The organism is Amaricoccus tamworthensis, assembly GCF_049800875.1.
GTDB lineage: Bacteria > Pseudomonadota > Alphaproteobacteria > Rhodobacterales > Rhodobacteraceae > Amaricoccus > Amaricoccus tamworthensis.
On sequence record NZ_JBNAFV010000012.1, the window covers coordinates 57672 to 115342 of the forward strand.

Annotated in this window: 51 protein-coding genes (2 of these 51 cut by a window edge); 18 read left to right on the plus strand and 33 right to left on the minus strand. The window is 62.1% G+C overall.

Annotation, left to right across the window (positions count from 1 at the left end):
- The 5 genes from proS to ACP15P_RS16600 all read right to left on the minus strand — a co-directional run.
- Nucleotides 1-51: the 5' end (the start) of a proline--tRNA ligase gene (gene proS, locus ACP15P_RS16580; protein WP_424929568.1), read on the minus strand. Its footprint begins 1287 nt before the window's first position; the window shows 51 of its 1338 coding nt (coding positions 1-51); its start codon is at nt 49-51; the stop codon falls past the left edge of the window.
- 366 nt (nt 52-417) lie between these two features.
- Nucleotides 418-1908 carry a Ppx/GppA phosphatase family protein gene (locus tag ACP15P_RS16585; RefSeq protein ID WP_424929569.1) on the minus strand — a complete coding sequence of 497 codons (1491 nt, stop codon included), beginning with the start codon at nt 1906-1908 and terminating at the stop codon, nt 418-420.
- A gap of 147 nt (nt 1909-2055) precedes the next feature.
- Nucleotides 2056-4323 carry an RNA degradosome polyphosphate kinase gene (locus ACP15P_RS16590; RefSeq protein ID WP_424929570.1) on the minus strand — a complete coding sequence of 756 codons (2268 nt, stop codon included), beginning with the start codon at nt 4321-4323 and terminating at the stop codon, nt 2056-2058.
- A 172-nt stretch (nt 4324-4495) separates the two neighbouring features.
- Nucleotides 4496-5182, minus strand: coding sequence for a P-loop NTPase family protein (locus ACP15P_RS16595; protein ID WP_424929571.1), 687 nt, complete (start codon nt 5180-5182; stop codon nt 4496-4498).
- A 7-nt stretch (nt 5183-5189) separates the two neighbouring features.
- Nucleotides 5190-6254, minus strand: a complete 1065-nt coding sequence (locus tag ACP15P_RS16600) for an AI-2E family transporter (protein ID WP_424929573.1) — start codon at nt 6252-6254, stop codon at nt 5190-5192.
- Nucleotides 6255-6372: 118 nt separating this feature from the next.
- Between ACP15P_RS16600 and ACP15P_RS16605 the strand changes: the two genes are divergently transcribed.
- From ACP15P_RS16605 to ACP15P_RS16615, 3 genes are all read left to right on the plus strand, one after another.
- Nucleotides 6373-6720 (plus strand): hypothetical protein, encoded by a 348-nt coding sequence (locus ACP15P_RS16605; RefSeq protein ID WP_424929574.1) that lies wholly within the window; start codon nt 6373-6375, stop codon nt 6718-6720.
- Between the two features lie 74 nt (nt 6721-6794).
- Entirely contained in the window at nt 6795-7892 is a 1098-nt protein-coding gene (locus tag ACP15P_RS16610; protein ID WP_424929575.1) for a M4 family metallopeptidase, read from the plus strand.
- A gap of 51 nt (nt 7893-7943) precedes the next feature.
- Nucleotides 7944-8231, plus strand: a complete 288-nt coding sequence (locus ACP15P_RS16615; RefSeq protein ID WP_424929576.1) for a protealysin inhibitor emfourin — start codon at nt 7944-7946, stop codon at nt 8229-8231.
- Nucleotides 8232-8459: 228 nt separating this feature from the next.
- On the opposite strand, the gene glyA is transcribed toward ACP15P_RS16615, so the two are convergent.
- On the minus strand, nt 8460-9755 hold the full coding sequence (gene glyA / locus ACP15P_RS16620) for a serine hydroxymethyltransferase (protein ID WP_424929577.1): 1296 nt from the start codon (nt 9753-9755) through the stop codon (nt 8460-8462).
- Nucleotides 9756-10029: 274 nt separating this feature from the next.
- Between glyA and ACP15P_RS16625 the strand changes: the two genes are divergently transcribed.
- Nucleotides 10030-10794: an NAD kinase gene (locus ACP15P_RS16625; protein ID WP_424929578.1), complete on the plus strand. Its 765-nt coding sequence runs from the start codon at nt 10030-10032 to the stop codon at nt 10792-10794.
- Nucleotides 10795-10861: 67 nt separating this feature from the next.
- Here ACP15P_RS16625 and ACP15P_RS16630 read toward each other — a convergent pair whose 3' ends face one another.
- Nucleotides 10862-11299, minus strand: coding sequence for a hypothetical protein (locus ACP15P_RS16630; protein WP_424929579.1), 438 nt, complete (start codon nt 11297-11299; stop codon nt 10862-10864).
- A gap of 182 nt (nt 11300-11481) precedes the next feature.
- On the opposite strand from ACP15P_RS16630, the gene ACP15P_RS16635 reads away from it, so the two are divergent.
- Together ACP15P_RS16635 and ACP15P_RS16640 are read left to right on the plus strand one after the other, a co-directional pair.
- Nucleotides 11482-11667, plus strand: coding sequence for a DUF3008 family protein (locus tag ACP15P_RS16635; protein WP_424929581.1), 186 nt, complete (start codon nt 11482-11484; stop codon nt 11665-11667).
- Nucleotides 11668-11697: 30 nt separating this feature from the next.
- A complete protein-coding gene (locus tag ACP15P_RS16640; RefSeq protein ID WP_424929582.1) occupies nt 11698-12201 on the plus strand; it encodes an MgtC/SapB family protein in 504 nt (167 codons plus the stop codon).
- A 12-nt stretch (nt 12202-12213) separates the two neighbouring features.
- On the opposite strand, the gene ACP15P_RS16645 is transcribed toward ACP15P_RS16640, so the two are convergent.
- Nucleotides 12214-12537, minus strand: coding sequence for a hypothetical protein (locus ACP15P_RS16645; RefSeq protein ID WP_424929583.1), 324 nt, complete (start codon nt 12535-12537; stop codon nt 12214-12216).
- A gap of 101 nt (nt 12538-12638) precedes the next feature.
- Between ACP15P_RS16645 and ACP15P_RS16650 the strand changes: the two genes are divergently transcribed.
- From ACP15P_RS16650 to ACP15P_RS16670, 5 genes are all read left to right on the plus strand, one after another.
- Entirely contained in the window at nt 12639-14456 is a 1818-nt protein-coding gene (locus ACP15P_RS16650) for a PHA/PHB synthase family protein (RefSeq protein ID WP_424929584.1), read from the plus strand.
- Nucleotides 14457-15596: 1140 nt separating this feature from the next.
- The gene (locus ACP15P_RS16655; protein ID WP_424929585.1) at nt 15597-17876 is read left to right on the plus strand and encodes a S8 family serine peptidase; all 2280 of its coding nucleotides are present in this window, start codon (nt 15597-15599) and stop codon (nt 17874-17876) included.
- 201 nt (nt 17877-18077) lie between these two features.
- Entirely contained in the window at nt 18078-20378 is a 2301-nt protein-coding gene (locus tag ACP15P_RS16660; protein WP_424929586.1) for a S8 family serine peptidase, read from the plus strand.
- A gap of 182 nt (nt 20379-20560) precedes the next feature.
- On the plus strand, nt 20561-22558 hold the full coding sequence (locus ACP15P_RS16665) for a phosphatidylglycerol lysyltransferase domain-containing protein (protein WP_424929587.1): 1998 nt from the start codon (nt 20561-20563) through the stop codon (nt 22556-22558).
- A 152-nt stretch (nt 22559-22710) separates the two neighbouring features.
- Entirely contained in the window at nt 22711-23466 is a 756-nt protein-coding gene (locus tag ACP15P_RS16670) for a helix-turn-helix transcriptional regulator (RefSeq protein WP_424929588.1), read from the plus strand.
- Between the two features lie 13 nt (nt 23467-23479).
- Here ACP15P_RS16670 and ACP15P_RS16675 read toward each other — a convergent pair whose 3' ends face one another.
- From ACP15P_RS16675 to ACP15P_RS16710, 8 genes are all read right to left on the minus strand, one after another.
- Nucleotides 23480-24532: a permease gene (locus ACP15P_RS16675; protein WP_424929589.1), complete on the minus strand. Its 1053-nt coding sequence runs from the start codon at nt 24530-24532 to the stop codon at nt 23480-23482.
- Nucleotides 24529-24861: an ArsR/SmtB family transcription factor gene (locus tag ACP15P_RS16680; protein ID WP_424929590.1), complete on the minus strand. Its 333-nt coding sequence runs from the start codon at nt 24859-24861 to the stop codon at nt 24529-24531. The genes ACP15P_RS16675 and ACP15P_RS16680 overlap by 4 nt, the downstream gene beginning before the upstream one ends.
- Nucleotides 24862-24899: 38 nt before the next feature.
- On the minus strand, nt 24900-25316 hold the full coding sequence (locus tag ACP15P_RS16685; protein WP_424929655.1) for a hypothetical protein: 417 nt from the start codon (nt 25314-25316) through the stop codon (nt 24900-24902).
- 71 nt (nt 25317-25387) lie between these two features.
- The gene (gene der / locus ACP15P_RS16690; RefSeq protein WP_424929591.1) at nt 25388-26842 is read right to left on the minus strand and encodes a ribosome biogenesis GTPase Der; all 1455 of its coding nucleotides are present in this window, start codon (nt 26840-26842) and stop codon (nt 25388-25390) included.
- A gap of 335 nt (nt 26843-27177) precedes the next feature.
- The gene (locus tag ACP15P_RS16695) at nt 27178-27804 is read right to left on the minus strand and encodes a DedA family protein (protein WP_424929592.1); all 627 of its coding nucleotides are present in this window, start codon (nt 27802-27804) and stop codon (nt 27178-27180) included.
- Nucleotides 27797-28144 (minus strand): hypothetical protein, encoded by a 348-nt coding sequence (locus tag ACP15P_RS16700; protein WP_424929593.1) that lies wholly within the window; start codon nt 28142-28144, stop codon nt 27797-27799. The genes ACP15P_RS16695 and ACP15P_RS16700 overlap by 8 nt, the downstream gene beginning before the upstream one ends.
- 57 nt (nt 28145-28201) lie before the next feature.
- Nucleotides 28202-29557, minus strand: coding sequence for a PQQ-like beta-propeller repeat protein (locus tag ACP15P_RS16705; RefSeq protein WP_424929594.1), 1356 nt, complete (start codon nt 29555-29557; stop codon nt 28202-28204).
- A 4-nt stretch (nt 29558-29561) separates the two neighbouring features.
- A complete protein-coding gene (locus ACP15P_RS16710) occupies nt 29562-30254 on the minus strand; it encodes a tetratricopeptide repeat protein (RefSeq protein ID WP_424929595.1) in 693 nt (230 codons plus the stop codon).
- A 681-nt stretch (nt 30255-30935) separates the two neighbouring features.
- Between ACP15P_RS16710 and ACP15P_RS16715 the strand changes: the two genes are divergently transcribed.
- The 3 genes from ACP15P_RS16715 (at nt 30936) to ACP15P_RS16725 (ending at nt 36659) form a co-directional block, all read left to right on the plus strand.
- On the plus strand, nt 30936-32018 hold the full coding sequence (locus ACP15P_RS16715; protein ID WP_424929596.1) for an efflux RND transporter periplasmic adaptor subunit: 1083 nt from the start codon (nt 30936-30938) through the stop codon (nt 32016-32018).
- Nucleotides 32018-35482 carry an efflux RND transporter permease subunit gene (locus tag ACP15P_RS16720; protein ID WP_424929597.1) on the plus strand — a complete coding sequence of 1155 codons (3465 nt, stop codon included), beginning with the start codon at nt 32018-32020 and terminating at the stop codon, nt 35480-35482. The genes ACP15P_RS16715 and ACP15P_RS16720 overlap by 1 nt, the downstream gene beginning before the upstream one ends.
- Before the next feature lie 268 nt (nt 35483-35750).
- Nucleotides 35751-36659, plus strand: a complete 909-nt coding sequence (locus tag ACP15P_RS16725) for a hypothetical protein (protein WP_424929598.1) — start codon at nt 35751-35753, stop codon at nt 36657-36659.
- A 276-nt stretch (nt 36660-36935) separates the two neighbouring features.
- On the opposite strand, the gene ACP15P_RS16730 is transcribed toward ACP15P_RS16725, so the two are convergent.
- Entirely contained in the window at nt 36936-38774 is a 1839-nt protein-coding gene (locus tag ACP15P_RS16730) for an ABCB family ABC transporter ATP-binding protein/permease (RefSeq protein WP_424929599.1), read from the minus strand.
- 4 nt (nt 38775-38778) lie between these two features.
- Nucleotides 38779-40071, minus strand: coding sequence for a LysM peptidoglycan-binding domain-containing protein (locus ACP15P_RS16735; RefSeq protein WP_424929600.1), 1293 nt, complete (start codon nt 40069-40071; stop codon nt 38779-38781).
- A gap of 118 nt (nt 40072-40189) precedes the next feature.
- Between ACP15P_RS16735 and ACP15P_RS16740 the strand changes: the two genes are divergently transcribed.
- Nucleotides 40190-40762: an LOG family protein gene (locus tag ACP15P_RS16740; RefSeq protein WP_424929601.1), complete on the plus strand. Its 573-nt coding sequence runs from the start codon at nt 40190-40192 to the stop codon at nt 40760-40762.
- Nucleotides 40763-40775: 13 nt separating this feature from the next.
- Here ACP15P_RS16740 and rarD read toward each other — a convergent pair whose 3' ends face one another.
- The 10 genes from rarD to ACP15P_RS16790 form a co-directional block, all read right to left on the minus strand.
- Nucleotides 40776-41678 (minus strand): EamA family transporter RarD, encoded by a 903-nt coding sequence (gene rarD / locus ACP15P_RS16745; RefSeq protein ID WP_424929602.1) that lies wholly within the window; start codon nt 41676-41678, stop codon nt 40776-40778.
- A gap of 91 nt (nt 41679-41769) precedes the next feature.
- The gene (locus tag ACP15P_RS16750) at nt 41770-42369 is read right to left on the minus strand and encodes a superoxide dismutase (RefSeq protein WP_424929603.1); all 600 of its coding nucleotides are present in this window, start codon (nt 42367-42369) and stop codon (nt 41770-41772) included.
- A 149-nt stretch (nt 42370-42518) separates the two neighbouring features.
- On the minus strand, nt 42519-42881 hold the full coding sequence (locus ACP15P_RS16755; RefSeq protein ID WP_424929604.1) for an Mth938-like domain-containing protein: 363 nt from the start codon (nt 42879-42881) through the stop codon (nt 42519-42521).
- A gap of 25 nt (nt 42882-42906) precedes the next feature.
- Entirely contained in the window at nt 42907-43656 is a 750-nt protein-coding gene (locus tag ACP15P_RS16760; protein ID WP_424929605.1) for a sulfite exporter TauE/SafE family protein, read from the minus strand.
- Nucleotides 43656-44621: a protein translocase subunit SecF gene (secF, locus tag ACP15P_RS16765; RefSeq protein ID WP_424929606.1), complete on the minus strand. Its 966-nt coding sequence runs from the start codon at nt 44619-44621 to the stop codon at nt 43656-43658. Before secF ends, ACP15P_RS16760 begins: the two co-directional genes overlap by 1 nt.
- Before the next feature lie 15 nt (nt 44622-44636).
- On the minus strand, nt 44637-46301 hold the full coding sequence (secD, locus tag ACP15P_RS16770; RefSeq protein WP_424929607.1) for a protein translocase subunit SecD: 1665 nt from the start codon (nt 46299-46301) through the stop codon (nt 44637-44639).
- Between the two features lie 50 nt (nt 46302-46351).
- A complete protein-coding gene (yajC, locus tag ACP15P_RS16775) occupies nt 46352-46675 on the minus strand; it encodes a preprotein translocase subunit YajC (protein ID WP_424929608.1) in 324 nt (107 codons plus the stop codon).
- 180 nt (nt 46676-46855) lie between these two features.
- Nucleotides 46856-47767, minus strand: coding sequence for a pirin family protein (locus ACP15P_RS16780; protein ID WP_424929609.1), 912 nt, complete (start codon nt 47765-47767; stop codon nt 46856-46858).
- Nucleotides 47768-47940: 173 nt separating this feature from the next.
- The gene (locus ACP15P_RS16785; protein ID WP_424929610.1) at nt 47941-48528 is read right to left on the minus strand and encodes a HupE/UreJ family protein; all 588 of its coding nucleotides are present in this window, start codon (nt 48526-48528) and stop codon (nt 47941-47943) included.
- Nucleotides 48525-48683: a hypothetical protein gene (locus ACP15P_RS16790; RefSeq protein ID WP_424929611.1), complete on the minus strand. Its 159-nt coding sequence runs from the start codon at nt 48681-48683 to the stop codon at nt 48525-48527. The genes ACP15P_RS16785 and ACP15P_RS16790 overlap by 4 nt, the downstream gene beginning before the upstream one ends.
- Nucleotides 48684-48880: 197 nt before the next feature.
- Here ACP15P_RS16790 and ACP15P_RS16795 point away from each other — a divergent pair, with 197 nt between their 5' ends.
- Nucleotides 48881-50746 (plus strand): tetratricopeptide repeat-containing sulfotransferase family protein, encoded by a 1866-nt coding sequence (locus ACP15P_RS16795; protein WP_424929612.1) that lies wholly within the window; start codon nt 48881-48883, stop codon nt 50744-50746.
- A 42-nt stretch (nt 50747-50788) separates the two neighbouring features.
- On the opposite strand, the gene argF is transcribed toward ACP15P_RS16795, so the two are convergent.
- Together argF and ACP15P_RS16805 are read right to left on the minus strand one after the other, a co-directional pair.
- Nucleotides 50789-51715, minus strand: a complete 927-nt coding sequence (gene argF, locus ACP15P_RS16800; protein WP_424929613.1) for an ornithine carbamoyltransferase — start codon at nt 51713-51715, stop codon at nt 50789-50791.
- Nucleotides 51712-52890, minus strand: a complete 1179-nt coding sequence (locus tag ACP15P_RS16805) for an aspartate aminotransferase family protein (protein ID WP_424929614.1) — start codon at nt 52888-52890, stop codon at nt 51712-51714. The genes argF and ACP15P_RS16805 overlap by 4 nt, the downstream gene beginning before the upstream one ends.
- A 410-nt stretch (nt 52891-53300) precedes the next feature.
- On the opposite strand from ACP15P_RS16805, the gene ACP15P_RS16810 reads away from it, so the two are divergent.
- Nucleotides 53301-53933: a GcrA family cell cycle regulator gene (locus ACP15P_RS16810; protein ID WP_424929615.1), complete on the plus strand. Its 633-nt coding sequence runs from the start codon at nt 53301-53303 to the stop codon at nt 53931-53933.
- A gap of 117 nt (nt 53934-54050) precedes the next feature.
- A complete protein-coding gene (locus tag ACP15P_RS16815; protein ID WP_424929616.1) occupies nt 54051-55445 on the plus strand; it encodes an HD-GYP domain-containing protein in 1395 nt (464 codons plus the stop codon).
- A 6-nt stretch (nt 55446-55451) separates the two neighbouring features.
- Here the strand turns inward: ACP15P_RS16815 and phoB are convergent, their stop codons facing one another.
- From phoB to ACP15P_RS16830, 3 genes are all read right to left on the minus strand, one after another.
- Nucleotides 55452-56150, minus strand: coding sequence for a phosphate regulon transcriptional regulator PhoB (gene phoB / locus ACP15P_RS16820; protein WP_424929617.1), 699 nt, complete (start codon nt 56148-56150; stop codon nt 55452-55454).
- Between the two features lie 22 nt (nt 56151-56172).
- Nucleotides 56173-56871, minus strand: coding sequence for a phosphate signaling complex protein PhoU (gene phoU, locus ACP15P_RS16825; RefSeq protein WP_424929618.1), 699 nt, complete (start codon nt 56869-56871; stop codon nt 56173-56175).
- A 211-nt stretch (nt 56872-57082) separates the two neighbouring features.
- Nucleotides 57083-57671 carry the 3' portion of a sensor histidine kinase gene (locus tag ACP15P_RS16830; RefSeq protein ID WP_424929619.1) on the minus strand. Its footprint extends 713 nt past the window's final position, so only the last 589 of its 1302 coding nucleotides appear in the window; its start codon lies beyond the right edge, outside the window; its stop codon occupies nt 57083-57085.

The window sequence follows — 57671 nt, forward strand, 5'->3', positions numbered from 1 at the left end:
CTCGGAAGGTGTCTCCTTCAGGACCGGCAGAAAATAGTTGGAAAGACGCATGTAAAAACTCCGGAACGGGAACGGCTGACCCGATCTATTCCATGGCGGAGAAGGGTGCAATGCCGGGCGGTTGCACCACCAAGCCATGCGCAGAATGAAGTTCCGCATTGCATTTCTTGCAAAGGTTTGTTTAATTCCCCTCGCCGGACAACGAGTGAGGTCCAAAAAGGACCAAAACGACAGAGGCGCCACTCAAAGAGCTGCCCAAGTCTATCGCCGTTGCGCACAAGGCCCAAGTCTGGGGGGACCGAATTAAAGCGACCTGCACCGGCAGGTCGCTTTTTTCGTGAAAGCAAGCCCTAATCAGGCACTTACATTGTGACATTAATGTGAATTGACAAAACCGCAGGTTGCAGTGACTTCAAGTCACTCGTCTAAAACGATTTTTCCCGTCACGTTGAGGCACTGCGCCAGGGAGTGCAGACGCCGCTCAACAGAATTCCCGAAGCATTCCCGGGCGTTGTCCCGAAGCGTGAGAATCAGTTGATCCTTTGTCAGTTTCAGCTCGGTATTCTCCAAAACACCGATCGCCGAGCCCGAAAGCATGGCCCCAAGACGCATGGCACGGCCAAGAATATCCGACTGCGCCCGCTGGTCACCCTGCAATAACGTCTCGTAAGCTTCGACCACCCCTTCCGGCGCCTTGGCCTTGTAGCGCTTCAGCAGCGACAGCCCAAGGAACACCCGCTCACTGTGGTTGATCCCGGAGATGTTTGCACGCGTCACCGACGCAAAACACAGCTCCGCCCGGAAGTCCGGATGCCCCCGCCAGTTCACGTCATGTATCAGACACCCGGCCCGCACGAGGCGCAGAAAGCACTCATCGGCATCGGGGAACAAAGGCTTGATCCACTCATAGAGCGTATCGCCAAAACCCGGCATGCGCGCTTGGCTCTGCTCCATGTGCCGGCTGACCTCAATCAGCGGATCCATCGCCCGCATCGTGCCCGGCATCTGCCGGTACAAAAGCCCTTCCCGCAGACCATATGCCGAAACCACAACCCGCTCCGGGTTGGTCTGCCTGATCAGTTCGCTCAGCACCGGCGCCACCGTCGGCACCAGGGACAGACGCGCCACGGAGGTGCCGGAATTGTTCGACATCTCCTTCACGTCCTGATCGGGGAGCCAGTCCAGTGTCTCCTGAAGCTGCTCAATCGGCGGGCTGTAACCATGCAGCACCGACAGGGGATAGCCGGTGCGCACCATGTCCATCCGTGCAATCGCACGCCATGACCCGCCCACCAGGAACAGCCGCCCGACCTTGCCATCAAACCCGCTGTAGAGCGCCTTGATCTTCTTGCGGATGAATTTCAGCCGCTTGTCCATCTCGGGAATGTCATTGAGCTTCAGCGGCCCCAGCGGCGTCGTGCCGCAGTTCAGGATCTCGCCCTCGTCAATCGCGGCCAGTTCCATGGACGACCCGCCCATGTCGCTCACCAGGCCCTTGGCCTTCGGCCAGCCCAGCATCACGCCATTGGCGGCCAGCCGCGCCTCCTCATCACCGCTTGCAACATGGATGGGCAAACCCGTTTCACGCTCCACCGCGTCGCAGAAATCCGGCCCGTCCCGCGCATCGCGCACGGCGGCGGTCGCCACCGCAATCAGGCCCGACAGTTCCATCCGGGCGGCCAGCGCCGTGAACCGGTGCATCGCGGCCAGGGCTTTCGTCCAGCCCTCAGGGTTCAGCCGGCCGGTTTCGCTCAGACCGGCACCGAGACCGCACAGAAGTTTCTCGTTGAAAAAATACGCCGGGCTACGCGCCATGCCGTCAAACACGACCATGCGCACGGAGTTCGAGCCAACGTCAATCACGCCGATCCGGCTCAGCCGGGCTTTCGCCGCTTCCTCTATATCCAAACCAGGAAATTTCCCCGCAGCGAAAATCGATGACGTCACTTCTGCTCCCCAGCCTTCTCAGCAGACCGGGCGGACACTACAGCAGATTTTCATGAGGTCAATCGCGGGTCGGCGGCTAATTTCGCCCGCCGACCCCGCCAGAAGGCATCAACCGCTCGTCATGTCTCCGACACGTTTGCGGCCGGAAATCAGGTCATGCACGTCCTGTGCACCCACACGGCCCCGGCCCGAGAGCGACGGGTTCTCCATGAAGAAACTGTGACAGCTGAACGGGTTCGGGTCCGTATTGCCGGTATCCCGTGCGAAACTTCCATCCGGCTGCGCGACCCAGCTCTGGGCAATGTCATGCATGTTCGCGGCCATGATCTGGTCGAGAATCTGCGCATGAACGGTCGGGTTAGTAATTTCGACCAGTGTCTCGATCCGCCGGTTGAGGTTCCGCTCCATCCAGTCGGCGGAGCTGATATAGACCCGCGCCTCCGGCGACGGCAACCCGTGACCATTGCCGAAACAGGCAATACGGCTGTGCTCCAGGAACCGTCCGATTATGGATTTTACCCGGATGTTCTCACTCAGCCCCTTCACGCCGGCCCGCAGGGAACAGATCCCGCGCACCACCATGTCGATCTTCACTCCGGCCTGGCTGGCCTCATAGAGCGCGTCGATAACTTCCGGCTCGGTGATCGCGTTGACCTTCACCCAAACCTGCGCCGGACGCCCCGCTTTCGCGTGGGCAATCTCCTCCTTGAGGCTCTCAAGGATGCGCGGCTTGATCATGTGCGGCGAAATCGCCAGCGCCTCGAGGTTCTCGGGCTTCACATAGCCGGTCACGTAATTGAACACCCGCGTCGCATCGATCCCCATGGCCTTGTCACAGGTAAAGAGCGACAGGTCTGTGTAAATGTTCGCCGTGCCCGGATGATAGTTGCCCGTGCCGAAATGGCTGTAAGTCACCAGCTCATTGCCCTCACGGCGCACCACGGTCGAGATCTTCGCGTGGGTTTTCCAGTCCACAAACCCGTAGACCACCTGAACACCCGCCCGCTCCAGACGCCGCGACTGGCGAATGTTCGCCGCCTCATCAAAACGCGCCTTCAACTCAACCAGCGCCGTAACCGACTTGCCGTCCTCGGCCGCCTCGCAGAGTGCGGCCACAATCGGACTGTCCCGGCTGGTCCGGTAGAGCGTCTGCTTGATCGCCACCACGTTCGGATCGCGCGCGGCCTGCTGCAGGAACTGAACAACGGTGTCGAAGGTCTCATAGGGATGATGCAGCAGCATGTCCTTCTGCTGAATCGCCGCAAAAATATCGCCCTCAAAATCCTGCACACGCTCTGGCACACGCGGCGTGAACGGCTTCCAGAGCAGATCCGGCCGGTCAATCCGGCAGAGCGCCGAGAGGTTGGCAATACCGATGATGCCAGGAATTTCCACAACCTCGTCCTGGGCCACACCCAGCGAGCTTACGACCAACTGGCTCAGGTCATCCGGCGCATCAGCCGTCATCTTCAGCCGCATCACGTCGCCACGACGGCGGCGCTTCAGTGCGGTCTCAAACTCCCGCACCAGGTCCTCGGCCTCTTCCTCAACCTCCAGATCGCTGTCGCGCAGCACACGGAAGGCACAGCTGCCCAACATGCTGTAACCCGGGAACAGCCGGTCGACAAAAACCTCCAGCAGACCCTCCAGCGGCAACAGGCGCACCTGCCCCCGCGGCCCGTCGGGAAGGCTGATAAACCGCTCGACCTGTGCGGGCACCGGCAGCAGCGCATCCAGATCACGGCCCGTCGAATCCCGGCGCAGTTTCAGCGCCATGGCAAACCCGCCGCTCGGGATAAACGGGAACGGGTGCGCCGGGTCAACCGCCAGAGGCGTCAGGATCGGGAAAACCTGCTCGAAGAAATAGGTCTCGAGCCCCTCCATATCGACCTTGCGCAGGTCCGACGGCCCAAGGATCTCGATCCCCTCCGCCCGCAGCAGATTCTGAATCTCCTTCCAGGCCGCCTGCTGACGCGCCATCAGACGCCGGGCTTCCGACTCGATCTTCTGCAACTGACTGTTCGGACTCAGCCCATCAATACTGGTCGACTGCGACCCCTGCCGCACCATGGCCCGCAGTCCGGCCACACGCACCGTGTAAAACTCATCGAGGTTGGCCCCCGAAATCGCGAGAAACCGCACCCGCTCCAAAAGCGGCACCTTCGGGTTCTCCGCTTCCGACATCACCCGCCAGTTAAACCCAAGCCAGCTCAGTTCGCGGTTGATGAACCGGTCCAGTCCGCTGATGTCGAGACCAGGCACGTCGCGCCCCGCCGGAGCCGGATGGTTCAGAAAATCGGCCAAAACCGGTAGCGTTTCGGTGGTGTCCGGAGTCCGGGTTTCCGGTTTGATTTCGGTGGCGGTTGCGTCTTCCATGGTACCTCTATTCTAAAATCCCCGACTATATATGGGGATTCCAACACGGTTTTACGACAAATCCCGCCAATTACGAACGCATTCCGGACAAAATTCCGCCGCGCCGTCAATCAATGCCCGTAAAGCCCCCGGATCAGGCCCAACCTCCTGGGTCGCCCAGGCCAAAGAAACGTCAGCCCGCCCCATCTCCCGCCCGCAGAAACTCGGAGGCCAGATACACGTTCACCGGCCGTTTCAGCTCGAGCGCCCGCCGGTCCAGTGCCGCCACCAGGCTCTCGGCCGCGGCAATCGAGCGGTCCATGCGCGGCACCAGATACCGGATCAGCTCCGGGGCCACCTCAACCTGACGGTCGGCAAACAGCTTGACCAGCACCGCCGCCAGCAGGGCATCATCCGGCGGCGTCAGCCACGCAACCCCCGCCACCCGCAAACGGCTTTCCAGGTCTGGAAGGGTCAGCCCCCACTCCCCCGGCGCCTCCCGCGCCGTCAGCAGGAGCGACCCGCCATTGGCGCGCAGGTGGTTGCAAAGGTGAAACAGGACCTCCTGCCGCCCGTCCCGCCCGGCAACCCCGTCCGCATCCTCCAGAACGAAATTCGCATCACCCGCCACAGCCTCCAGCGACAGGTCATCCAGATCATTCACGTGCAGGATCCGCGCGCCCGCTTCCGCCGCCCACACATGCGCCAGATGGGTTTTCCCCGACCCCGCCGGTCCGGCCAGCGCCATGCGCCCCTCGGGCCAGGCGGGCCAGGTGTCGATCTGTGCAAGGGCCAGCTTGTTGGTGGGCGAAACGAAATAATCCGACCGCCCCAGCGCCGGTCGAACCGGCAGATCAAACGCCAGCTGTCGGGCAGTCACCACCGCCTCAGTCCCCTAAATACGGGTCACGCCCCATGTAAAGCGGGCTCTGCTGGTACTGTCCCACCAGGAACCGCCCCAGCACGCCCAGCGCCGCCGCAACCGGCACGGCCACCAGCATACCGGCAAAGCCAAACAGGCTGCCAAACACCGCCAGAGCCAGGATCAGCAGCACCGGATGCAGCCCCACCGACTTGCCGATCAGCTTCGGCGACAGGATGTTGCCCTCAAAGAACTGACCAAACGCAAAAATCGCCACCGTGGCCGCAATCCAGACCGGCGTCTCCCAGAATGAAAACACCGCAATCCCGATCGACAGGATCCCACCCGTGAGCGAACCGACATAGGGAATGAACGAAAGAAGCCCCGCGACCATCCCCACCAAAAACCCGTAGGGAAGCCCGATAAGCGTCAGACCAATCGCGTAAAACGTGCCCAGAATCAGACACACGGTCACCTGCCCGCGCACAAACCCGGCCAGAACCCGGTCGATGTCCTTCGCCAGACGCCGGATTGTCGGCGCGTGTTCCCGCGGCAGCAGCTCATCAATCCGCTCCACCATCCGGTCCCAGTCCAGCAGCAGGTAAAACGCCACCACCGGTGCCACGACCAGCAATACGACGAAATCCACCACCGCCAGCGACGATGCCAGCGCCGTGTTGATCAGTTCCGGCCCAACCTGGCTGATATGCTCCTGCACCGTGGCCAGCCCGCGCTGCAGCATGCCATCCTCGCCATCAATGCCAGGCACCCTGGTGATCAGAAACTCCTGCGCGCTCCTCACAAGCCCGGGGAACGCCTCCACCAGATCGCCAATCTGGCCGACCATCGCCGGAACGATCAACACCATGACCAGAACAAACAGGATAACGGCCCCAAACGCGATCAGCACCGTCGACATCAACCGGCTCAGCCCCATGGCCTCCAGCCGGTCCGCGACGGGATCAAGGAAATACGCAATTGCCGCGCCGAGCATGAACGGCAGCAGCGTCTCGCCCAAAAACCACAGCATCAGCGCAAACAGGATAAAGCAGACGCCCCAGATCATCGCCTGACGTTTCGGTGATACCATGTTCCCGCTCTCTCCCTGGCGCCCCGCACGGGGCCACGCCGCTGCATTAGCCAAATATGCCGCCGCGCACAATGCGCCGCAATGGACATGCACTCCTCCCGGGGATAGGCTTGCACCCGTGACCATGACCCGCACCCGGCTGACATCCCTGATCCTTGCCACCGCGCTTGGCATGCCGCTTTCCGTGGACCGGGCCAGCGCCCAAAACCCGTTTCAGCGCCAGGCCATGCCCTCCATCGGCAACCTCGATCCCTCCGGCACACCCCGACCGCCCGCCGCTGACCGGCTGTTGAACCAGCGCGTGCTGCCCGACGAGCTGCGCCCCGTACCGCGTCCGCCAGTGTCCAACCCCACCGCCCATAACTGCGTGCGTCTGTTCGGAAAACGCTGGTCCTGCGCCACCTCCCCGAACCGCATCACCACCATCGACGGCGACGACCCGGCACCCGAACCACCGGCGCAATAAACGGAAAAAGTCGTAACAACGGCCATTTCGTGCTACCGTTAACCATTATTTCCCGGGTTTTCGGAGGTCATTTCATGTGCGGTCCCGCTCCCTGCCACAATCCCGTCAACTGCATCATCCCGCCGCACATGCTGCGGGTGATGGCCCTGCGCGGGGACACGAGCGTGCAGAAAATGGCGAAATCCATGCTCAAACAAAACGAATCCGTGCGGGAGGAACGCGCCGAACACACCTCCGGCGGCATGGTCCCCAACGCAGGCCGTCAGGGCGCTTTCGTCACCTCGGCGCTGGCCTTCATGGACACCCGGACGCACACCTGCGACCGGCAGATCTACGATGGCGACAACAGGGCCAGCCTCCCCGGCACGCCCGTCCGCACCGAGGGCCAGGACCCTACCGGCGACCCGGAGGTCGACCGCGCCTATGACGGCGCCGGCGTCGTCTTCGACCTCTGCTCGCAGGAGTTCAACCGCAACTCACTCGACGGCAACGGCATACCGCTGAAAGCCACCGTCCACCACCGCAGCAAATACAACAACGCCTTCTGGAACGGCGAACAGATGGCCTATGGCGACGGGGATGGTGAGATATTTCAGACCTTTACCGAGCTGTCCGTCATCGGTCACGAAATGTTCCACGGCGTCGTCCAGTTCTCCGGCGGCCTGATCTACCAGGGCCAGTCCGGCGCCCTGAACGAGAGCATCGCGGACGTCTTCGGCACCATGACGGTGCAGCGCCACCTGGACCAGGATGTCTACGGGGCCGACTGGCTGGTGGGCAAGGGCATCCTCGGCCCCAACATCAACGGCGTCGCCCTGCGCTCCATGAAAGCCCCCGGCACCGCCTATTCCGACAGCCTCATTGGCCAGGACCCGCAACCCTTCCACATGGATGTCTATGTCGACACGACCTCCGACAATGGCGGCGTCCACATCAACTCCGGCATCCCCAACCACGCCTTCTATCTTTACTGCATGTATGTGGGCGGCAAATCCTGGGAAAAACCAGGCCAGATCTGGTACCGCGCCCTGCAGCAGATCAACAACCCGATGGCGACATTCGGCGACTGGGCCGCGGAAACCCTCGACGCCGCGATCGACATCCACGGTACCGGAAGCTGGGAATACCTTATGCTCCGCCGGGCCTGGAGACTTGTCGGAATAGCGGTCTGACCCTACGTTTAGGGAATGGCAGGAACGACACTAACGGCGGGATGTACGGCAATGCTTATTGAAATCGTATCGAGCGGCGGCTTCGGCGGCGTCGCCACACCACCGAAAAAGCTCCACATGGACACCGCGGCCACCTCCGAGGAAAAGCGCCAGGCCTATTGCGACGCGTTCGACCCCGACGCCCTGTCCAATCTCAGCGTCGATGGCGGCAACCCCAACGCCGCCGACCTCGCGCTCTACACCATCTCTGTCACCGACGACCAGGGCGAGGAACACGTGTTCCAAATCCAGGAGGACGCCATTCCGGATGAACTCCTCGATTTGATCGACGGGATGTAATCTGCCGCGATAGCGCAACAGCCTGCCCAGCCCCGAGGCACGACGCGCCATGCCCGACCTCGGGTGGGCTTCGACCCGCCTGACGTAGCGGCGCGACAAAAGCACCCGGACGATTGAGCGGTTACTGACGTTGAATATGCCCTCCCATGGGGGAGGTCGGGCATGGCGTGTCGTGCCGACACACCGGGAGAGCAGCCAGGTCAGCGCCCCGCGCGACCCGGCCTTAAATCACATGCCTTCGTAAATCGGGAACTGACGGCACAGCGCCACGGCACGTTCCTTCACGGCGTCCTCAACCGCGGCATTTCCGGCCTCGCCGTTCTTCGACAGACCTTCCATTACCTCGCAGATCATCTTGCCGATTTCCGTGAACTCATCCGTCCCAAACCCGCGCGTGGTGCCCGCGGGCGTCCCAAGCCGGATACCGGAGGTCACAAACGGTTTTTCCGGGTCAAACGGAATACCGTTCTTGTTGCAGGTGATATGCGCCCGGCCCAGCGCCTTCTCCGCCGCCTTGCCCGTCACGCCCATCGGCCGCAGGTCCACGAGCATGCAGTGGTTGTCCGTGCCACCCGACACAACTCCCAGACCACCGGCCTGAACCGAGGCCGACAGCGCCCGCGCATTGGCCACCACACTGCCCGCATAGGCCTTGAACTCGGGGCGCAGCGCCTCACCAAAGGCCACGGCCTTGGCCGCGATCACATGCATCAGCGGACCACCCTGGAGGCCCGGGAACACGGCCGAGTTGACCTTCTTGGCGATCGTCTCGTCATTGGTCAGGATCATGCCGCCCCGCGGACCACGCAGGGATTTATGCGTCGTGGAGGTCACGACATGCGCATGCGGCAGGGGCGAGGGATGCTGCCCACCGGCCACCAGACCCGCGATATGGGCCATGTCGACCATCAGATACGCACCAATGGAATCGGCAATCTCACGGAACGCCTCCCAGTCCCAGACGCGGGAATAGGCGGTACCACCGGCGATGATCAGCTTCGGACGGTGCTCCTCGGCCCGCGCCCGTACCTCATCCATGTCCAGCAGGTGATCCTCCTCACGCACACCGTAGGAGACCACGTTGAACCACTTGCCCGACATGTTCACGGGCGAGCCATGGGTCAGGTGACCACCGGAATTGAGGTCGAGCCCCATAAACGTGTCACCGGGCTGCAGCAGCGCCAGGAACACGGCCTGGTTCATCTGGCTGCCGGAATTGGGCTGCACATTGGCGAACTCACAACCGAACAGCTCCTTGACCCGCTCGATGGCCAGGTTCTCGGCCACGTCCACAAACTGACAACCGCCGTAGTAGCGCCGTCCGGGATAGCCTTCGGCATATTTGTTGGTCAGAACCGACCCCTGCGCCTCAAGCACCGCGCGGCTGACGATGTTCTCGGAGGCGATCAGTTCGATCTCCTCGCGCTGCCGCCCCAGTTCATCACCGATCGTTCCGAAAATCTCCGGATCGCGGCTGGACAGCGTTTCGGTGAAAAAGCCCTTGTCATTGAACGTATCGTACACGGCGGGGTCCTCGCGGAATCTGGATGTGGTGATGGCGCGTTGGATAGCGTGATTGTCCCGCCTGGGAAAGCCCGGAAATCCCGCCAAAACACCCCCCGGACGGACAAATCCCCGCGATCCGGCGCCCTCGCGGCCTCCAGGCACCCCGCAATCGCTCCAATCACTGCGCCACGAACGTCCCCGCAGCACGGTTAACTGCCTGGAAATCAGGCACTTGAGTTTAACGGGAGGTCAGGTGAAGGTAACCACCGGACAAACGGGGCGGAACGGACCATTGGCATTCAAAAACATTCACTTCGTGGCAAGCTCCGTACCGCTTGCCCGTGAGGCGCTTGCGAAGTTCTCCCACCGCTTCGGCCAGACACCCGCCGACAAGGCCGATGTGGTCGTGGCACTGGGCGGCGACGGCCTGATTCTCTCGACACTGCAAAAGTTTCAAAGCCGCAACCTGCCCGTCTACGGCATGAACCGGGGCACGGTCGGCTTCCTGATGAACACCTATTCCGACGACAGCCTGCTCGACCGCCTCAATGCGGCGGAGGAGGCCGTCATCAATCCCCTGCGCATGTTCGCCACCCAAACGAACGGCGACAGCGTTGAGGCGCTGGCCATCAACGAGGTCTCCCTGATCCGCTCCGGCCCCCAGGCCGCACGGCTCCGCATCCTGATCGACGGGCGCGAGCGCATGGCCGAGCTGGTCTGCGATGGCGCGCTGGTCTCAACCCCGGCGGGCTCCACCGCCTACAACTATTCCGCCCACGGCCCGATCCTGCCCATCCGCGCCGACGTGCTGGCCCTCACTCCCATGGCCGCCTTCCGCCCCCGCCGCTGGCGCGGTGCCATTCTGCCGCGCGAGGCCAAAGTGACCTTCGAGGTGCTGGAAGCCGAAAAGCGCCCCGTCTCGGCCGCCGCCGATTCCGCCGAGGTCCGCGACGTCCTGCGTCTCGACATTGCCAGCGACAGCACCATCGAACACCGCATCCTTTTCGATCCCGGCCACGGCCTCGAGGAACGCCTTATCCGCGAACAGTTCGCCTGACGCACGAACAACGCCGCCCGCAACAAACGGACGGCACCCAAAACCGTACGGAAACGGCCTCAGCGGATCACCGCATCACAAGCCAGTACGTATCACCCACGCCGCAGTCACCGCCCGCCTTCCGCATCCGGCGGCAGCCCCGCTCGGCGGCACCGGTCTCGAAGAAATCAGCCTCCAGCGCCGCAACACGCTTCACGCTCCGGCACGCATGGTCACAGCCCGCGCCTTTCGCGGCCCGAACCTCCGACCGCGCCTTTTGATCCCGGCCCGCGCCGGCCGGCCGCTCGCCAATCCAGGCCGTCCGGTACGCCGTGCCCCGCTGCTGACGCGAAACCCCGACCTTGCGCTCAAGGATCGGCGCAATGGCCTCGGAATGATCCGCTCCGGCCGTCACGTCCGCCAAAGCTACGGGGCCGTGCTCACGAACATCAAACGCCTGGGTGGCAATCGCGAGAATTCCAAATACGGCCGCGACCGCAACTGTTCTAACAATGTATTTAGTCATGGTTCAGCTCCGCAAATATAAATCAGTATTGAAGCCGTTTTACGAACAAACCCGCTGGTCTTCTGTGTCCTCCATCACATCAATTCAAATAATCCTAAAATTGATGCCAATCCGCCCAAACGGAACCCGGCACCCGACCGGCGCGTTGACCATATGAACCCCGTATTCAAGGAGGAAACACCATGCCGGCCAAATCGAAGGCACAGCAGAAAGCGGCGGGCGCGGCCCTGTCAGCCAAACGCGGCGAAACCCCGAAATCCGAACTCCAGGGCGCGTCTAAGGAAATGTACGAGTCCATGACGGAGGACGAACTGGAAGACTTCGCATCCACCGATCACGATGATCTGCCTGAACAGGTCGACGACTGATACGCACGAACTGCCGCAAAGCATTGGATCATGGAACCATTATTAAACGAATTCACCCGGTTTCCCTGGCTGCCGATCCAGACCGCCGCCGCCCGCATGATCGCGGCACTTCTGTTTGGCGCGCTGGTAGGCTTTGAGCGGGAATGGCGCAATCACCCGGCGGGGCTCCGCACCCACATGCTCGTCTGCCTCGCCTCGGCCTGCGTCGCGATTCTCGCCATCGAAATCGCCCACATGCCCCCCTTCGACAATGAGAGCACCCGCATCGACCCGCTGCGCCTCATCGAGGCTGTCACCGGCGGCGTCGCGTTTCTTGCAGCGGGCTTCATCGTGTTCACCAACGGTCGCGTGCGCGGTCTGACCACGGGCGCGGGCATGTGGCTCGCCGGAGCAATCGGCCTTGCCTGTGGCCTCGGCGCACTTCACATCGCCGCCCTCGCCACCGTTCTGGCCATTCTCGTTCTGTGGATACTCGGCCACGTCGAGAAAAGCATGGGCGACAGCGACGATCCCGACGGCAAATATGAGAGCTGACCGCGCGGCGGCCTACCCGCCCCGCGCCGCCTCCAGCCGCGCCCGCGTCCCGGGATCAATCACCGGCCCGGCCAAGCCCTGCGTCTCCTGGCGCAGCCGTTCGGCCCGCTCCAGAAGCGCCTGCGCCTCCGCCTCCAGCCGCTCGGCATCCGGGGCCGCATCCGTGACCACCCCGTCGAACCGGCTCGTCGGCACCAGCTCCGCCGGCGCGGCCTCATCCACCGGGCGCGTCGGCTCAAACCGCCCCTCGGGCGGCGGCGCACACGCGACGAGCGCCACCAGGCCGAAGGCCACGGCCGCAACACGCGACGAAAAAGACAACACGGAAATCTGCATGACGCCAGGGGCCCAACTGTACTGTGGAAAAGCCAACAGTCCCGCATTACTATCGAAGGGGAAACGTCTGAACAAGACGCGCGGCGTCGGGGGGAAAAACCATGACCACTGAGGAAGAAACGCAAGATACCCTGTCCGAACAGGGCCATCAGATGGCAACCAACATGGCCGAGGTCTTCGATGTCTCCGGCCGCATCTGGCAGACCTTTCTCGAGGCCCAGATGAAACAGCCCGTGGGCGGCCCGGTCCATCCCGACCCGCTCAACACCTTCCCCACCTTTGCCGAGTTGTACCGCACCATGTGGGACAACCCCCAGGAAGTCGCGGACAAAACCATCGAGTTCTGGAGCGAACAGGCCGCCCTGTGGCAGACCTCCATGCTCAAACTCATGGGCGCCAAGGACGTCCACGACCCGGAACTGCCCCACATGAAAAAGGGCGACCGCCGGTTCGCCCACAAGGAATGGTCCGAAAACGCCCTCTTCGACTACATCAAGCAGAGCTACCTGCTCACCTCCGGCTGGGTCCAGGACACGGTCGGGACCGTGGGTGAAATGGATCCGAAGGAACGCAAAAAAGCCGCCTTCTACACCCGCCAGTTCGTTGAGGCGATGAACCCCGCCAACTTCTTCGGCCTCAACCCGGAGGTTCTGGAGGCCACGGTCGACCAGAAAGGCGAAAACCTCGTTCGCGGCCTGAAAATGATGCTGGCCGATCTCGAACGCGGCAAGGGCAAGCTGCTGATCCGCCAGACCGACATGGACGCCTTCGAGGTCGGCCGCAACACCGCCGTCAGCGAGGGCGCGGTGATCTTCCAGAACGAAATCATGCAGCTGATCCAGTACGCGCCCAAAACCGAGAAGGTGCGCTCCAAGCCGCTGCTGATCATTCCGCCCTGGATCAACAAATACTACGTGCTCGACCTCAACCCGAAAAAGAGCATGGTCAAATGGCTGGTCGAACAGGGCCACACCGTTTTCATGATCTCCTGGGTCAATCCCGACCACCGCCACCGCGACAAAACCTGGGACAGCTACCTGTTTGAGGGCGCCGTTACCGCCATCGACAAGGTGCTCGAGGAAACCAACCAGAAGAGCCTCCACGTCGCGTCCTACTGCATCGGCGGCACCCTGACCGGCACGCTTCTGGCGTGGCTCGGCAAACAGAAGGACAAACGCATCGCCTCCTCCACGTTCTTCACCGCCCAGCTCGATTTCGAGGACGCGGGCGAGTTGCAGATCATGGTGGACGACCAGACCCTGAACGTGATCGACGAGGAAATGGACCAGGGCTACATGCCCGCCAACAAGATGGCCGAGGCGTTCAACATGCTGCGCGCCAACGACCTGATCTGGGGCTACGTCGTCAACAACTACATGCTGGGCAAGGATCCCTTCCCCTTCGACCTGCTCTACTGGAACGCCGACAGTACGGCGATGCCCGCGCGCGTCCATCACTATTACCTTGATGAGTTCTACATCAAAAACAACTTCGCCAAAGGCAACATTCAGGTCCGCGGCGAAACCGTCACCCTGGCCGATATCCAGGGCCCGGTCTATCACGTGGCCACGAAAGAGGACCACATCGCACCCGTGGCCTCAGTCTATCGCGGCGCCAAGGAGATGAAGAAGGCTGATGTGCGGTTCATCATGTCCGGCTCCGGCCATATCGCCGGCGTGGTCAACCCGCCCGCTCTCGAGAAATACCAGTTCTGGACCAACCCCGACATGACCCACGCCTCCCTTGAGGACTGGGCGAAGGATGCAGAGGAAACCGCCGGCAGCTGGTGGCCCGACTGGGACGCCTGGCTCAAAAAACGCTCCGGCCGCCTCATCAACGCCCGCGAACCGGGTGCTACCCTCGGCGTCATCGAACCGGCCCCAGGCTCCTACGTAAAGGTCCGGTTCGACAAGGACTGATATCTAAATGGCAGTCGACCTAAACGGCCTTCATTCGGCCGAAAAAAAGTAATTAATTTAACGCAAGGGCGCTTATTTGAATTATATTTACATCGACGAACACGAAAATGAAAAAGATGGAAGAAGATATACTTCTGCCACCGCATCAGCATACAATGACGAAAATATCTTCGCTTTTCGAGCCGAAATCATCGTACGAGTTCGAGATTCACTTTTTCCTAACGACAACGAAAACACAGTCACTTTTTTGCCAGTTCTGCATGCCTGTAACTTACCCAGAGACCTTGAAGACGACAAGAAAATCGAATTATTTTCCATAGTTTTAGATGTTGCCGCAAATCATAGCGTACGGTTTTTTCGAGTGGGCTATTTCGACGAGTCAATTCAGCACTTTGTTGACAGTAGAGAACGTCGCGTAGAATTTGTATTGTCGAGCATGATGTGGCCAATTCAAAGCAGACTGAGCACCGAACGAGACCCCAAATCTATATATTTTTATGAATTAAACCATGCCGTAAATAGAGTCATGCAGAGCTATAACGACTAAAACTTGCACGAAATGTACTGGCAATCTGAAACAACAAGGGACTCAATCAGTATCCACAATAGCCACGAAGTAATTGGAAAGTTTTATTGCGACAAACAAAATCATCACATGTATGCATCAGATTTTGTGGGTTATGCTCTTGCGCTCAGAGAAAAAGAAAGCCCTACTGAGTTTCAGACGCGAATAATTGAGTTGATCCATAAAGTTGAACACTTGATACTCTATGATGAAATTATTTGGATGAACACTCGGCAATAACCACGTTTCTTAATGTGCCCAATTTATTGGGACGCCTGGCTCAAAAAACGCTCCGGCCGCCTCATCAACGCCCGCGAACCGGGCGCCACCCTCGGCGTCATCGAAACGACCCTTGGCTCCTGCGGAAAAGTCCGGTTCGACAGGGACTGCGAACGACCGGACACGACGCAAACTACCGCAACCGAAAGTTGATCCGGGCTCAGTATTCCTGGATCATAAAGAGTTGCCCGCAACTGTTGATTAAAACACGGATTTTATGCAATAAATCCTGGCCATTGCGATGGTTGATTTTATCGGAGGTTTACTCCGCAGCTTGAGTTGATCGGAAAACGCGCATGACGCAGTCGACCCAGTCAGAAGGTCCGCAGGACACGCCCCTGTCCAACAGCGCCGCATCTTCCCGAAAACTCCCCGACCTGACCGAACGCCAGTGGTACCTGTCCGGCGATCCCGATGAGCCCCATCTGAACCTGGGCGGCGTTCTCGACGACTACGACGGCTCCGGTGTCACCATCGGCATTTGGGATGACGGCATCGAATACACCCATCACGATCTGACCGCTGCCTACGATCCCGACCTCCACGTCACCATCGATGGCGAGGTCCACGACCCCCACGCCCAAACCCAGGCCGCCGTCCACGGCACCGCCGTCGCGGGCATCATCGCCGCCGCGGATAACGGCACCGGCACCACCGGCATCGCCCATGGCAGCCGCATCGCCGTGGTCGACATCCTGTCAGGGACCTCAGACGTCGCGCCCCGCGATAATTTCCACGGGCTGTCAAATTTCGACATCACCAGCCACAGCTGGGGCTTCCTCGAACCCTGGGCCACCGGGGCTGAGGTTCCAATCTGGAAAAACCATCTCGAACGGGACCTGATCCACAGCACCACGGCGGGTCGCGACGGCCTTGGCACGGTCAATGTCTTCGCCGCCGGCAACAACCGCTGGGACGGCGACAACACCAATTCCACCGGCCAGACCCAGAGCCTCCACACCATCACCGTCGCGGGCCTCGATGAGGACGGCACCATCGCCAATTACTCCACCCCTGGCTCCACCATTCTCGTCTCCGCCTTCGGCGAGGACATCTGGACGACCGACCGCACCAGTGCCGAGGGCTACAACACGACGGAAACCCGCAACGGCAACCCCTGGGCCGACTATACCGCCTTCTACGGCACCTCCGCCGCCACACCCCAGGTCTCCGCCATCGCCGCGCTGATGCTGGAGGCCAACCCGGGCCTTGGCTGGCGCGACGTCCAGACAATCCTCGCCGCCTCCGCCCGCCACACCGGCAGCCCCCTCGACGGCAAACGCGGAGATTTCGAGACCGACGACTGGGACTTCAACGCCGCGACCTTCTGGAACGGCGGCGGCCTGCACTACTCCAACGATTACGGCTACGGCCTCATCGACGGCCACGCCGCCATCCGCCTCGCCGAAACCTGGGCGCAGACCTCCACCACTGACAATCTCCTCGTGGACACAGTGGACCAGTGGCGCGGCTCAAAAGACCTGCACGGCAAAACCACCGTCAGCGTCACCTTCGACGTCGACGCCGCCTCCGTGCCCGAGATGGTGGAACTTGAACTCGGGTTCAGCAAAGCCGAACTTCACGACTACCGCATCACCCTCACCTCCCCCTCCGGCACCCGCAGCATCCTCAGCAAACCCTCCCTCGACACCGGCCGCCTCGACACCTGGTCCTTCGCCAGCCGCGAATTCCTTGGCGAGGATCCCGTCGGCGAATGGACCCTGCACATCACCGACCGCGGCTCCGATATCCGCACCGGCAAGCTCGAGTCCGCCAACCTCGTCATCTCCGGCGCCTTCGCAACCACCGGCCGCACGCTCATTTTCACCGATGAGTTCAGCGACCTTGCAGACGGCGGGTTCGGCCACACCAGCGAAATCACAACACAAGACGGCGCCTTCGACACAGTTAACGCCGCCGCCCTCACCACCGGCACAACCCTCGACTTCACCACCGGCACCGGCACCCTCGACGGAGTGACCGTCACCTTGCCCGACGCCTTCGAACGCATCGTCACCGGCGACGGCGACGACACCCTCACCGGCAGCGACGCGGACGAAAGGCTGACCTCGGGCCGCGGCGACGACCACCTCTCCGGCGAAAACGGCGATGACCGCCTCGCGGGTGACGACGGCAACGACACACTGTCCGGCGGCTCCGGCCGAGACAGGCTCGCCGGCGGCCGCGACGACGACCTCCTCCGCGGCGGCTCCGGGTATGACGAGCTGAACGGCAACCGCGGCGACGACACGCTCAAGGGCGGCCGGGGCAACGACGATCTCAACGGCGGCAAGGGCCGCGACCGCCTCCGCGACGGCGAGGGCAAAGACACCCTCCACGGTGGCGACGACGCCGACCGCTTCATCATCGAGACCGACACGGACACCGACCACATCCTCGACTTCACCCCCGGCGAGGACACCATCCGCCTCTTCAACACCACCTGGTCCGCCCTGACCATCACCCGCGACAACGACACAACCTGGGCGGTAGAACACAACACCGACCTGCTCCTTGTCTCCTTGACCTCCCCGGATACCGGCCGCCTCGCCGCCTCGGATTTCGATTTCATCTGAACAGCACCACCGTACGAAAATCGTACGGAAGTCGTAACGAAATTCAATTCCACTGTAACGAAGATTTATTCGAACCAGAAATACAGACAATCGCATTTATTGTTGATTGATCGGAAGATTCAGTGAAAAATACCCCCGTTGTTCTTAAAAAATCAAAATTGCTTTTACGCGATTCCTTGGTTCTATTGGGGGAAATTTAGCATGAGCATCAAAACCACTTCCTCGTCCACGACTCCGGATCTCACCGACCGTCAGTGGTACCTGTCCGGAGACCCCGGTGACCCGCACCTGAATCTCGGTGGAATCACGGAAGAATACGATGGTTCCGGCGTCACGGTAGGCATCTGGGACGAAGGCATCGAATACAGCCACCCGGACCTGAAGCAAGCCTATGACAAGGATCTTCACGTCGTAATCGACGGAGAGGTACACAACCCAAAGGTCAAAGGCTCCGATCACGGTCACGGAACCGCTGTCGCGGGAATAATTGCCGCTGCCGACGATGGTGTGGGAACGGTCGGCATAGCACCGGGCGCCACAATCTCAATGACCGACATTTTGTCACCCAGGTCGAATATCCGGGACAAAGACTCGCTTTACGGACTGTCTGGCTTCGACGTTACCAACCACAGCTGGGGGTACATCAAGGCCTGGGAGGTGGGCGGCGGATACCGCACATGGAAAAAACATCTTGAAAAGGACCTCATTGAGAGCACGACGGAAGGCCGGGACGGCCTCGGTACGATCAACGTTTTTAGTGCGGGTAACGAGAAGTACTGGGGCTTCAACACGAACATAGGCGCGATGGCGCAAACCCATCATGGCATCACCGTCGCCGGCGTGAATACCAAGGGCAAGGTCACGGACTACTCGACCCCTGGCTCCACGGTTCTGGTCTCCGCTATCGGAAATCAGGTTTGGACAACCGATCTGACGGGATCCGACGGGGACAACACCAAAAATCCCGACAACGACAACCCCTGGGCCGACTACACGACATTTCGCGGCACCTCTGCCGCCGCACCCCAGGTGTCCGCCATTGCGGCCCTGATGCTGGAAGCCAACCCCGATCTCGGCTGGCGTGATGTTCAGACCATTCTGGCCGCCTCGGCCCGCCACACCGGCAGCCCGCTCGATTCCGGCAGGCGCAAAAATGAAACGGACGACTGGGACTTCAACGGCGCCGAAAACTGGAACGGCGGCGGAATGCACTATTCAAACGACTATGGCTTTGGCCTCGTCGACGCCCATGCCGCAATCCGCATGGCCGAGACCTGGGACCAGGCGTCGACATCCGACAATCTCGAATCTGAGGCTGTGGACAACTGGTCCGGTAATGAAACCCTCTGGTTATTTGAACCGATTGAAATCTCATTCGATGTGACATCTGACATTTCCACTGAAATGGTCAGCGTCGACCTTACATTCGCCAGAGCCTATCTAAATGCTTACCGCATCAAACTTACATCACCGGAGGGAACAAGAAGCATCCTGAGCCGCCCGATCGATGAACAGCCCTATGAGGACTACAAATGGGACAACTACTTTTATGATGATATTGAGGACCCCTATTGGCTCGAAGACGTGGACGAATGGACGTTCTCCAGTCGTGAATTCCTGGGCGAGGATCCCAACGGGGAATGGACGCTCGAAATAACGGAGCGCATGAATACCTGGGACTGGGCAAAACTCAAATCCGCCGACCTCATCATCTCCGGCGCGGACGAAGCCGACCACACCACCCTCATCTACACCAACGAGTTCAGTGACCTGGCGGATGGCGAGTTTGGGCACAGCGACACAGTCTCATCCCAAAACGGTACGTACACCACACTCAACGCCGCCGCCGTGACCACGAACACCAGGCTCAATTTCGAGGAGGGCGAAGGGCGGCTGGACCGCGTGGAGGTGACACTGCCCGACAGCTTCGCCTCGATCTTCACCGGCGACGGGGACGACCGAATCACAGGCTCCGACGCGGACGAAACCATCTCCACCATGCGCGGCAGCGACCGGCTGAAAGGTAAAGAGGGCGACGACACCCTCAAGGGCGGCGACGGGCGCGACGATCTCAGCGGCGGCCAGGGCAACGACGTGCTGCACGGCGGGAACGGATCGGACGACCTGCGCGGCGGCGCGGACAACGACCGCCTCGTCGGAAACCGCAGCGCCGACACGCTCGACGGCGGCTCCGGTCACGACGGGCTCAGCGGCGGGCGCGGCCATGACATCCTGCGCGACGGCTCCGGATCGGACACCATGCGCGGCGGCCTGGGCGACGACACATTCGTCCTGACGACCGACACGAACACCGACTACGTCACCGATTTCGAGAATGAATCCGACGTCATCCAGCTGCGCGACCTGCGCTGGTCCGACCTTGAGATCGACGAACGCGGCTCGGAGGAATGGGAGGTCCGCTACGATGGCGACCTGCTGCTGGTCTCCGGCGATGCGGACGATTTCACCGGTCTCAGCCGCTCGGATTTCCTGTTCACCTGATGACACCGGAACGCACCCAAAGGCATGCCAGTCGATTCAAAACATCGCTAAACTTGAATCCAGAACGGGCTTAAATTGTTGAAATACAGAATCTTATAGCCCGTTCCTGTTAACCGCATACCCACGCGGAAACGCTATCACCCCCCGGGATTTCCACGCAACCAGCTCCGGGGGGAGATATCATGGCAGGCATCAGGGACGCATCCGCACCGGGGGACGCAATTCCGCGCTCCGTGGTGCCGCGACTGGCATTTTCCCTAATCCTGATCGCCGCATTTCTCTACACCATGCTATTGCAACTGGGCGACGTGGACTGGAACGGGGTGGTCGCCGCCGCCATGGGCATTCCCGCCTGGGCCATCGCCACCTCCCTCGCGCTTGTTGTCATCAGCTACGCGGCCATCTCGTTCTATGACGTCATCGCCATGCGCTGCCTCGGTCACCGGATGCCCAAGGCCATCGCCCTGCGCACCGGCTTTGCCTCCATCGCGATTTCCCAGGCGCTCGGCTTCGGCCTGATCACCGGCACGCTGGTCCGCTGGCGCTTCTACCGCCATCACAGTATCGGCCCAGTTGAGGCGGCCAAGGTCACCGGCCTCGTCTCGGTCGGCTTCATGATCACGCTCGCCGCAATTCTCGCGGCCCTGCTTACGCTGGTGCCCGGCTACGCCTCCGGCCTGACCGGGCTCTCCGACAACATGATCCGCGCCATTGGCTGCCTTGGCCTCGCCACCGCGACCGCCATCTACCTTGCCTCAAGCCTGCGCTGGGGCGGCGAACAAATCGGCTTCTGGCTGCCCCGGCCCCGCGCCATCCGTCGCATGATGGTGTTTACGCTGATCGACGTGGTGCCCGCCGGTCTCGCCTTCTGGGTGCTGCTGCCCGCCGGCACGGTCCCCGACCCGACGCAGTTTCTCGTGATCTACATGATCGCCCTGGGCCTTGCCCTGCTGTCGAACTCCCCGGCCGGTCTCGGCGTCATTGAGACCGCCTGCCTCTTCACCATGCCGGACGTCCCGGTGGAGGCGCTGCTGGGCTCCCTGCTTGTCTACCGCGCGCTCTACTACGGTCTGCCCATGCTCATCGCGGGCGTCATGCTGATCGCGCTCGAAACCCGCCCGGCCAAAGCCGCAGCCCGCACCGGCAACCTGCACGCCGCACCGCTGCGGCCCGGCCCGGAACTGCCCGAGGCGGTCACCCGCCTGCTCGCAAAAAGCCACCGCGCCGAGGCCGCCCTCGCACATCTGGGCGACAAATCCTTCCTGATGAGCCGTTCCGGCAGGGCCTGCCTGATGGTCACGGAAAACGCCAACACACTGGTGGCCTTAAGTGACCCCATCGGCTGCCGCCGCGAAGCCCGCGAACTCGCACGTCTTTTCATCCGCGAGGCCGCCCAGCGCTACCTCGAACCCGCCGCCTACAAATGTACCGGCCGGTTCGCGGCTGAGTTGCGCCGCGCGGGCCTGACCGTCAGCCGCATCGGGGAGGAAGCACTGCTCGACCCGCGCGGCTTCGACATCTCAACCCCGGCCCACCGCTCGCTGCGCCGCAAACTGCGCCAGGCCGAAAAAGCGGGCGTGACCGTTGAGCCGTTCGAGCCCGGCGACATCGCCATCGACGACCTGCTCGCCATCGACACCGCCTGGAAGAACGCGAAAGGCGCCGCCATGGGCTTTTCCCAGGGCTACTGCCGCCCGGACTACCTCGCCCGCTTCGGCGGAATCCTCGCCCGCATCGACGGCAAGCCGGTGGCCTTCGTGACGCTCTGGAAATCCGGCGACGGCCGCGAGGTCTCCATCGACGTCATGCGCAACCTGCCCGACACGCCCCACGGCACCATGCAGTCCCTGATCACCGCCGCCATCGAGCAGGCGGGAGAGGCCGGGGCCCGCAAGTTTTCGCTCTGCGCGGTCTTCCTCAAGGGGCTTGAGAGCGTGCCAGGCCCCGTCGCCCATATCGGCAACCTGCTCTGCGAACGCTACGGCCTGTCGGAAAGCCAGCAGAACCTCGCCCGCTTCAAGCAGCAGTTCTCACCACACTGGCGTCCGGTCTTCATGTGCACGCGCAGGGCCCGCCTGCCCGTCCAGGAAACACTCGCCATCCGCGACCTGATCACCACAACGGTCGACGCGGCCGTGCTGGAACCCGTCCCGGTGCGCGTCAATCCACATCCGCAGTGACCTCAACAAAATGCGCCATGTCCTTTGAACGGTAACGCTTTTTTGCCGGTTTGACCCAAACATGCGGGACCGGTAGTTTTCGAAGTTGTGCAGGGACAAAACAGGTTTTAGTTTTCCTGCGGCTTCCCCGTGGCAGAAAGGAAGGCGCTGTCATGTCACTCAACATGCTGATCGACGCGATGGACACGTCCAAAAACTGCCGGACGGCAGAGGAAAAATGGGCGGGTTACACCGGGACCTTTTTCAAACTGGGCTCCCCCTTCGTCACGATTGGCGAGGCTGACATCAAGACCGGCGAGGTGCTTGGCCTGCAGTCAACAAACCCGCCCTCCTGGTTTGCGCGGTTCTTTGATCAGAACTACAAAACCATCTGCCCGCACGTCCCGCCCGTGGGTGTGCCCGCCCAAAACCTTACCAGATCCAAATGGCTTCTCTCGCAGAACAGGTATCTGCCGGACGACAGCGCTCCGATTGTCCGCGACTACTATGACGACATTGCCCAGTTCGGCTATTCCGCAGCCGTCGGCATTCCCTGTGGCGTTCCCGGCGCGCCCGGTGTGGTGCGCGTCCTTTTGTGCGGCGCCGGCAAGGGGGACGAGGCTTTCGTCGACAGCGATACGTTCCGTTTCCTCACCCTCCTCGCCCCCGTAGCCGCCATCGAGGCAATGCCCCTCCGCGGGGACCACCCCGACATCGTCTACGAGGGAGGCCAGCGGCTGAGCCCCCGCGAGAAGGACGTGCTCTGCCTGCTGGCAAACGGCTACATGAACGCCCGCATTGCCGAGAAACTTCAGATCAGCGAGGTCACCGTCCGCATGCACATGACCTCCGCGCGGAAAAAACTCAAATGCGCAACCCGCGACCAGGCCATGGCCCTGGCCCTCGTGCGCGGCCTCATCCAGATCTGAACCCGGCCGAGCCTCAGAGCATCGCCCAGGCCTGAAACAGCAGACCCGCCGCAAACGATCCGGTCAGCGCAATGCCGAGATAGAGGAAGAACACCGGACGCTTGACCAGGGCAAAGACCGCAACCGCCGCGGGCACGCAGGTCACACCCCCCGCAACGAGGAACGACATCCCCGCCCCCGGCGCCATGCCCTGCCCGATCAGGCCGCCAACCAGCGGCAGCGCCGCATACCCGTTGAGGTAGGCAGGCACCCCGATCGCCGTTGCAATCGCAATCGGCACCGGCCCCGAACCGCCCACCGCCTGCGCCACGAAATCCGCGGGCAGCCAGGCCACCATCAGGCTCTCCAGCACAAACGCCAGCGTCAGCCATTTCATCAGGAACAACGCCGAGCGCATACCTTCACGGGCGAATTTCTCCCGCCGCGCGGGCTCCCGCCAGAATTTCCAGACAACCGGCCGAACCTCCCGCACACTCGACGCGCCGCAGCCGCCATTGCCCACACCTTCGCGCAGCGGATCGACCAGCGCCCCGGACCGCGCCAGGGCATGCACCACAAACCCGCCAAACACACCAAGCCCAATCGCTGCCAGGGTCTTGGCAACCGCAAACTCCGTGCCCAGCATTCCGGCGGTCAGCACGAACATCGACGGGTCCATCACCGGCGAGGACAGCCAAAACGCCATCACCGCCGACGGAGGCACCCCCATCGCCAGCAGGGCCGCAATCAGGGGAATTACCCCGCAGGAACAAAACGGCGAAAGCCCACCGGCCGCCGCCGCAATCAGGATCATCACCCCCGGAGACCCGGTAAAGGCCCGCGCAATCAGCCCGTCCGCACCCGTCGCCCCGGCCCAGGCCGCAATCCCGATGGAGAGCACCAGGAATGGCGCCACCTCAACCAGGTTGCGCGCGGTAAATTCCAGCGAGGTCACCCCCTGCTCCGGCACAAAAACCAGAAGCAGGCCGAGGATCAGCGCCGAAACCAGCCAGACCCTTTGCCGCGCCCAAAGCTGGTGGACCCCGTCCGCCAGCCGCATCCGCATCTGCATCGCCAGTTCAGTCATGCCGCCGTCTCCTCCGCTCCGCCGTCATGGACGCAGTCCACCGCATCGGCACAGCATTCCTCCAACAGAAAATCGACCGTGCCGCGAATGACCGCGTAATCGACCCGGTTCACGATCTGCCGCCCCTGGCGCTCCTGAATGACCAGGCCCGCATCGACCAGGGCCCGCAAATGATGGGCCAGCGTGCTCGGCGCCATGTCGAGGCGTTTGGAAATATCGCCCACGATCATGCCGCCCTCACCGGCCCGCACCAGCAGGCGAAAAACCATCAGCCGCGTCTCATGTCCGAGCGCGGCAAGCGCATGTGCAACGGAATGTTCTGTAACCATGACTGTCAACATAACCACAAAACCGGTTATGTCAATATTTACCCCGACGCGGTCTCCAGCCGGTATTTGCGAAACACCGCGCCCGCGTAATCCACCTCACCCACGAACTCCGCTCCCATACGCCGCAGCGCACCGAGGTTCCGGCGCGAGGGCGGCAGGAGAAACGTCACGAACGGAATGCGCGGATCCGCCCGCGCCAGGTCCAGCGCCCGGCGCGCTATCCGCAGGCCCAGACCAAAGGCATCAGGTTTCAGCACCAGGCCGAAATCCCATTCGTCGCCTTCCTTCTGAAAACCGCCCCAGCCCACGTAGCGCCCGTCCACCAGGATCGCCCAGTGACCCAGCCCGTCGCGCGCCCAGGTGGCCTCCTTGGCCGCCACAAACGCCGCGGTCGCCGCCGCGTCCCAGCGCCGGGTCGACAGAGGCATATGCTCCGCCACCACCGGATCACTCATATGTGTCAAAATATCGCCAACCGGCACTTCGGTCAGCCGCACGAACGCAATCCCGTCCGCGCCGGCCACCGTTACTGTTCCCAGGGCTTACGCGGTTTCACATGCTTGGTCAGCGAGGTGTAATTCGGCTTCTTCCGCCCCTTGTAGGGGTTGTCGCCCGAGCGCAGGAACAGCCGGATCGGCGTGCCCGGCATCTCAAAATCGCGCCGCAACCCGTTGACCAGGAAGCGTTTGTAATCCTCTGGCACCGCCTCGGGGATTGAGGTGAACACAACAAAAGTCGGCGGCCGCGTTTTCACCTGGGTAATATACCGCATCCGAATGCGCCGTCCGCCCGGCGCCGGGGGTGGATGATCGGCAATCTGATCGCCCAGCCAATGATTGAGCTTCGAGGTGGAAATCCTTGTATTCCATACGGAATATGCCTTGGTGATCGCCGTGTGCAGCCGGTCCAGCCCCTTGCCTGTCGCCGCCGACACCGTCACCATAGGCGCACCGCGCAACTGCGGCAGCAACCGTCCAAAAGCCTCGCGCAACTCATTGAGTTTTTGGGGTTTGTCCTCTTCCAGGTCCCATTTGTTCACCGCCACCACCACGGCCCGCCCCTCGCGTTCCGCAAGGTCGGCAATCCGCAGGTCCTGGCTCTCAAAAGGGATCTGCACATCCAGCAGCAGCACCACCACCTCGGCAAACTTCACCGCCCGAAGCCCGTCGGAGACCGAGAGCTTTTCCAGCTTCTCCTGGACCTTCGCCTTCTTGCGCATCCCCGCCGTGTCGAACATCCTGAACGGCGTGCCCATCCATTCCGTGCGCACGGCAATCGCGTCCCGCGTGATCCCTGCCTCCGGCCCGGTCAGCAGGCGCTCCTCGCCGATAATTTTGTTGATCAGGGTCGACTTGCCCGCATTGGGCCGCCCCACCACCGCAATCTGGATCGGGCGGTCATCGGGGATTTCCTCCGCATTGCCGTCCTCGTCCACACTGTCATCGATCTCGTCGATGATGTCGTCCTGGTCGTCCCGTTCCGCATGGGCCTCCATCAGCGGCTCGAGCATCCCGCGCAACTCATCCATGCCATGCCCGTGCTCCGCCGACATGGCAATCGGCTCACCCAGCCCCAGCTCATAGGCCTCGTAAAGCCCCGCCTCCGCGGCCCTGCCCTCGGATTTGTTCGCGGCCAGAAGGACCGTCCGCCCCGCCTTCCGCAGCAGATCCGCCAGCGTCCGGTCCAGCGGCGTCAGACCCGCGCGCGCATCCACCAGGAACAGGCAGGCATCGGCCATCGCCACCGCCCGCTCGGTCAGCCCGCGCATCCGGCCCTGAAGGCTGTTGTCCGTGGCCTCCTCCAGCCCCGCGGTATCAATGACCGTGAACCTCAGCGGCCCCAGCCGCGCGTCACCCTCGCGCAGATCGCGCGTGACCCCCGGCTGGTCATCCACCAGCGCGAGCCTGCGCCCGACCAGACGGTTGAACAGCGTTGATTTGCCCACATTCGGGCGACCAATGATTGCGAGCTTGAAAGCCATGACCACATCCACACATGCCGGGCCCCACGCCACGGCGCCGCACCGTTACCCGTTTGCACCGCCTTTGGCTACCGGATTCACAAAAGCGTGGCTTCCGCTCATCCGCCCATAAAACGAGGGCAGCGCCGGGCGGGACGTCTGACAGGCTCGCTGCACCAACCAACCCCGAGTTACGAAACCCCTCCGCCCATCAAACCAGGGCAGCGCAGAACCTGGTGGCGCAGTGCGCCTCCGGGGGGAGGTTCGGCGCAGCCCGGCGTCACCGCCGGGCGGGACATCTCACAGGCTCGCCCCCAAATAAAACCCCCTTAGAAACCGAAGCCCCCCGGCCAAACTCACCGCGCCAAACCACCGCCCGCCTTCCGACGCCCCCGCGCCCGCTTCGCCGCCCGCACGATCAAAAGACCCAGACCCGCCACCAGGAACAGCGACGTCACCAGACCCGCCGCATCCCCCGCCATATCCGCAAGCTCCGGCAGTCGCTCGGCAAACACAAAGCCGAGATAAACATACACCGTCACCCAGATCGCCTCGCCCAGCGCGTCCCAGACCGTGAACCGCAGCCACGACATCCGCATCGCCCCGGCGATCAGGTTGACCCACGGCCCCAGCGCCGCGAACAGCCAGGTCGAGAAAAACACCCCCGGACCACCCCACCTGTCGACCGTCCGCCGGGCCTTCCCGACAAGCGCCGCCCGCGTCGGATTGCGCTCCAGCCGAGCCACCACCGTCGCACCGCCCAGCCGTCCGATCTGAAACCCGGCCTGGTCGCCCAGGACCGCACTGGCATAGGCCGTCGCCACCACCTGCCACAGCACCAGATCCCCGGAGGCGGCAAACGCCCCACCGGCCAGCATCACCGCAAATGTCGGGATCGGCATCGCCAGACAGGACAAAAACGCCGACACGGCCACGACCGGCAGACCAAAGGTCGAGACAAATCCGAAAAACAGCTCATCCATCCGGCCGGTCCCGATACGCCTCAATCGCCTCGTAAACCTCGGCGCTGAGCTCGTGCACGTCCCGCCCCTGCTCCTGCGCGATCCGCTCCAGCGTCGGCCGCCCACCGCCACGCCCGCCAGGCGCCAGACCCAGCGCGGTATCCACCACCTCGGGCGGCACGCTCCAGGACCGGGCCACATAGCGCGGCGTCATCCAGCCTGCGACCGGCTGATCCACGTGCCGCGGATCGGCCCAGTAGATCACCCCGGCCGTAAACCTGAACAGAAACACCGCCGACGCCAGCAGCGCCAGCCCAAAGGCCAGGCTCAAAACCCTGTTTTGCCTGATAAACCGCAGCACCCGTCCGCTCCCGTTCCACCGGCCCGCAGATGCCCGCACCGACCGGCCCGACCGGGCCTAGCGCAGTGCGTGCAGCTGCCCCTCGGTGCCAACCACATACATCACGCCCCCGGCCACAACCGGCGACGCGGCCGCCCCGTCGGGCAGCGCAATCTCGGCCACCTGGCGCCCGTCCACCGGATCAAAGGCCCGCAGCATCGCGTCCCCCCCGGCAATCCACAGCCGCCCACCGGCCAGAACCGGACCGTAATGGGGAATGGCCAGATACGGCGTCTTCTCATTGCCAAACCAGCCGGTATTCGGGAACAGCTGCGGCAGTGTCTGGGACCAGATCACCGACCCGTCCGCGGCATTAAGCCGCACCAGTTCCGCCCGGTCCGACACGATAAACAGTGACCCGCCAACCGGCCATGCCGGCCCGTAGGCACCCTCCACCGCGGTCCAGATCCGCTCACCGGTGGATTTGTTCACCCGGATCGTGCGCCCGTTCTGGCTCGACGCGGTGACAAAGCCGCCAGAGATCACCGGATCACCGGATATGTCATTGATCTGCCCGCGCGCCAGCGTGCCACGCCCGCCGGTTATTGCCGTGCCCCACTGCTGCAGCCCGGTGCGCGGCGACAGGCCCAGAACCTCGCCGGTGGAAAACGGCACCACGGCCACTGAGCCATCCACCGCGATGGACGCCCCGCCCAGAAGACCGGCGGACCCGCCATAGCCTTCCTTTTCCCACACGGTCTCGCCACTGCCCGCATCGAGCGCCAGCGCCGTGTCATTGCGCAACACCACATACACCCGGCCATCGCGCACCGAAGGGGCCGAGCGGATCGGCGCATCAAACTGCCGCCGCCAGCGCACCTGACCCGTCGCCGCGCCCACGGAAATGACCTCGCCAAAACCCGTGGTTACAAACAGGCTTCCGCCCGCCACGGCCATACCGCCGCCAAAACCGTTCTCGGGGTCCTGCCCCTCCGGCACCAGCCCGGCGGTCCAGACCCGCGCCCCGGAGGTGTTGTGTGCCGAGACGCGCACATGGCTGTCCATCACGAAAATCAGCCCGCCCGCCACGACCGGGGTCGTGGTGATACGGTTGCGCTTGTCGTCGCCCTGACCAATATCGGCGGTCCAGCGCATCTGCGGCACCGGCGCCAGCGCCGCATGCACCCGTCGCCCGTCAGCCGAGCCGTTTGCGTGGGTCCAGTCCTGATTGGCCACCGGGGCGGGCAGCGATATGGGGCGCGCCCGCGCCGCCAGATCCGCCTCGATCGCGGCCTCATTGGGCCGCACCGGCTCGCGTTCGCCCTGAATGATAGGATCGTCGTCGGCACATCCCGCCAGAAGACCCGCAACCAGAACCGTCAGCGCGGCACGCCGCACCCGTCCGGCTCCAAAACCACGCGACACCCGGATCATGCCATCAACCTTCCGGAACCGTCAGCCCGCCAGGGCCACCGCTCACCGGAACCGCACCACCGGCCGCCACGATCAGCTGCCGTGCCCGATCCATCAGAGCCTGGGTTGCACCCGGCTCCTCCAGGATCAGTTCCAGATCGGGAATTGCCGCCGCGCTGTCCCCTTCCTCAAGGTAGTAAAGCGCCCGCTGCTCCAGAGCCAAAGGCCGGAACGGCGCGTTCGGATCGGTCAGCCCCTGCAAAATCGCCAGCCGCTCGGAAGACGGCAGCTCAGACCCCATCAGCATCACCCGCCGCAGGGACGCAACCGACTGCAAAATGGGCGAAACCTCGGGATCAACGGACACCGCCGCCAGCACCTCTGCAGCCCCGGCCTCATCGCCGGCCTGCACCAGGCTTCCGGCCTGGGCGATCCGGGCAAACCCGGCGGCGGAGGGATTGGCATTGGCAAATTCCGCAATTTGCGCAGCCCGTTCCGCGGGATCCTCAACCTCCATCGCCACACGCAGGGCATCCCCCGCGGCCTGGGCTTCGGTCTCGGCACGGTATTTCAGCCACTCATTGGCCCCGGCACCACCAACAATGAGCACCAGAACCAGCCCGATCAGCCAGCCCCATTTGCGCAGGAAAGCATAGAGACGGTCCCGCCGGACCTCCTCGCTGACCTCGTGCATAAAGGAATCAGTTTCTTCGCTCAATTTCTTCTCCGACCCGATGGTCCGCGCGGTATACAGGCGCACCCCCAAACTGCCAAGCCCGATCGTCCCGGACCCTCGCCAGCGGGCGGATGCACGGCCAGCCCCGCCGCTTACGCAAGTAGCAGTGCCAGCGCCAGCCCTCCCGACCCGGTGGATGAACGCGGAGTCAGCCCCGCCGCCTTCGCGAAAAGCAGTGCCAGCGCCGGACCGGGGGGCCGGCGCCCCAAACACCCGTACGACGCGATTTCATGCCGCCCCATACCCCTTCCCTCCGAACCCGGTACCAACGTCATCATGCGCCGGCCCTCCGGGCCCGGTCCGGCGCAGGCACGGCGGGGCTGAAGCCCCTCTGTTCCGTGCCCGTAGCCGCGCCGCATCAACCGTCGACAAACGTTAATTTGGACTCACAACAACGATCACAGTCGTCATTTGGCCACGAATGACCGGCAAATCGGCTTCCCGACCTAAATTAACCCCGGTCCCAGGCATCCACCGGCCGCGTCACAGCAACAGCACAGTGCCTTCTCTCCAACACCCATAATAATCCAAAGTCTTTTGCCATCCGTAATTTGGTGTTAAATTGGCCTGCGTCAGGCCGGTACGTTACGGCGGGGGCGTCAGGGACATGGGTAATTTGGCGGAACGGGGCCCAGGCCTGGCCGTCCGGTGATGGAGCGGTGGATGCGTATTTTTTCTGTGCTGAGCGCGGTCGTGGTCGGACTTCTGCTCTATGTCTTCATCATGGAGCGCGACCTCCTGCGCGCCATGGCCGGGGCCGAAACCGCCCCCGCGGAGGAAACCGCCGAGACCGACACCCTGTCCGAGGCCGTCGCGGTTGTCGCCATGAAATCAACGGCCAGCACGGTTGAAAGCGGCCTCGTCCTGCGTGGCCGCACCGAGGCCATGCGCCGCGTCGAGGTCCGGGCCGAGGTCACGGGCCAGGTCGTCTCCGAGCCCATCCGCCGCGGCAACATGGTTGAGAAGGGCGACCTGCTCTGCCGCCTCGACCCCGGCACTAGGCCCGCGGCCCTCGCCGAGGCCCGCGCCCGCTACCTCGAGGCCGAAGCCAACAGCAAGGCCTCCGAATCCCTTGTTGAGCGCGGCTTCACCTCCGAGACCACCGCCATCGGCAACCGCGCCGCCCTTCAGGCCGCCCAGGCCCTGATCGAACAGGCCGAGCGCGAAATAGCCCTGCTGGAAATCCACGCGCCCTTCTCCGGCCTGCTGGAAACCGACACCGCCGAGCTTGGCGAGCTGCTCCGGCCCGGCTCCGAATGCGCCACCATCATCGACCTCGACCCGATCAAACTGATCGGCTTCGCCCCCGAGCGCTCCGTGGACGAGATCCGCGTCGGCGCCCAGGTCGGCGCGCGGCTGCTGACGGGCCAGGAATTCATGGGCGAGGTCTCCTTCGTCTCCCGCTCGGCGGACCCCGAAACACGCACCTTCCGGGTCGAGGCCACCGTGCCCAACCCCGACCTTGAGATCCGGGACGGCATCACCGCCGAAATCCTCGTCTCCCTCTCCGGCCGCGACGCCCACCTCGTCCGCCAGTCCGCCCTTACGCTGAACGACAGCGGCGAGCTTGGCATTCGCGCGGTCGATGGCGACGTGGCCCGCTTCATGCCCGTCACCGTGATCCGCGACACCGCCGACGGCGTCTGGGTCGCGGGCCTGCCCGATGAGGTCGACATCATCATCGTCGGCCAGGAATTCGTAACGGACGGCCACCCGGTCATACCGACCTTCCAGGGAGACATGTAATGACCGGCCTCGTCGACTGGGCCACCGCGCGCGCACGCACCATCGTGGCGCTGGTCCTGCTGTCGCTCGCGGCAGGCATTACCGCCTATGTCTCCCTGCCCAAAGAGGGCGAGCCGGACATTGAAATCCCCGCCCTCTTCATCTCCGTCCCCTTCCAGGGCATCTCCGCCGAAGACAGCGAAAAACTCCTCGTCAGGCCCATGGAAACCGAACTCCGCGGCCTTGAGGGGCTGAAGAAAATCTCCGCCACCGCCGCCGAGGGCTATGCCGGTGTGGCGCTCGAATTCGACTTCGGCTGGGACAAAACCGCCATTCTGGCCGACACCCGCGACCGCATGGGCCGCGCCCAGGCCCAGTTCCCGGACGGCGCGGACCAGTACACCATTACCGAGCTGAACTTCTCCGAGTTCCCCGTTCTCGTCATCTCCCTCTCCGGCGACGTGCCCGAACGCACCCTGCTGCGCGTGGCGAAGGAGCTTCAGGACGAGGTCGAAAGCCTCTCCGGCGTGCTGGAGGCGGGCCTGGCCGGGCACCGGGATGAGATGCTCGAGGTGCTGATCGACCCGCTCAAGCTCGAGGCCTACAACGTCACGGCCGATGAGCTGATCACCGTCGTCACCCGCAACAATCAGCTGATCGCGGCGGGTGAGGTCGAGGTCCCCCAGGGCTCCTTCGCCGTCAAGATCCCCGCCGCCTTCGACGGCCCCCAGGACGTCTACGACCTGCCCGTGAAGGTCAACGGCGACAGCATCATCACCCTGGGCGACCTGGCCGAGATCCGCCTCACCTTCGAGGACCGCGAGGGCACCGCCCGCTTCAACGGCAACCCGACGGTGGCCATGCAGGTCGTCAAACGCAAGGGCGAGAACGTCATCGAGACCGTCCAGACCGTACGCGACACCGTTGAGGAAGCCCGCCAGACCTGGCCGCCGGAACTGCAGCAGTCCGTCCGCGTCAACTTCTCCATGGACACCAGCAAGGACGTGGAAAGCATGGTCCAGCAGCTTCAGGGCTCGGTCCTGGCCGCCGTCTGCCTCGTCATGGTCGTGGTGCTGGCCTCGCTCGGCACCCGCTCCGCCCTGCTGGTGGGCTTCGCCATTCCCACCTCCTTCATGCTCTGCTTCGCCCTGCTGGCCGTGTTCGACATCTCCGTCTCGAACATCGTCATGTTCGGGCTCATCCTCGCGGTGGGCATGCTCGTGGACGGCGCCATCGTGATCGCCGAATACGCCGAACAGCGCATCGACGCGGGCCAGGGCCCCATGCGCGCCTACGCGGAATCCTCCAAACGCATGTTCTGGCCCATCATCTCCTCAACGGCCACGACCCTCTGCGCCTTTCTCCCGATGCTGTTCTGGCCCGGCGTCGCGGGGCAGTTCATGGGCAACCTGCCCGTCACACTGATCTTCGTGCTCTCAGCCTCGCTCGTTGTGGCCCTGATCTACCTGCCGGTGCTGGGCGGCATCGCCGGACGCCTGTCGCGCTCCATGGAACACGGCGCCGAATGGCTCCACGACAACATCCCCACATGGATCCGCGCGCTCCTGCTCATCCCCGGCGCGCTGGCCCTGCTCGCGGGGCTCGGTCTGCTGGTGCATCACACGCTGGTGCCAGGCTTCCTGCTGATCACCCTGGGCTGCCTCGGCCTCTCCCTGATCGGCAGTTCGCTGCGCCATGTCAAAATCCCGCCCGTGGGGAAAGCCGGCTACCGCCCCAACGCCTTTGGCCGGGTCATCCGCTTCCTCACCGGCAACCCGGTCATGCCCTTCGTGGCCATCGCCGCCGTGATCTTCTTCGTGATCTCCGTCTTCTCCTATTTCGGCACCCACAGCCGCGGCGTTGAATTCTTCGTCTCCACCGAACCTGAACGGGCCATCGCCTATGTCCGCGCCCGCGGCAACCTGTCGCTCGACGAGAAGGACGAACTGGTGGCGCAGGTCGAGGACGTGGTCGCGGACACCCCCGGTGTTGCCTCGATCTTCGCCTTCGCGGGCTCCGGGGGACTGGCGGATTCCATCGGCTCCTCCGGCCCGCGTGATGCCATCGGCCAGGTCCAGATCGAGCTGGAGCCCTGGGAAAACCGCGGCTCCGGCCACGAGATCCTGGCTGAAATCAACGACAAACTCAGCCAGATCCCAGGGATCCGTGCGGAAATCTCCGAGGCCGCCCAGGGTCCCGGTCAGGGCAAACCGCTTCAGCTGCGCCTCTCCGGCCCCGACTGGGACGCGCTCAAATCCACCGCCGAAATGGTCCACGGGCATTTCGCCTCCATGGAGGGCCTCGTCGACACCGAGGACACCCTGCCCCTTCCCGGCATCGACTGGCAGATCGATGTGGACGTGGCCCAGGCCGGACGCTTCGGCGCGGACGTTGCCACCGTGGGCGCCATGGTCCAGCTCGTCACCCGCGGCCTCACCCTGGACACCATGCGCGTCGACAGCTCCGACGACGAGATCGACATCCGCGTCCGTCTGCCGGAGGAATACCGCGTCCTCTCCACCCTCGACAGCCTGCGCGTCCGCACGGCACAGGGCCTCATCCCGCTCGCCGCCTTCATCGACCGCGAACCCGTGGCCTCGCTCGCGCAGATCGACCGCTACCAGGGCCTGCGCTATTTCGACGTGAAGGCCGACATCCCGCCCGACGGCAATGCCAACGCCCAGATCGCCCTGGTCACCGAATGGCTGGAAAACGAGGCCGAGCTGCCCCCCAGTGTTTCCTGGGAATGGACCGGCGACCAGGAGGACGAGGCCGAGGCCCAGTCCTTCCTCATGGTGGCCTTCTCCGCCGCCCTGGGCCTGATGTTCATCATCCTGCTGACCCAGTTCAACTCGTTCTACAATGCCGTCCTCGTGCTGACCGCCGTGGTGCTCTCCGTGACCGGCGTTCTGATTGGAATGCTGGTGATGGACCAGACCTTCTCCATCATCATGACCGGCACCGGCATCGTGGCTCTGGCCGGGATCGTGGTGAATAACAACATCATCCTCATCGACACCTACCAGGAATACGAGCGCTACATGCCGCCGCTCGAGGCCATCGCCCGCACCGCCGAGGCCCGCCTGCGCCCCGTGCTTCTGACCACCATCACGACGATGGCGGGCCTTTCGCCCATGATGCTCGGCATTTCCATCGATTTCGCCCAGGGCGGCTATTCCATAGATTCACCCGCGGCCATGTGGTGGAAACAGCTCGCCACCGCGGTGGTGTTCGGCCTTGGCCTCGCCACCTTCCTCACCCTGATCGTCACACCCGCGCTGCTCGCCATCCGCGTGTGGCTGTCCTCCGGCGTGAAGGCCCTGCTCATCGAAATCGGCATCCGCCTTGGCCTGACCTCCGACCGCGTCAAACGCGACCGCGCCCTGCGCAAACTCGCCCGCAAATCCGAGGCGCGCGATGTCGACTGGACCACACACCCCCCCGCCCACGCCACCCCCGGCGACCACCAAAGAGCCGCCGAGTAACGCCGTGCCTGCGCCGGACCGTGGGAGGGCGCACCCAACAACCGGGCGACGCGATTTCATGGCGTCATGTACTTGTCACGCCTGGACGACGCGAAAACTCCAACGATGCGCCGTCCCTGGGGGACGGTCCGGCGCAGGCACGGCGGGGCTCTGCCCCTGGATTCCGTGCCGGATCGAAGCATTGACTGAATACAACCATAGATAATTGAGGAAACATAGATTCGACGCTATTGAATAACACAACGTTATAAACGGTGACGAAAACGCAATGGCTGAACTTCAACGGTTTGGAGCTTATTCTGGCTTCCGAGGTTATGCATCCTCGACATTCAAGAGGTTTTCAAGAGACAAAAAAGTTGATGTCATGGTGAATTGGTTTCATCACCATTTCGAAGACCCAGCCAATCGGGTTTCGTACAACACTGCAGAGGGCGGATACCTTTGGGTTGGCGGCCTTGGTCCGTTCGAAGCAAATGACGAAATTCAAAACGAGTTTAGCGACGTAGCCGACTTTGATTTGATGCAGGAAGCAGTCGAAGAAATTGAGGCAGATGGCACAATTGAATGGGCCTCAATAAATTACGGTGGACAAGATGATGAGGAACTGCACTTCCTAGAGGAACACGACGCGACTGCAGGAACCTCGCCGACTTTTTTCAGTAGCGCTTTCAGTGATGCATTTTCGAAATCGCCACCCGCAAGGGAAGCCGCTCAACGGGAAATGCTAAAACAACTCGACCGACTTGAGGAAATCATCACTCCGCTTTCCGAGCACTTTGGAAAAATTGGCCACAACGGTCCTCCTGGCCCGATCGAGGATCCCACTTTACCAGAACCACAACCAGATCTGACTACAGCGCCCCTAACTTCGATAGATCTGAACGTACTCAAACAAGCGATTGACGATACTCGCAGGCAAGCGGAACTTGACAAGCCCGATGTGGCAGTTGTCGAAAAGAGCCAAGGAATACTGTCGAGAGCAGGAAATTACATTGCCAGATACTGCGACCTCGCAATGCAAGAAAGTGCAAAAGAATTTGGCAAGTGGGGCGCAAGAGGCGCGGCCGCATTGCTTGTTAGCAATGTGGCAGGGCTATCGTGGGCTCAAGTTGGAGAAGCATTATCGGCCGCGGCTAAATCGATTTTGGATTGGGTTCAAGTCTTGCCGCCACCGTGACAAACGGGTCAGTTCGGGCCAAGCTCATTCAACTTATGAGATCTCCTAAGGACACCGGTCGCATAAATGAAACCAAGGATACCCAAAGGCAGCCAGTCTACCTAATCAGATATAAGGATTAAGCATTACCGTAGCCACCAGCGACCAAACCACCAGCAATTTCGGCCATTTTCGGCAAAACCCCGTGCAATCTGTGCCATTTGACTCACAATCTGTGCCAAATCCCTGCACATCTGTGCCACTTCGGGACCAAACCGTGCCACTTTCCGACCGGATTCAGGCCACGTTGGACTGCTCTTCTTCCCGTTCCGCGGCCTGGCGGGCCCACATCCGGGCGTAGCGGCCACCGAGGTCCAGAAGCTCCTCGTGGGTGCCCTGCTCGGTCACAACCCCTTTTTCCAAAACGATAATCCGGTCCGAGTCCACGACCGTGGAGAGCCGGTGCGCAATGGTAATCACACTGCGCCCCTCCCCCATGGCCTTCAGACTGTCCTGAATTTCCTTCTCCGTCTCCGTATCCAAAGCCGAAGTCGCCTCATCCAAAAGCAGGATCGGCGGATCCTTCAAAAGCGTCCTCGCAATGCCCACACGCTGCTTTTCGCCGCCGGAAAGTTTGAGGCCACGCTCGCCCACGACAGTGTCGTAGCCTTCCGGTAAGGCACTGATAAAGCTATGGATTTGCGCGGCCCGCGCTGCGGCCTCGACCTCCTCGCGGCTGGCTTCAGGGCGGCCATAGGCGATGTTGTAGTAGATCGTGTCGTTGAAAAGAACCGTGTCCTGCGGCACCATTCCGATCTGCGACCGCAGCGAATACTGCGTCACGTCCCGCAAATCCTGCCCATCAATCCGGATCGCCCCGTCCGTCACATCATAGAACCGGAACAAAAGCCGCCCAATCGTCGATTTCCCCGACCCCGACGGCCCCACAACCGCGACGGTTTCACCCGGTTCGACCGTCAGACTAAGGCCGTGGAGGATGCCGCGTTCAGTGTCGTAATGGAACGAAACATCGTCAAACTCCAGCCGTCCGCCACTGACCTCGAGCGACTTCGCATCAGATTTGTCCGTGATTTCAGCCGGTTGCTCGAGAAGTCCAAACATCTCGCCCATATCGACCAGGGCCTGGCGGATCTCGCGGTAAACCGTGCCGAGGAAGTTCAGCGGCATGGTGATCTGGATCATGTAGGCGTTCACCATCACAAAATCCCCAACCGTCAGGGTCCCGGACGTCACACCCATCGCCGCCATGACCATCACCAGCACGAGGCCCGTCGTAATGATCAGCGACTGACCAAAATTGAGCCAGGCCAGCGAAATCCCCGTCCGTACGGCGGCGGATTCATAGCCGTCCATCGAGGCGTCATAGCGCTCCGCCTCGCGGTGTTCCGCATTGAAATACTTGACAGTTTCGAAGTTCAGCAGGCTGTCGATGGCCTTTTGGTTCGCGTCATTGTCACGGTCGTTCATCTCCTTGCGAATTTTAACGCGCCATTCGGTCACGGCGAATGTGAACCAGACATAAAGCCCGATCGTGACCACCACGACGGCGAGATACCGCACGTCAAAAGCGGCGAAGAAGATAATGCCGACAAAGCCAAGCTGTATGATCAGTGGGATGATGGAGAACAGGAGGAAACGGAGCAGAAAATCAACGCCCTTGACCCCGCGCTCAATGATCCGGCTGAGGCCACCCGTCTTGCGGGTGATGTGATATCTCAGGCTAAGCGCATGAATATGCTGAAAAGTTTCCAGTGCCAGCCGGCGAAGCGCCCTCTGACCCACACGGGTAAACACGCCATCGCGCATCTGCGCGAAGCCCACACCCGCAAGCCTGGTCAGCCCATAAAACAGCGTGAGCGCCACCGGCCCCGCGATCAGAAGATAGGCCGCCTGATCCGCGCCATCCTCCGGCGCAAGCCCGTCCACTGCCGCCTTAAAAAAGAACGGCGAGACAACGGTGGCAACATTCGCGAGCACCAGCATGACCATCGCGATCACAACCCGGCGGCGAAATCCCGGATTGTTCTCGGGCCACAGATACGGCAGAACGCGGCGAATAATTTTCCACCCGCTGTCCCTTGGCGGGTAAGCCTTTTCGGCTGAATTTGATGACATGTGATTATTGGGCCTCTTCCAGACCCGGAATAGCTAAAACCTGACCAGGAAAAATCAAGTCGGGATCCCGGATCAGATCGCTGTTGGCGGTAAATATCTGGGTATACAGCACGCCCGAGCCGTAATGAATGCGGGCCAGCGTCCAGAGATTGCCGCCTGGCTGCACCGTGACCGAGACCGGCGCACCGCCGGTTCCCACAAGCCCGGAAGACCCGCCGGGGCCGACCGCGACCTCCGGAAACTCCCGTTTGAACGGAGTCTCGATGCGGCTGATAACGCTGCCGTTTTCGTCGAGCTGGTCGACGCGGAGCACGTAGAGCCCTTCCTCCACGTCCGACAGTATCATCACCCAGCGGCCATCGTCGCCCACGCGGCCCTCGCCGGCCAGCGTGGCGTCCACATAGACCCTCAGGGGCGATCCCGCGAGGCCAAGGCCCGCGAGGGTGACCTCTCCGGTTTCGGAATAGGAGATGCTGGAGAGCTTGACCTGCGCCTGTGAGACGTTTTCCAGCGGCTCATTGGTAACGACCTCCACGTCGCCGTCCCGGATAATCGCGGTGGCGGCGATTTCTCCGCCGGCGTCAGAGGCGGTGTCTTCTGTTGGAGACAGCTCTTCCGGATCCACCGCGGCGACGGCCACATCTTCCGATCCCTCGGGCAGAAGCACGACCACGTCGTCGGAGACGGATGCGGAGCCGTCCGGCGTGACTGCGTTTAGCGTCAGCGCCCGGGGCGCGGTGGAGGGGCCGGCCTCGAATACGGCGACGAAATTGCCTGCGCCGTCGGCCTCGACCTCGGCCAGAGCGTTGGTTCCGTCCACAATAGTGACCATGGCGTTGGGAGCGGCGGTTCCCGCAACAACAGCCGAACCTGTTGGATCCACGCGCACAACATCAAAGCCGGGAGCGGGGGCGGAGGCTGGCTCATCTGCGACAGTTTCCCCGTCCGGCCCTGAGGTGATCTCATCCTGTGGTTCGTCAGCCTCACCGGAATCCGTAACGGTGCTTGCAGCCTCTTCGGCCGTTGCAGGCTCGTCCAGCGGTTCCAGGGTCGCAACCTGACCGGACGCCTCCTCCTCCGGTGCGGGTTCCGCCACCGGCCCGGACGGAACGTCCGCAGCGGTTTCTTCGGCGAGTTCTACGGGTTCCGCAGTCTCATCCGCCCCAAGGGTAGCGACCGCCGTGGTTTCGCCGGTTCCGTCGATCCGGTTGAGGAATAACAGAATGGCAACGACCACCACACAAAAGATGGCGGCGAGTGTTCCGCGTCCCGCTCCGATCCGGGGGTGTTCACCCATCCGCTCTTCCCTTTTCCGTGCTCCGGTGCCAATACCGGCCAGGAAGCCTGACCGATCCAGGCGATCGCCGTCATAAATCTGTTGCACTGCAAACTACTGCGAAGCAAGGAAACTGTCCATGCACCCCCAAACCATCCGGTCCGTCTGTGTCTTCTGTGGTTCCCGCCAGGGCAACAATCCCGCCCATCAGCAGGCGGCGACCGATCTCGGTCAGGCGCTCGCCGGAGCCGATCTGCGGCTCGTCTATGGCGCGGGTGATGTGGGGCTGATGGGGGCCGTGGCGCGGTCGGCACAGGAACATGGCGGCACAACTTTTGGCGTGATCCCTGTACATCTTCTGGACCGGGAGGTGGGCAAACGGGATCTGTCAACTTTCGTGGTCACGGAGAACATGCACGAGCGCAAGAAGGTCATGTTCATGAACGCCGATGCGATTGTCACGCTGCCAGGTGGTCCAGGATCGCTGGACGAGCTGTTCGAGGTTCTGACCTGGCGACAGCTCGGCCTGCACGAGAAGCCGGTGTATCTCCTGAACGTGGACGGCTACTGGGACCCGCTGGTGGCGCTGATCGACCATGTCATCGGTGAGGGGTTTGCCGGGGAAAGCTTCCGCGATTTCCTGACCGTGGTGGATAACGTCCCGGCGCTCATGGCCGACCTTGAAGCGAAGGGCGCGGCCACCGGAGCCTGACCGGAGACCCGGTTCAGGCGGGGCGGGATTGCCTGCGGAAACTTTCGACCGAATAGATAATGAGGCCTGACCAGATCAGGCAGAAGGCCAGCGTGTGCCACGGCGTCCACGGCTCGCCAAAGACGAGGATGGCGACGAGCGCCTGCATGGTCGGGTTGAGGTACTGCACAAGGCCCAGGGTCGCGAAGCTGATCCGCTGGGCCGCGTTGGACATCAGAACCAGTGGCAGGGCGGTCATGGGACCGGAGCTGATGAGCAGAAGCGTGGTGGCAAGGTCCCGGCCAAACCAGGCGCCGGGCTCGGGCCCCTCCGCCAAGGAGAGGTGGAAATGCACCGCCATGAGCCAAAGCAGCGACGGCAGGAGAAGGAACAGCGCCTCGATGAACACGCCCGGGATCGGCCGCGTTGTCACGCGCTTTTTGACGAGGCCGTAGCAGGTGAACGAGGTGGCAAGGACCAGGGAGATCACTGGCAGTCCGCCGAGGCCCGGGATCATGACGAGCACGGCCAGAACGGCGAGCAGGACCGCGAGCATCTGCCAGCGGGAGAAGCGCTCGCCGAAGACGACGTAGCCCATCGCCACCGTCATCAGGGGGAAAATGTAGTAGCCGAAACTCGCCTCGAGCGCGCGTCCGACATGCACCGCATAGACGAAGCCGAACCAGTTGACCGCAATCAGCAGCGAACTGAGCAGCAGGAGGCCAACCCGGTTGTTGCGGCCAAATGCGGCGCGGACCTCGGCCATGCGGCCCTGGAGCACGATGATCAGTCCGAAGAACACGACGCTCCACAGGATGCGGTGACAGAGCACCTCCAGCGGCGGCACGTGGGAGAGGAACTTGTAAAACCAGCCGTTCAGGCCCCAGAGAGTCGCGGCCGCGGCCATGGTCAGCACGCCCTGGGTTTCGCTACGCATCTGGGGTAATCCGGTTCTGAAATGGGGAGTGGTGGAAAGTAAAAGCCCGCCGGTTATACCGACGGGCTCCCGGTTCAAATACTGGCTGGGATTAGAGGCGGGACGCCACGTTTTCCCAGTTGACCAGCTTGTCGAGGAAGTTGCTCAGGTAAGCCGGACGCTTGTTACGGAAGTCGATGTAGTAGGAATGCTCCCAAACGTCGCAGCCGAGCAGTGCCTTCTGGCCAAAGCAGAGCGGGTTCACGCCGTTTTCGGTCTTGGTCACTTTCAGGCTGCCATCGGTTTCGGCAACGAGCCAGCACCAGCCGGAGCCGAACTGGCCGGCACCTGCGGCGGCGAAGTCGGATTTGAACTGGTCAACGGAGCCGAAGCATTCCTTGATACGGGCTTCCAGCTCGGAGGGCATGTCGTTGCCGCCCGGTCCCATCATTTCCCAGAACTGCATATGGTTCCAGTGCTGGGAGGCGTTGTTGAAAATTCCGTTCTGTGCGACGGCATCGGAAGCGTAGGTGCCCGTGATGATTTCCTCAAGATCACGGCCTTCCCACTCGGTACCGGCAATCAGCTTGTTTCCGTTGTCGACATAGGCCTTGTGGTGAATGTCGTGGTGATACTCCAGCGTTTCCCGGGACATGCCAAGATCCGCAAGCGCATCATGGGAATAGGGAAGATCGGGAAGTTCGAAAGCCATGTGGTACTCCTCGCTGTTATCTGTGTCGGTTTGGTTCCGCTCCCGCTCTTATAGCCACTATGACGGCCGGCGAAAGGGGAACATTTGACGCGTGTCAAACTCCGTACATCGGCCCAACGTGTAAAGCGGAGACAGGTTCCGAAGACGCTTCAGACCGGCATGAGGGCAACGGCAACGCGGCGTCCCTCGGAGAGCAGAATGTTGTAGGTCCGGCAGGCGGAGGGCGTGTTCATGACCTCCACGCCCACGTCCAGCGCCTCCAGCGCCGCCCGGTTTTTCAGGAACTCCGGCTCCGGTTCGACCATGTCGGGCCCGAGCCCAACGAGCAGGACGTCCAGCTCGGCCGCGCGGTCTATCAGCGGGGTCAAATCCGGCAGGCCGGTCCAGGCGACGGCGCCCTCGGGGAACACGGCGACCGGCCCCATATGGACCGCGCCGCCGATACGGAAGCCGCCGGGCGCATAGCCGTCCACGGGGACGCGGTCGTTGAACTTGATCTCGGTGGTCTGCATGGGGTTCGTGCCTTCCCTTGACGGTTCAGTCGAACAGCGGGAGCCCCGTCACGGCGGCCGCCGCTATGACCAGATAGGAAACGGAGCGATATACCTTTTCGCGGGCCGGATCAAATATGGCCTGCCCAATCATCCCGCCGAGGCCATAGGGAATGACCAGGAGGAGACCGATGAGGACCGGCATCCATTCCATCAGGCCGCTTATCCCGAGAACGACGAAAAACATGACGTCGAAGAACACCAGATACATCAGGATGTTCGCCCGGATCGCCGCGGGATTCGCCTGGCCGCTGAGATAGAACAGGATGACCGGCGGTCCCGGCAGGCCGGCCGCACCGCCAAGCAGGCCGGAGGCCCCGCCCAGAAACGCCTTACCGGTTTTGCTGAGGCTGCCGCGGTGGCGCCAGCCCGAAATCAGGATCAGCAGCAGGACAATAGAGAGCACGCAGACGCCCCAGCGGAACACCACCGGATCGGCGCGCGTCAGCAGCGTGAGACCGATAATCAGGCCCACAACGGCACCAAGCAGAAGCCGCGCTACCTCCCTCGCCTGACCGTCGCGCAGGGCACGGGGCATGAGGGGCAGAGGGCCGAAGATGTCGAATACCATCAGGCTTACAACCACATGGACCGGGGACAGAACGGTCGAGGCCAGGGGAACGTAAACCAGCGCGGTCCCGAAACCTGTGAAGCCACGGACGAGCCCCGCGACAACGACGGCTGCGATCAGAACGGGGAGGCCGTCAAAAGATACGGCCTCCACGAGCCTGGACATCAGGCGTCGATATTGGCGAACTGGTTCCCGGCACCGGCGCTCGGCTTGGACCAGTCACGCTTGACGCCAAGGCGCAGCAGGATGGTCGACGCGATCCAGATCGAGGAATAGGTACCCACAACCACGCCCCAGATCATCGCGAAGGTAAATCCGCGGATCACCTCGCCACCGAGGAAATAGAGCGCCAGCAACGCGATCAGCGTCGTGCCGGAGGTCATGACCGTCCGGGCCAGCGTCTCGTTGATGGAGAGGTTGAGAACGTCCTGAAGATCCTTCGTCTTGTACTTGCGCAGGTTCTCACGCACGCGGTCGAAGACGATCACGGTGTCGTTGAGCGAATAGCCCACGATGGTCAGGATGGCCGCGATGATCGAAAGGTTGAACTCGATCTGAAGCAGGCTGAATATTCCGATGGTGAGCGCCACGTCATGGACCAGAGCCGCCACCGCGGCGACCGAAAACTGCCACTCGAACCGAAGCCAGATGTAGAACAGGATGGCGGCAATGGCGGAGACGACCGCCAGAATGCCCGCGGTGACCAGTTCGCCGGACACTTTCGCGCCCACATTGTCGATCTGAAGGTAGGAAATTCCCGGGAAGGCGGCGTTCAGGGTCTCCTGAACCTGCGTCACCAAAGCCTTCTGCGCATCGGGATCCTCGTCGGTGATACCGATACGCATCAGAACCGCGTGGCGTTCCCGGCCCGCCGGATCGGAAACGCGCGTCACCGCGACCTCTCCGATGTCGAGTTCGGTCAGAACGTCGCGGAAATCACCTACGGGTTGCTCTTCCGGCGTTTCTGCCATGATGAGCGTACCACCGCGGAAGTCGATGCCGAAATTCAGCCCGACAATGGCGAACAGAACCAGCGAGGCGACCACCGCAATCATGGAGAAGAGCAGCGGAATCCGGTCCATCCGGAAGAAGTTCATTCTGGTCGTTTCAGGAACGAGTCTCAGTCTCATGGTGCGAACCCTTTCCTAAACCGAAATCGTCTTGGGCCTGCGCCACTCATACCACGTCACGATCATCATGCGGGTGACGTAGAGCGCGGTGAAGACGGAGGTGACAATACCGAGCCCAAGCGTCACCGAGAAGCCGCGCACCGGGCCGGAACCGATGACGAACAGGATCACGGCGGCGATCAGGGTGGTAACGTTGGCGTCGAGAATGGCCGAGAAGGCTTTCTCGTACCCCAGTTCAATTGCGCGCGCGGGACCGCGGGAGCCTTTAAGCTCTTCCCGGATACGCTCAAAGATCAGCACGTTGGCGTCCACCGCCATACCGATGGTCAGAACCAGCCCGGCGATGCCAGGAAGGGTCAGCGTCGCACCGATGGACGTAAGCAGCGCGAAAATCAGCGCAATGTTCAGAAGCAGCGCGATGTCGGCAATGATGCCGAACAGGCCATAAGCCAGCGCCATGAACACCAGAACGGCTCCCATCGCCACGAGAGCGGCAATTTTTCCGGCGTCAATGGAGTCCTGGCCCAGTTCCGGCCCAATCGTCCGCTGTTCCAGTACGTCGATCTCGGCCGGAAGGGCACCGGCGCGCAGCAGGATCGAAAGCCGCGAGGCCTCCTCCGGTGTGAAGTTGCCGGTGATGATGCCGGAGCCGCCGGGGATGTGGCTTTGGATGACAGGGGCGGAGATCACTTCGCCGTCGAGGACAATCGCGAAGGGCGACCCGATGTTTTCCGCCGTGTAGGCACCGAAGGCAGCACCACCGGCCGCATTAAAGCGGAAGCTGACGGAAGGCAGGCCGTTCTGGTCAAAGGACGGCTGACTGTCGACCAACTGCTCGCCGGTCACGACGGAGCGTTTTTCGAGGATGTACCAGGTGTCCGGCTCATCCATTGACGGATAAACCAGTTCATCGAGGCCAGGCCGGGTGTTGCCGTCGGAGGTGCGGTTGACGACAGGGTGGAACGACAGCTTGGCGGTCTGACCGATCACGGCCAGAAGTTCCTCGGCCGAGCCGATGCCGGGCACCTGGACCAGGATGCGGTCGCTGCCCTGCCGCTGAATGGTGGGCTCGCGGGTGCCCGTCTCATCCACGCGGCGGCGAATGATTTCAAGGCTCTGGAGCATCGTGCGCTCGTCAATCGCACTGCGTTCCGCGTCGGACAGCGCCACCACAAGCTCATCGCCATCCGCCGACACGGTGAAGTCACGTGAGGTGGCTCCTGTCAGGGAAATGACGGGCTGTGAAATTTCATGGGCGGCTTCAAGGGCCGCGTTCATCGCATCGGGATTGCCGATGCGGATGCGCATAACGTCAGGTGGGCTGTCGAGCCGTCTGACGGAGCCAACCGTGTCGCGCTCCTCGCGCAACCGGTCGCGAAGTTCCGGCCAGAGGGATTCCATACGCTCGGCATAAACATCCGAGGTCCGCACCTCCACCAGCACATGCGCCCCGCCGCGCAGGTCGAGGCCAAGATTGACCAGACCGGAGGGCAGGAAGGACGGCCAAAGACCGATATCCTCCTCAACCCCGGCGGTGGTTTCGCCCCCCTGCTCAACGACGAGAAGCGCATCGTTGTGACGCTCGACATTTCCGTAGAACAGATTGGGGAAGGCTACGGTCAAACCTGCCAGACAGACAATCGTGACGAGCAGTTTTTTCCAAAGCGGAAAGTTCAGCATGGAGTATCCCATCCATGACGCATGGCCTGCACGTGGCAGGCCTGGTCGATTCAGGTATTCGCGGGTTCGGTTTTGGAAACGACCTGCGCAATCGTGGAACGGACGATGCGGACGCGCACGTCCTTGGCGATCTCGACCTCGATCTCGCTGCCATCGGTCACCTTGGTCACCTTGCCGAGCAGACCGCCCGAAGTTACGACCTGATCGCCGCGGCGCAGGGCCTCAACCATTGCGCGGTGTTCCTTCACCTTTTTCTGCTGCGGCCGGATCATGAGGAAATACATGATCACGAAAATCAGGATGATCGGTACGAACTGCAGAATCCCCGCCGCACCGCCTCCGGCGGCCTGGGCGTAGGCAGGTGTTACAAACATGAGCGCTGTCCTTCCAGAAGACCATGGGCATGGACGCCCATTCCGTTTTTAACCATTTGGACGGCCAGAGGCCGCCACAAAACCGCGCGGACACTAACGCCCGGCCGGTCCAATGGCAAGGCAACAACGCCCAGGGTTTCGGGGCTGTGATCCCCGGCCCGCCTGGGCGTTTGGAAGGGCTTATCCCTCGGCCCGGATGAAGGTGCCGTTCTGCAGCTCGCGCATGGCTTGGCGCAGTTCATCGCGGGTGTTCATGACGATGGGTCCGTGCCAGGCGACCGGCTCCTTCAGGGGGCGGCCGGAGACGAGCAGGAACCGCACGCCCTCGGGTCCGGCCTGAACCGTGACCTCGTCACCGGTGTCGAAGCGCACAAGCGTACGGTTGCCCGACTGGTCACGGATGTTCAGCTCATTGCCCTGGAACTCCTTCTCCACCCGCACACCCACGGGGTTCGAGGCATCACGGAAGGAGCCGGATCCGGCGAAAACATATGCAAAAGCAGAGGCATATGTGTCCACCGGCAGGGTCTTGCGGACATTGGGCGGAATGCTGACGTCGAGATACATGGGCTCGGCCGCGATGCCATCGACGGGACCTTTCTGACCCCAGAAGGACCCCACGACCACGCGAACGCTGGTGCCGTCATCGTCGGTTACCACCGGGATGTCGCTGCCCTGGATGTCCTGATAGCGCGGAGCGGTCATTTTCAGGGACGATGGCAGGTTGGCCCAAAGCTGGAAGCCGTGCATTTTGCCGGACGCGTTTCCGCGCGGCATTTCCTGGTGCATGATGCCCGAACCGGCGGTCATCCACTGAACCGAGCCCGCCCCCAGAAGCCCACGGTTGCCGAGGCTGTCGGAGTGTTCGACCTCGCCGTCCAACACATATGTGATCGTCTCGATTCCGCGGTGCGGATGCCAGGGGAACCCGGCCTCGTATTTGGACGGATCGTCATTGCGGAAGTCATCGAGCAGCAGAAAGGGATCGCTTTCCGACGGCTCGTTGAAGCCAAATGCCCGATGGAGGTGTACGCCGGCACCTTCAAGTGTGGGCTGGGCCATTGTTTCGGATTTTACGGCTCTGAACGACATGATCGGTCTCCTTTCAACCAGAACATGCCGGAGATAAATGCCGGGACACCGCGCATAAAGCCGGCGTTTCGCATCAAACTGTTTCCCGAACGCCGCAAAATCAGCGGCTTTTCCGTTTCGTCAGGGGAAACGGAGGAGCGACGACGGTTGCGCCGCTCCCAAGTTATTACGGTTTAGCCAACCGCGAGGCTGAGACCGAGAGCGGCGGTCAGAACGCCGAGGCCACGCACGGCTTTGACACCGGTTGCGCCGAACCGGCGGCTGAAACGCTCCGCACCGAGGCCAAGCGCGATACCGGCTACGTGGAGAAGTGCGGTGGCCACGACAAAACCAAATCCGAATTTGAGCGCTGTTGCCTGACCGAGCTCACCGCCATGAGCCGCGCCGTGGAAGAGGGCGAAGAAGCCGACCAGAGCGGCACAAATGCGCACATCCGGGCGGAAGGCGGCTGCGACGGCGAGGCCAAGAACCACGGTGGAGGCCAGAATCATTGGCTCGATCACCGGCAGGGACACGCCCGCCAGAGAAAGCCCGAAGCCCGCAAACATCGCTCCGACGAAGGCCAGAGGCACCATCCACAGGGCACGACCGCCGATCAGGCTGGCCCAGAGACCGACCGCAACCATCGCCAGGATGTGGTCAAGGCCGGTCAGCGGATGGGTGAAACCCGACGCGACGGAGCCGTATTCGCCTGGCGGAAGGTGGGCAAACGCCGGTCCAGCGGTGAGGGCAAGCACGAGGGCCGGGAAAAGTTTTTTCATGTAATGGTTCCTTCCTGGTCAACCTGACGCCCCGGATCGGGTCGCGCCGTTGCCGCAACATCCTTCAGCGGCGGGGAATCGGCAACCCGATTCAGCCGTGAAACTGTCAGGAAGCGACGACCAGCACAAAAAACAGTCAGTTTTTCCGCAGCCATACCGAATTCCCGCAAGCCTGCAAGCCCCGGCAATGGCAAGCCCCCGCGCGGAAGCCTTCGGCGCCAATGGCGGGCATTCGCCGTGAAAACCGGCAAAATGATTTGTTAACCGAGACCTGAATAAGGTCTTTCGGCGTTGGGTGAGGCGGCCAGGCCGACACCTGACGGATTGTCGGAACGTCAGAAGAGATCTGAACATGTCGAACAAAGCACTCTCCGTGGACCAGTCCCTCCAGCGCGCAAAATCACTTGCGAAGAAAGGGGAATACCTCGCTGCGGAGGAGCTTTATCGCGGGGTTCTTGTCCGGTTTCCCAACAACAAGCGCGCGAAGTCGGGGCTGAAATCCCTGATGGCGCCCAAAGCGGATTTTTCCGGCAAAAACGTCACGCCCGCCAACAACCCGAAAAAGAGCCTGGCGCAGGGACTGCTCAACCGGGGCAACTCGCTGATACGGACCAAGGAGTATGAGCAGGCTAAGAAATGCCTTCGCGAGGCCACCGAGGCCGACCCGGATTGCGCCCCCGCGTTTAACTCGCTCGCTTCCGTCTGCGTTGTGCTCAGGGAATTCGAGGACGCGCTGGCGGCGTCGCAGCGCGCACTGGAACTGGAGCCGGAGAACTACCGGTGCCACGTCAATATTGGCAACGCGCTGAACGAGCTGAAACGCCGTGAGGAAGCGCTTCTGTCCTATCACGAGGCGATCAAACACGAGCCTTACAACGCGCAGCTTTACATCAATATCGGCAACATCCTGATGGGTCTTGGCCGCCGCGAAGAGGCAATTGCCAGCTTCAACATCGCCAAGAAGATCGAACCGGGCCTCGCCAGGGCCTACGCGAATCTCGGGAATGCTTACCGCAACCTGAATATGGCAAAAGAGGCCGAGGCCGAGTACCGCGAGGCGCTCAGGCTCGATCCGCTTGATTCCCTGTCCTACAACGGTCTGGCATCGACCCTGCACTCCCAGGGCAGGTCAAAGGAAGCGCAGGAGTGCTACGAACGGGGCATCGAACGCGCGCCGGATTCAGCGCAGATCATGTATAACCTCGCCAATATCCGCAAATTTGAGGTCGATGATCCGCTGATTGGCCGCATGCTGCGCAAACTGGCCGATCCGAAGAATTCACTGCGCGAACGCAGCTTCCTGAACTTTGCTTTGGGCAAAGCCTTTGAAGCCATTGGCGACCATGATCTTGCGTTCAAACACATCCACGAAGGCAACCATGAGCGGCTCGAATTTTCGGGCTATAAACTGGAAGCGGATCTGAAGATCATCGACAAGATCACCGAACGTTTTGAAAAATCGGATTTCCCGAATATCGCAAACACCGAGCCCGAGGGCGGTTCGGGCCAGCGGTCGATTTTCATTGTGGGCATGCCCCGCTCCGGCACGACCCTGAGCGAACAGATCATTTCCAGCCATTCCACCGTGTTCGGCGCGGGGGAGCTGGAATTCATGGCCAACGCGCTGAAACCGCGACTTTATCAGATCCTGAGTTCGAAGGACCAGGATGAGCTGGCCCAGCTCATGCGCGAAGTGCGTGACGAGTATCAGGGCGGCATCAGCCGTCTGTCGGATGGCGAGCCGGTCGTGACCGACAAAATGCCGCTGAACTTCCGATTTACCGGGTTCGTGCTCTCGTCGCTGCCAGGGGCCAGGGTGGTCAACCTGCAGCGTGATCCGGTCGCGACCTGCTGGTCGGTGTTCAAGCATAACTTTGCCAATGATGGCAACAACTACGGCTGTGATCTTGAGGACGTGGCCACGTTTTACAAGCGTTATGTCGAGATGATGAAGTTCTGGCATGAGAAGTTCCCCGGCCAGGTCTACGACCTGAACTATCAGGCGCTCACCGAGAACCAGGAGGAGGAGAGCCGCAAGCTTCTCGAATTTTGCGGGCTTGAGTGGGAAGACCAGGTTCTGAACTTCCAGGACAACAAACGTGCGGTTCAGACCGCCAGCCTAGCGCAGGTGCGTAAGAAAATGTACACCGGCAGTTCCGAGGCCTGGCGGAAGTATGAGACGCACCTGGCACCGCTTATCGAGGCTCTCGGCGTTTGATAGTGTGCCTCCCGCGCGACGCGGGAGGCGACGTTGGGCGGCTCAGCCCTCAACACACCAGCGCATGATCGCCTTCTGGGCATGAAGACGGTTTTCGGCCTCGTCAAAAATCACGGATTGCGGGCCATCCATCACCTCATCCGTGACCTCCTCGCCTCGATGAGCGGGAAGACAGTGCATGAAGAGCGTGTCCGGTTTGGCCTGGGCCATCAGGGCGGCGTTGACCTGGTAAGGTTGCAGCAGGGCATGCCGTTTCTCACGGGCTTCCGCCGCATCGTGCATCGACATCCAAGTATCGGTGACGACCAGATCCGCGCCGGCCACGGCCTGGGCCGCGTCGCGCTCAATACGGACGTTGCGGCCCTTTGAGCGGGCGAACTCTACAGCTGCAGGGTCCGGGTCCATGACCTCGGGACCACCGAACGTAAGATCGAACCCGAGCTGGCCGGCGGCATGCAGGAACGAGGCACACATGTTGTTGCCGTCCCCGAGCCAGGCGACCGTTTTACCGGCGATTGGTCCGCGATGTTCCTCAAAGGTCATCACATCAGCCATGATCTGGCAGGGATGGCTTGCGTCGGTCAGACCGTTGATCACAGGAACGGTGGCGTATTCAGCCATTTCCAGCAGCGTGGCATCCTCGAAGGTCCGGATCATGATCATGTCGACAAAGCGGGACAGAACCCGGGCGGTGTCGGCGACGGATTCGCTCTTGCCGAGATGCATTTCCGAGCCTGAGAGGACGACTGTTTCACCGCCCATTTGGCGCACGCCGAGATCGAAGCTTACACGGGTTCGCGTGGACGGTTTTTCGAACACCAGAGCAACGACGCGGTCCGTGAGCGGAGCGTCGGCGTCGCAGGCGCCCTTCCCCTGCCCGGCCCGCGCCGTTTTGGTTTCGACGGCCTGGTTCAGAATGGCCCGCAGATCGTCCGCGGGCACTTTGTGAAGGTCAAGGAAATGTCTCATGCGGCAGTCTCCACCGCGGTTGCGGCTTTATCCAGACGTGTCAGGGCCTCATCGACCTCATCGGCCGTGATGTTGAGCGGGGGCAGGATACGCATGACGTTTTCTCCCGCCGGAACGGTCAGCACATGCTCGCCATAGCCCGCGTTGACGACGTCCATATTCGGCGCACGGCAAACAACGCCAATCATGAGGCCCTCACCACGGACGCTTTCGAACACGTCAGGGTGGGAGGCCACAAGCGCCTCAAGCCCCTGACGGAAACGTCCGGCGGTGCGCGAAACCTCAGCGAGAAATTCGGGGTTTGACACGGTGTCGATCACGGCGGAGCCCACGGCACAGGCCATCGGGTTTCCGCCATAGGTCGAGCCGTGCGTACCGGCGGTCATGCCACGGGCGGCATCCTCGGTCGCGAGGCACGCGCCCAGCGGGAAGCCACCGCCGATGCCCTTTGCCACGGTCATGATATCGGGCGTTACGCCGGACCATTCATGGGCAAAGAGCTTCCCGGTACGGGCCACGCCGGTCTGGATCTCGTCCATGATCAGCAGAATGCCATGGCGGTCGCAGAGTTCCCGCAGGTCGCGCAGGAAACCCTCGGGGGCCGAGCGGATGCCGCCTTCACCCTGTATGGGCTCGACAATCACACCGGCGGTTTCGGGGCCGACCACCGCCTCTACACTCGCGATGTCGCCAAACGAGGCCTGATCGAAACCCGGCAGCATCGGTCCGAACCCTTTGGTCAGCTTCTCGGTGCCGACTGCGGAGATTGCCGCGATGGTCCGGCCGTGGAAGGAGCCGTCAAAGGTGATCAGCCGGTGGCGTTCGGGCGTGTCGGAGCCGGCGAAATAAATGCGGGCCATCTTGATGGCGCATTCCATCGCCTCGGTGCCGGAATTGCCGAAGAAAACGGTGTCGGCAAAAGTCAGGTCTACCAGTTTTTGCGCAAGTTCCTCCTGCTTCGGGACGCGATAAAGGTTGGATGTGTGCCACAGACGTCGGGCCTGTTCCTCAACAACCTTCACGAGGGCGGGATGCGCATGACCCAGGGCGTTGACGGCAATGCCGGCGCCGAGGTCGAGATAGCGCTCCCCGCTTTCTTCAGTGAGCCAGGAACCCTGTCCCTCAACGAAGGACAGTGGAGCCCGGGCATAGGCTGGAAGAACGGGCGAAATCACTTTTTCATCTCCTTTTGCCGCCAAAAATGAAACACCCCACCGGCGGCGGCTCTGGTGGGGCGGTTAACTTTATTGGATCAACGCGTCACGCGAGTCAATTCTTGGGTCGGGCATAATGCGCAGCGGCGGCCAGTATCGGGCTTTGTCTGGCTGTCCCGGGTGCGGATTGGCGTCCAGGTTCAGAAAAACCGCTGGGAAGCTGACCACTGCCCGAAGGGAAAACGGGACAGTTGAGGCGTTTGGGAAACAGTTTTGGGGCCTGATTTGGCTGGAATATACCTCAAATCACGCAAAATCGGGGGATGTGCTTGTATCCGGGCGGTGGAAGCTTAAAATAGAGGGCAATTGACCAGGCCCAGATCCGGCCGGTCGCAATCCCTGATCAGCCCAATTCCATGGAGCGGCAATAGATGTCCTGGACCGATGAACGCGTTGAAACGCTAAAAAACATGTGGGCGGAAGGCAAGAGTGCAAGTCAGATCGCCAAGGAACTTGGCGGCGTCACCCGCAATGCCGTTATTGGCAAGGTACATCGACTGGGTCTTTCCAACCGCAATGCCGCCCCGGCGGCGGAGCCTGCGGCGGAAACGGCCGCTCCGGCAGCCAAGCCCGCAGCAGCCGCGCCCAAACCTGCGCCCGAGCGCAAGGAACCGCCCGTAGCGGAGAAAGCCGCGAAGCCCGCACCGGCACCCGAGCCACCGCGCCCGCAGGCTGCCGCCCCCCAGGCCGCTCCGATCCCGCGCCCGCGTCCCGTTCCCGGACAGCCCCTGCCCCCGCAGCCATCCGGCGCGGAGATGAGCGAGGAAATGATTGCCAACCTCGCAGAGGTGGCAAAGAAATCGCGCAAGCTGACTCTGATGCAGCTCACCGAGCGTACCTGCAAATGGCCTGTTGGAGACCCTGCGACCGAGGATTTCTGGTTCTGCGGCCTGCCGACAACACCGGGCAAACCCTATTGCGAAACCCATGTGGGTGTCGCGTTCCAGCCGATGTCGGCCCGGCGCGACCGGCGCAGCAATGGCGGCGGTGGCGGCAGCCGCTGAGGCTCCGGACACTCCCCGTCCTCAACCTCTGGTTAACCACGCGGCGATTCCGGCGACCGTCGGGAACGCCGCATTAATCATGGCGTGACATGGTCCTCCCTTCCTGGGGAGGATACTATGGCATTTTCACGATACGCAGTGCGGGAGGCTGGAACAGGTACCGGCGACCTGCATCTTTCCGAACTGATTGGCGCCCTGAGCCATGCGCTCGACATGACCGAGGGCCAACCGGAAGGGCACAGTGTGCGGTCCTGCTGGATTGGGATGAAGGTCGGCGAGGCGCTGGGATTTGACCGGGCCAAACTCGCGGATCTGTATTACACGCTTCTGCTCAAGGATCTTGGATGCAGCAGCAACGCAGCCCGGATCTGTGCGCTGTATCTGACCGACGACATTTCGTTTAAACGCAATCACAAGACCATCTCGACCGGTACCAATGCGGTATTGCGGTTTGTGTTCAGCCAGACCGGGGTTGGTCATGGGTTGAGTGAGCGATTCCGGACGCTGTTGCACGTGGTTTCAAACGGTCATGACATCAAGCGGGAACTTTTTGAGGCCCGCTGCCACCGGGGGGCTGACATTGCCGCCCGGATGCGTTTTTCCCAGGCCGTTCAGGACGGGATACGCAACCTTGATGAACACTGGGACGGCTGGGGCAGTCCGCGTCAGCTTCAGGGCGATGAGATCCCTGAGATCGCCAAAATCGCCCTTCTGTCACAGGTGGCGGATGTGTTTTCGTTTGGACAAGGTAGTAGGGAGAACGCAATCAGCGAGGTACGATCCCGTTCCGATACCTGGTTTTCGCCCGCTATCGTTGATGCCTTTTTAGAGGCGCAGGAGCGGCCTGGATTTTGGGCCTCCCTCAAGGACCCGGACCTTGATGAACGGGTCCAGGGACTGGATCCAATGCAGGACAGTTGCGTGGTGGATGAGGACTGGCTTGACGATATTGCGGCCGCATTCGCGGATGTAGTCGATGCCAAAAGCCCGTTTACCGCGGATCACTCCAAGCGGGTTGCGCTCTATGCGGACATGATTGCGGAGGAGATGGGGCTTTCGCAGGAGCATCGCCGCTGGCTTGGACGGGCCGCGCTGCTCCACGACATTGGAAAGCTATCCGTCAGCAATCGAATTCTGGACAAACCAGGCAAGCTCGACAGTGGCGAGTGGGATGCCGTGAAGAAGCACTCGTTCCATTCCCAGCGCATTCTGGAGCGGATCAGCGTATTCCGCGACATCGCCCCAATTGCCGGGGCACATCACGAACGGCTGGACGGCGCCGGGTATCCTTATGGCCTGCGGGGCGATGAGATCTGTCTTGAGACGCGCATTCTGACCGTAGCCGATGTTTTCGACGCGCTGTCAGCCGACCGGCCCTATCGGACGGCGATGCCGATGGCCCAGGTGTTGGGCATTCTGGAGAAGGATATTGGCACGGCCTTCGACGGCGACTGCGTCAATGCCATGCGCGCGGCGCTTGGCCGCATGCCGGAATACTGGCAGGCGGCCTGAGCGCGGTCAGTTGCCGCGATAGGTCTCGTCGAGAGAGTAACCCGATGAGCGAACGGTGCGGATTGGATCGCGGTCGCCGCGGCGGTTCAGGGCTTTGCGCAGGCGGCCGACATGGACATCGACGGTGCGGATTTCCACGTAGACATCCTGGCCCCAGACCCGGTCGAGAAGCTGTTCCCGGGAAAACACCCGGCCGGGGCGCTGCATCAGCACATCCAGCAGACGGAATTCGGTCGGCCCGAGCTGCACCTCGCGTTTGCCGCGATGGACACGGCACTGCTGCCGGTCAAGCACGATGTCGGCGAATGTGGCCACATCGCCCGCGAGGGCCGGAGACGTGCGGCGAAGCACCGCCCGCATGCGGGCCACGAGTTCGGTCATGGAAAACGGCTTGGTGACATAGTCATCCGCGCCAACGTCGAGGCCGCGGACGCGGTCCTCCTCCTCACCACGCGCGGTGATCATGATGACGGGAATAGCCCGGGTATCCTGACCCTTCCGCAGACGCCGACAGAGTTCCACACCGGAAATGTTCGGCAGCATCCAGTCCATGAGGACGAGGTCGGGTTTTTCCTCCTCAACAGCGAGCATGACCTCGTCGCCGTCGGCCGAAACCGAAACGGAAAACCCCTCCTTACCGAGGTTGTAGGCGAGCAGCTGACTGATCGCCTCCTCGTCCTCAACTACCAGAACCTTGGCGCACATCCGGTGTTATCTCCTGAAAAATTCAGCTTTCCGCAAAAATGACACCGGTGGGATCACCTTTGGGGCGATCTTCCAGCGTCTCTCCCTTAACAATGTAGTAGACCAGCTCGGCGATCTGGGTTGTGTGGTCGCCGATCCGTTCAAGGTTTTTCGTGATGAACATCAACTGGGCGCCAACGCCAATCAGACGGCTGTCCTCGACCATGTAGGTCGTGACCTCACGGAAGATCGCATTGTACATCTCGTCGATCTCGTAGTCCTGGTTCCAGACCTCGAGCGCCAGATCAACGTCGCGCGACGCGTGGGCGTTCAGCGCCTTCGAAAGCTGGTTCATGGTCTCACGGCCCATGCGCGTGATCGAACTCGTCAGTTGTACGGGACGTGCGGAGGACAGGGGAATGGCGCGTTTGGCGATGTTTTTGGACAGGTCACCAATACGTTCAAGCGTGGAGGAGATCTTCATGGCCGCAATCAGAACCCGCAGGTCGTTTGCAACCGGCTGGCGGAGTGCAATGGTTTTTACAACCGACTCCTCCAGGTCCATTTCCATATCGTCGAGATCCTTGTCCCGCGCGATGACCTCGCGGGCCAGGTCCGCGTCACGGTTGCGAACGGAATCCAGCGATTTGGCAAACAGTTCCTCAGCCAATCCGCCCATTTCAGAAATTCTGGCCTGAACCTGTACCAGGTCCTCGTCAAATGAGGCAACGATGTGTGCCATTTATACCCATCCCAATTTTTTCAGGGGCCCCGACCGCCGGTTGCCCACCCCTGCGGCGGAAACAACCTTCGGCCGCGGTTCCCGTCAGATATATCCGCAGAAACAACTATATTAACAGAAAGACACACATATTTCGTTTTTGTTACAGTTAGGTGACACCAAAAGTCACTGAATTCACTGTATAAATCCGGAAGCGCCGAAAAGCGGCCTCTCAGGCAGCCGATTCCTTTCGGTTGGCAAGCGGAAGCCAGACGGTAAACCGGCTGCCCCTGCCTTCCTCGGATGCGATTTCAAGCCGTCCGCCATGCCTGGTCAGAATGTGCTTAACAATGGCCAGTCCGAGCCCCGTGCCACCACGGTTTCGGCTCTGGTTGACGTTGACCCGATAGAACCTCTCGGTCAGTCGCGGAATTTTGTCGCGGGGGATGCCCGGTCCGGAATCCGCTACCGTGATGCCGATCTTACCGCCACTGGCGCCCATGGCTGAGGAAACCTTTACCTGGGACGCCTCGCCGCCGTATTTGAGGGCGTTGTCGAGCAGGTTTGTAAAAACCTGCGAAAGCTGATCGCGGTCGCCCATGACCTCAATCCCCATCAATGGATCGAGATCGACCTCGATCTTCGCACCATCCTGCTCCGCGAGGGGCAGCATGGCGGACGCGCAATCGGACATGATCGAGATCGGGTCGAGCGCCTCTCTCGGCTTGACGTGCTGGTTCATCTCGATGCGTCCGAGCGACATCAGATCGTCCACAAGCCGCTGCATCCGCTCGGCCTGACGCGCCATGATGGCCAGAAAG

What these genes read in the sequence shown, in the direction of transcription:
- ACP15P_RS16590 (WP_424929570.1), bottom strand. Translation starts at nt 4,323, where the DNA reads ATGGAAGACGCAACCGCCACCGAAATCAAACCGGAAACCCGGACTCCG.
- ACP15P_RS16600 (WP_424929573.1), bottom strand. Translation starts at nt 6,254, where the DNA reads ATGGTATCACCGAAACGTCAGGCGATGATCTGGGGCGTCTGCTTTATC.
- ACP15P_RS16610 (WP_424929575.1), top strand. Translation starts at nt 6,795, where the DNA reads ATGTGCGGTCCCGCTCCCTGCCACAATCCCGTCAACTGCATCATCCCG.
- ACP15P_RS16615 (WP_424929576.1), top strand. Translation starts at nt 7,944, where the DNA reads ATGCTTATTGAAATCGTATCGAGCGGCGGCTTCGGCGGCGTCGCCACA.
- ACP15P_RS16630 (WP_424929579.1), bottom strand. Translation starts at nt 11,299, where the DNA reads ATGACTAAATACATTGTTAGAACAGTTGCGGTCGCGGCCGTATTTGGA.
- ACP15P_RS16635 (WP_424929581.1), top strand. Translation starts at nt 11,482, where the DNA reads ATGCCGGCCAAATCGAAGGCACAGCAGAAAGCGGCGGGCGCGGCCCTG.
- ACP15P_RS16640 (WP_424929582.1), top strand. Translation starts at nt 11,698, where the DNA reads ATGGAACCATTATTAAACGAATTCACCCGGTTTCCCTGGCTGCCGATC.
- ACP15P_RS16645 (WP_424929583.1), bottom strand. Translation starts at nt 12,537, where the DNA reads ATGCAGATTTCCGTGTTGTCTTTTTCGTCGCGTGTTGCGGCCGTGGCC.
- ACP15P_RS16650 (WP_424929584.1), top strand. Translation starts at nt 12,639, where the DNA reads ATGACCACTGAGGAAGAAACGCAAGATACCCTGTCCGAACAGGGCCAT.
- ACP15P_RS16655 (WP_424929585.1), top strand. Translation starts at nt 15,597, where the DNA reads ATGACGCAGTCGACCCAGTCAGAAGGTCCGCAGGACACGCCCCTGTCC.
- ACP15P_RS16660 (WP_424929586.1), top strand. Translation starts at nt 18,078, where the DNA reads ATGAGCATCAAAACCACTTCCTCGTCCACGACTCCGGATCTCACCGAC.
- ACP15P_RS16665 (WP_424929587.1), top strand. Translation starts at nt 20,561, where the DNA reads ATGGCAGGCATCAGGGACGCATCCGCACCGGGGGACGCAATTCCGCGC.
- ACP15P_RS16670 (WP_424929588.1), top strand. Translation starts at nt 22,711, where the DNA reads ATGTCACTCAACATGCTGATCGACGCGATGGACACGTCCAAAAACTGC.
- ACP15P_RS16675 (WP_424929589.1), bottom strand. Translation starts at nt 24,532, where the DNA reads ATGACTGAACTGGCGATGCAGATGCGGATGCGGCTGGCGGACGGGGTC.
- ACP15P_RS16680 (WP_424929590.1), bottom strand. Translation starts at nt 24,861, where the DNA reads ATGGTTACAGAACATTCCGTTGCACATGCGCTTGCCGCGCTCGGACAT.
- ACP15P_RS16685 (WP_424929655.1), bottom strand. Translation starts at nt 25,316, where the DNA reads ATGAGTGATCCGGTGGTGGCGGAGCATATGCCTCTGTCGACCCGGCGC.
- der (WP_424929591.1), bottom strand. Translation starts at nt 26,842, where the DNA reads ATGGCTTTCAAGCTCGCAATCATTGGTCGCCCGAATGTGGGCAAATCA.
- ACP15P_RS16695 (WP_424929592.1), bottom strand. Translation starts at nt 27,804, where the DNA reads ATGGATGAGCTGTTTTTCGGATTTGTCTCGACCTTTGGTCTGCCGGTC.
- ACP15P_RS16705 (WP_424929594.1), bottom strand. Translation starts at nt 29,557, where the DNA reads ATGATCCGGGTGTCGCGTGGTTTTGGAGCCGGACGGGTGCGGCGTGCC.
- ACP15P_RS16715 (WP_424929596.1), top strand. Translation starts at nt 30,936, where the DNA reads ATGCGTATTTTTTCTGTGCTGAGCGCGGTCGTGGTCGGACTTCTGCTC.
- ACP15P_RS16720 (WP_424929597.1), top strand. Translation starts at nt 32,018, where the DNA reads ATGACCGGCCTCGTCGACTGGGCCACCGCGCGCGCACGCACCATCGTG.
- ACP15P_RS16725 (WP_424929598.1), top strand. Translation starts at nt 35,751, where the DNA reads ATGGCTGAACTTCAACGGTTTGGAGCTTATTCTGGCTTCCGAGGTTAT.
- ACP15P_RS16730 (WP_424929599.1), bottom strand. Translation starts at nt 38,774, where the DNA reads ATGTCATCAAATTCAGCCGAAAAGGCTTACCCGCCAAGGGACAGCGGG.
- ACP15P_RS16735 (WP_424929600.1), bottom strand. Translation starts at nt 40,071, where the DNA reads ATGGGTGAACACCCCCGGATCGGAGCGGGACGCGGAACACTCGCCGCC.
- ACP15P_RS16740 (WP_424929601.1), top strand. Translation starts at nt 40,190, where the DNA reads ATGCACCCCCAAACCATCCGGTCCGTCTGTGTCTTCTGTGGTTCCCGC.
- rarD (WP_424929602.1), bottom strand. Translation starts at nt 41,678, where the DNA reads ATGCGTAGCGAAACCCAGGGCGTGCTGACCATGGCCGCGGCCGCGACT.
- ACP15P_RS16750 (WP_424929603.1), bottom strand. Translation starts at nt 42,369, where the DNA reads ATGGCTTTCGAACTTCCCGATCTTCCCTATTCCCATGATGCGCTTGCG.
- ACP15P_RS16755 (WP_424929604.1), bottom strand. Translation starts at nt 42,881, where the DNA reads ATGCAGACCACCGAGATCAAGTTCAACGACCGCGTCCCCGTGGACGGC.
- ACP15P_RS16760 (WP_424929605.1), bottom strand. Translation starts at nt 43,656, where the DNA reads ATGTCCAGGCTCGTGGAGGCCGTATCTTTTGACGGCCTCCCCGTTCTG.
- secF (WP_424929606.1), bottom strand. Translation starts at nt 44,621, where the DNA reads ATGAGACTGAGACTCGTTCCTGAAACGACCAGAATGAACTTCTTCCGG.
- secD (WP_424929607.1), bottom strand. Translation starts at nt 46,301, where the DNA reads ATGCTGAACTTTCCGCTTTGGAAAAAACTGCTCGTCACGATTGTCTGT.
- yajC (WP_424929608.1), bottom strand. Translation starts at nt 46,675, where the DNA reads ATGTTTGTAACACCTGCCTACGCCCAGGCCGCCGGAGGCGGTGCGGCG.
- ACP15P_RS16780 (WP_424929609.1), bottom strand. Translation starts at nt 47,767, where the DNA reads ATGTCGTTCAGAGCCGTAAAATCCGAAACAATGGCCCAGCCCACACTT.
- ACP15P_RS16785 (WP_424929610.1), bottom strand. Translation starts at nt 48,528, where the DNA reads ATGAAAAAACTTTTCCCGGCCCTCGTGCTTGCCCTCACCGCTGGACCG.
- ACP15P_RS16790 (WP_424929611.1), bottom strand. Translation starts at nt 48,683, where the DNA reads ATGGCTGCGGAAAAACTGACTGTTTTTTGTGCTGGTCGTCGCTTCCTG.
- ACP15P_RS16795 (WP_424929612.1), top strand. Translation starts at nt 48,881, where the DNA reads ATGTCGAACAAAGCACTCTCCGTGGACCAGTCCCTCCAGCGCGCAAAA.
- argF (WP_424929613.1), bottom strand. Translation starts at nt 51,715, where the DNA reads ATGAGACATTTCCTTGACCTTCACAAAGTGCCCGCGGACGATCTGCGG.
- ACP15P_RS16810 (WP_424929615.1), top strand. Translation starts at nt 53,301, where the DNA reads ATGTCCTGGACCGATGAACGCGTTGAAACGCTAAAAAACATGTGGGCG.
- ACP15P_RS16815 (WP_424929616.1), top strand. Translation starts at nt 54,051, where the DNA reads ATGGCATTTTCACGATACGCAGTGCGGGAGGCTGGAACAGGTACCGGC.
- phoB (WP_424929617.1), bottom strand. Translation starts at nt 56,150, where the DNA reads ATGTGCGCCAAGGTTCTGGTAGTTGAGGACGAGGAGGCGATCAGTCAG.
- phoU (WP_424929618.1), bottom strand. Translation starts at nt 56,871, where the DNA reads ATGGCACACATCGTTGCCTCATTTGACGAGGACCTGGTACAGGTTCAG.